At 65.5% G+C, this 56,680-nt stretch carries 52 protein-coding genes (1 of these 52 cut by a window edge); 28 read left to right on the top strand and 24 right to left on the bottom strand.

What is annotated here, in order from left to right; genetic code table 11:
- Positions 1-105: 105 nt before the first annotated feature.
- The 6 genes from PU724_RS18490 to puuE all read right to left on the bottom strand — a co-directional run bounded on the left by PU724_RS18490 (position 106) and on the right by puuE (position 7,352).
- Positions 106-1,692, bottom strand: coding sequence for an ABC transporter substrate-binding protein (locus PU724_RS18490; RefSeq protein WP_127285656.1), 1,587 nt, complete (start codon positions 1,690-1,692; stop codon positions 106-108).
- Positions 1,693-1,841: 149 nt separating this feature from the next.
- The gene (locus tag PU724_RS18495; protein WP_354420384.1) at positions 1,842-3,827 is read right to left on the bottom strand and encodes a CocE/NonD family hydrolase; all 1,986 of its coding nucleotides are present in this window, start codon (positions 3,825-3,827) and stop codon (positions 1,842-1,844) included.
- A gap of 70 nt (positions 3,828-3,897) precedes the next feature.
- On the bottom strand, positions 3,898-4,491 hold the full coding sequence (locus PU724_RS18500) for a nucleoside deaminase (RefSeq protein ID WP_128273508.1): 594 nt from the start codon (positions 4,489-4,491) through the stop codon (positions 3,898-3,900).
- A 16-nt stretch (positions 4,492-4,507) separates the two neighbouring features.
- Positions 4,508-4,999 carry an ureidoglycolate lyase gene (locus tag PU724_RS18505; protein ID WP_127285653.1) on the bottom strand — a complete coding sequence of 164 codons (492 nt, stop codon included), beginning with the start codon at positions 4,997-4,999 and terminating at the stop codon, positions 4,508-4,510.
- Positions 4,996-5,859 (bottom strand): bifunctional allantoicase/(S)-ureidoglycine aminohydrolase, encoded by an 864-nt coding sequence (locus PU724_RS18510; protein WP_128273510.1) that lies wholly within the window; start codon positions 5,857-5,859, stop codon positions 4,996-4,998. Before PU724_RS18510 ends, PU724_RS18505 begins: the two co-directional genes overlap by 4 nt.
- Positions 5,860-5,927: 68 nt before the next feature.
- On the bottom strand, positions 5,928-7,352 hold the full coding sequence (gene puuE, locus PU724_RS18515; RefSeq protein ID WP_292172163.1) for an allantoinase PuuE: 1,425 nt from the start codon (positions 7,350-7,352) through the stop codon (positions 5,928-5,930).
- A 175-nt stretch (positions 7,353-7,527) separates the two neighbouring features.
- Here puuE and uraH point away from each other — a divergent pair, with 175 nt between their 5' ends.
- The 5 genes from uraH to PU724_RS18540 all read left to right on the top strand — a co-directional run bounded on the left by uraH (position 7,528) and on the right by PU724_RS18540 (position 13,667).
- Complete coding sequence (gene uraH / locus PU724_RS18520; protein ID WP_127285650.1) at positions 7,528-7,902, top strand: hydroxyisourate hydrolase; 375 nt, start codon at positions 7,528-7,530, stop codon at positions 7,900-7,902.
- A 3-nt stretch (positions 7,903-7,905) separates the two neighbouring features.
- The gene (gene xdhA / locus PU724_RS18525; protein WP_354420385.1) at positions 7,906-9,387 is read left to right on the top strand and encodes a xanthine dehydrogenase small subunit; all 1,482 of its coding nucleotides are present in this window, start codon (positions 7,906-7,908) and stop codon (positions 9,385-9,387) included.
- Positions 9,387-11,729 carry a xanthine dehydrogenase molybdopterin binding subunit gene (gene xdhB / locus PU724_RS18530; RefSeq protein ID WP_354420386.1) on the top strand — a complete coding sequence of 781 codons (2,343 nt, stop codon included), beginning with the start codon at positions 9,387-9,389 and terminating at the stop codon, positions 11,727-11,729. Before xdhA ends, xdhB begins: the two co-directional genes overlap by 1 nt.
- Before the next feature lie 62 nt (positions 11,730-11,791).
- Complete coding sequence (gene xdhC, locus PU724_RS18535) at positions 11,792-12,694, top strand: xanthine dehydrogenase accessory protein XdhC (protein WP_354420387.1); 903 nt, start codon at positions 11,792-11,794, stop codon at positions 12,692-12,694.
- Positions 12,695-12,830: 136 nt separating this feature from the next.
- A complete protein-coding gene (locus PU724_RS18540) occupies positions 12,831-13,667 on the top strand; it encodes a PhzF family phenazine biosynthesis protein (RefSeq protein WP_354420388.1) in 837 nt (278 codons plus the stop codon).
- A gap of 18 nt (positions 13,668-13,685) precedes the next feature.
- Here PU724_RS18540 and PU724_RS18545 read toward each other — a convergent pair whose 3' ends face one another.
- From PU724_RS18545 to PU724_RS18555, 3 genes are all read right to left on the bottom strand, one after another.
- The gene (locus tag PU724_RS18545; RefSeq protein ID WP_354420389.1) at positions 13,686-14,945 is read right to left on the bottom strand and encodes an LLM class flavin-dependent oxidoreductase; all 1,260 of its coding nucleotides are present in this window, start codon (positions 14,943-14,945) and stop codon (positions 13,686-13,688) included.
- A complete protein-coding gene (locus PU724_RS18550) occupies positions 14,942-15,898 on the bottom strand; it encodes an LLM class flavin-dependent oxidoreductase (RefSeq protein WP_354420390.1) in 957 nt (318 codons plus the stop codon). Before PU724_RS18550 ends, PU724_RS18545 begins: the two co-directional genes overlap by 4 nt.
- A gap of 77 nt (positions 15,899-15,975) precedes the next feature.
- Positions 15,976-16,896 carry a LysR family transcriptional regulator gene (locus PU724_RS18555; protein ID WP_127285407.1) on the bottom strand — a complete coding sequence of 307 codons (921 nt, stop codon included), beginning with the start codon at positions 16,894-16,896 and terminating at the stop codon, positions 15,976-15,978.
- A 143-nt stretch (positions 16,897-17,039) separates the two neighbouring features.
- Between PU724_RS18555 and PU724_RS18560 the strand changes: the two genes are divergently transcribed.
- The 4 genes from PU724_RS18560 (at position 17,040) to PU724_RS18575 (ending at position 21,398) form a co-directional block, all read left to right on the top strand.
- Complete coding sequence (locus PU724_RS18560; protein WP_354420391.1) at positions 17,040-18,257, top strand: urate hydroxylase PuuD; 1,218 nt, start codon at positions 17,040-17,042, stop codon at positions 18,255-18,257.
- Positions 18,258-18,259: 2 nt separating this feature from the next.
- On the top strand, positions 18,260-19,573 hold the full coding sequence (gene guaD / locus PU724_RS18565; protein ID WP_354420392.1) for a guanine deaminase: 1,314 nt from the start codon (positions 18,260-18,262) through the stop codon (positions 19,571-19,573).
- A gap of 65 nt (positions 19,574-19,638) precedes the next feature.
- Positions 19,639-20,142 carry a heme-degrading domain-containing protein gene (locus tag PU724_RS18570; protein WP_127285404.1) on the top strand — a complete coding sequence of 168 codons (504 nt, stop codon included), beginning with the start codon at positions 19,639-19,641 and terminating at the stop codon, positions 20,140-20,142.
- Positions 20,139-21,398 carry a glycerate kinase type-2 family protein gene (locus PU724_RS18575; RefSeq protein ID WP_354420393.1) on the top strand — a complete coding sequence of 420 codons (1,260 nt, stop codon included), beginning with the start codon at positions 20,139-20,141 and terminating at the stop codon, positions 21,396-21,398. The genes PU724_RS18570 and PU724_RS18575 overlap by 4 nt, the downstream gene beginning before the upstream one ends.
- Positions 21,399-21,673: 275 nt before the next feature.
- Here the strand turns inward: PU724_RS18575 and PU724_RS18580 are convergent, their stop codons facing one another.
- From PU724_RS18580 to PU724_RS18590, 3 genes are all read right to left on the bottom strand, one after another.
- A complete protein-coding gene (locus tag PU724_RS18580) occupies positions 21,674-22,336 on the bottom strand; it encodes a UdgX family uracil-DNA binding protein (protein ID WP_354420394.1) in 663 nt (220 codons plus the stop codon).
- Positions 22,337-22,389: 53 nt separating this feature from the next.
- The gene (locus tag PU724_RS18585; RefSeq protein ID WP_127309665.1) at positions 22,390-23,775 is read right to left on the bottom strand and encodes a glutamine synthetase family protein; all 1,386 of its coding nucleotides are present in this window, start codon (positions 23,773-23,775) and stop codon (positions 22,390-22,392) included.
- Between the two features lie 88 nt (positions 23,776-23,863).
- Positions 23,864-25,246 (bottom strand): aspartate aminotransferase family protein, encoded by a 1,383-nt coding sequence (locus PU724_RS18590; protein WP_354420395.1) that lies wholly within the window; start codon positions 25,244-25,246, stop codon positions 23,864-23,866.
- Between the two features lie 156 nt (positions 25,247-25,402).
- Between PU724_RS18590 and PU724_RS18595 the strand changes: the two genes are divergently transcribed.
- On the top strand, positions 25,403-25,855 hold the full coding sequence (locus PU724_RS18595) for a hypothetical protein (protein ID WP_292100651.1): 453 nt from the start codon (positions 25,403-25,405) through the stop codon (positions 25,853-25,855).
- 6 nt (positions 25,856-25,861) lie between these two features.
- Here PU724_RS18595 and PU724_RS18600 read toward each other — a convergent pair whose 3' ends face one another.
- Positions 25,862-26,836, bottom strand: a complete 975-nt coding sequence (locus PU724_RS18600; RefSeq protein ID WP_354420396.1) for a WD40 repeat domain-containing protein — start codon at positions 26,834-26,836, stop codon at positions 25,862-25,864.
- A 347-nt stretch (positions 26,837-27,183) separates the two neighbouring features.
- Complete coding sequence (locus PU724_RS18605; RefSeq protein WP_354420397.1) at positions 27,184-28,242, bottom strand: CobW family GTP-binding protein; 1,059 nt, start codon at positions 28,240-28,242, stop codon at positions 27,184-27,186.
- Positions 28,243-28,378: 136 nt separating this feature from the next.
- On the opposite strand from PU724_RS18605, the gene PU724_RS18610 reads away from it, so the two are divergent.
- Complete coding sequence (locus PU724_RS18610; protein ID WP_354420398.1) at positions 28,379-29,110, top strand: intradiol ring-cleavage dioxygenase; 732 nt, start codon at positions 28,379-28,381, stop codon at positions 29,108-29,110.
- A 221-nt stretch (positions 29,111-29,331) separates the two neighbouring features.
- Positions 29,332-29,802: a MarR family winged helix-turn-helix transcriptional regulator gene (locus tag PU724_RS18615; protein ID WP_127392660.1), complete on the top strand. Its 471-nt coding sequence runs from the start codon at positions 29,332-29,334 to the stop codon at positions 29,800-29,802.
- A gap of 279 nt (positions 29,803-30,081) precedes the next feature.
- On the opposite strand, the gene PU724_RS18620 is transcribed toward PU724_RS18615, so the two are convergent.
- On the bottom strand, positions 30,082-30,987 hold the full coding sequence (locus PU724_RS18620) for an AraC family transcriptional regulator (RefSeq protein WP_354420399.1): 906 nt from the start codon (positions 30,985-30,987) through the stop codon (positions 30,082-30,084).
- 49 nt (positions 30,988-31,036) lie between these two features.
- Here PU724_RS18620 and PU724_RS18625 point away from each other — a divergent pair, with 49 nt between their 5' ends.
- The 5 genes from PU724_RS18625 (at position 31,037) to PU724_RS18645 (ending at position 35,113) form a co-directional block, all read left to right on the top strand.
- Positions 31,037-31,444, top strand: coding sequence for a DUF2000 family protein (locus PU724_RS18625; protein WP_127285867.1), 408 nt, complete (start codon positions 31,037-31,039; stop codon positions 31,442-31,444).
- Between the two features lie 194 nt (positions 31,445-31,638).
- Positions 31,639-32,523, top strand: coding sequence for a DMT family transporter (locus PU724_RS18630; RefSeq protein ID WP_292170635.1), 885 nt, complete (start codon positions 31,639-31,641; stop codon positions 32,521-32,523).
- 66 nt (positions 32,524-32,589) lie between these two features.
- The gene (locus PU724_RS18635) at positions 32,590-33,612 is read left to right on the top strand and encodes a LacI family DNA-binding transcriptional regulator (protein ID WP_127285869.1); all 1,023 of its coding nucleotides are present in this window, start codon (positions 32,590-32,592) and stop codon (positions 33,610-33,612) included.
- Entirely contained in the window at positions 33,609-34,619 is a 1,011-nt protein-coding gene (locus tag PU724_RS18640; RefSeq protein WP_354420400.1) for a 2-hydroxyacid dehydrogenase, read from the top strand. The genes PU724_RS18635 and PU724_RS18640 overlap by 4 nt, the downstream gene beginning before the upstream one ends.
- A 110-nt stretch (positions 34,620-34,729) precedes the next feature.
- Positions 34,730-35,113 (top strand): hypothetical protein, encoded by a 384-nt coding sequence (locus PU724_RS18645; RefSeq protein ID WP_292170615.1) that lies wholly within the window; start codon positions 34,730-34,732, stop codon positions 35,111-35,113.
- 12 nt (positions 35,114-35,125) lie between these two features.
- Here the strand turns inward: PU724_RS18645 and PU724_RS18650 are convergent, their stop codons facing one another.
- Positions 35,126-35,899 (bottom strand): gamma-glutamyl-gamma-aminobutyrate hydrolase family protein, encoded by a 774-nt coding sequence (locus tag PU724_RS18650; protein WP_127309655.1) that lies wholly within the window; start codon positions 35,897-35,899, stop codon positions 35,126-35,128.
- Between the two features lie 292 nt (positions 35,900-36,191).
- On the opposite strand from PU724_RS18650, the gene PU724_RS18655 reads away from it, so the two are divergent.
- On the top strand, positions 36,192-37,301 hold the full coding sequence (locus PU724_RS18655) for a TRAP transporter substrate-binding protein (protein WP_127287189.1): 1,110 nt from the start codon (positions 36,192-36,194) through the stop codon (positions 37,299-37,301).
- 114 nt (positions 37,302-37,415) lie between these two features.
- Here PU724_RS18655 and PU724_RS18660 read toward each other — a convergent pair whose 3' ends face one another.
- The 4 genes from PU724_RS18660 to PU724_RS18675 all read right to left on the bottom strand — a co-directional run bounded on the left by PU724_RS18660 (position 37,416) and on the right by PU724_RS18675 (position 42,003).
- A complete protein-coding gene (locus PU724_RS18660) occupies positions 37,416-38,438 on the bottom strand; it encodes a zinc-dependent alcohol dehydrogenase family protein (protein ID WP_354420401.1) in 1,023 nt (340 codons plus the stop codon).
- A 19-nt stretch (positions 38,439-38,457) separates the two neighbouring features.
- Positions 38,458-40,251, bottom strand: coding sequence for a TRAP transporter large permease (locus PU724_RS18665; protein WP_354420402.1), 1,794 nt, complete (start codon positions 40,249-40,251; stop codon positions 38,458-38,460).
- Positions 40,248-40,853: a TRAP transporter small permease subunit gene (locus PU724_RS18670; RefSeq protein WP_354420403.1), complete on the bottom strand. Its 606-nt coding sequence runs from the start codon at positions 40,851-40,853 to the stop codon at positions 40,248-40,250. The genes PU724_RS18665 and PU724_RS18670 overlap by 4 nt, the downstream gene beginning before the upstream one ends.
- 244 nt (positions 40,854-41,097) lie before the next feature.
- On the bottom strand, positions 41,098-42,003 hold the full coding sequence (locus PU724_RS18675) for a branched-chain amino acid ABC transporter permease (protein WP_128273370.1): 906 nt from the start codon (positions 42,001-42,003) through the stop codon (positions 41,098-41,100).
- Between the two features lie 153 nt (positions 42,004-42,156).
- On the opposite strand from PU724_RS18675, the gene PU724_RS18680 reads away from it, so the two are divergent.
- From PU724_RS18680 to PU724_RS18725, 10 genes are all read left to right on the top strand, one after another.
- Complete coding sequence (locus tag PU724_RS18680) at positions 42,157-42,765, top strand: CGNR zinc finger domain-containing protein (protein WP_354420404.1); 609 nt, start codon at positions 42,157-42,159, stop codon at positions 42,763-42,765.
- On the top strand, positions 42,758-43,288 hold the full coding sequence (locus PU724_RS18685) for a hypothetical protein (RefSeq protein WP_354420405.1): 531 nt from the start codon (positions 42,758-42,760) through the stop codon (positions 43,286-43,288). The genes PU724_RS18680 and PU724_RS18685 overlap by 8 nt, the downstream gene beginning before the upstream one ends.
- Positions 43,289-43,493: 205 nt before the next feature.
- Positions 43,494-46,958 carry an indolepyruvate ferredoxin oxidoreductase family protein gene (locus PU724_RS18690; protein ID WP_354420406.1) on the top strand — a complete coding sequence of 1,155 codons (3,465 nt, stop codon included), beginning with the start codon at positions 43,494-43,496 and terminating at the stop codon, positions 46,956-46,958.
- Between the two features lie 92 nt (positions 46,959-47,050).
- Positions 47,051-49,366, top strand: a complete 2,316-nt coding sequence (locus PU724_RS18695) for a putative bifunctional diguanylate cyclase/phosphodiesterase (protein ID WP_127282908.1) — start codon at positions 47,051-47,053, stop codon at positions 49,364-49,366.
- A 167-nt stretch (positions 49,367-49,533) separates the two neighbouring features.
- Positions 49,534-50,289 carry an N-acyl amino acid synthase FeeM domain-containing protein gene (locus PU724_RS18700; RefSeq protein ID WP_245478321.1) on the top strand — a complete coding sequence of 252 codons (756 nt, stop codon included), beginning with the start codon at positions 49,534-49,536 and terminating at the stop codon, positions 50,287-50,289.
- A gap of 173 nt (positions 50,290-50,462) precedes the next feature.
- Complete coding sequence (locus PU724_RS18705) at positions 50,463-50,612, top strand: DUF3096 domain-containing protein (protein WP_126057002.1); 150 nt, start codon at positions 50,463-50,465, stop codon at positions 50,610-50,612.
- 166 nt (positions 50,613-50,778) lie between these two features.
- Positions 50,779-51,003, top strand: coding sequence for an aa3-type cytochrome c oxidase subunit IV (locus PU724_RS18710; protein ID WP_126057003.1), 225 nt, complete (start codon positions 50,779-50,781; stop codon positions 51,001-51,003).
- An 85-nt stretch (positions 51,004-51,088) separates the two neighbouring features.
- A complete protein-coding gene (locus PU724_RS18715; RefSeq protein WP_354420407.1) occupies positions 51,089-52,369 on the top strand; it encodes a Re/Si-specific NAD(P)(+) transhydrogenase subunit alpha in 1,281 nt (426 codons plus the stop codon).
- Positions 52,369-52,788 (top strand): proton-translocating transhydrogenase family protein, encoded by a 420-nt coding sequence (locus tag PU724_RS18720; RefSeq protein ID WP_127282905.1) that lies wholly within the window; start codon positions 52,369-52,371, stop codon positions 52,786-52,788. Before PU724_RS18715 ends, PU724_RS18720 begins: the two co-directional genes overlap by 1 nt.
- A gap of 1 nt (position 52,789) precedes the next feature.
- Positions 52,790-54,187 (top strand): NAD(P)(+) transhydrogenase (Re/Si-specific) subunit beta, encoded by a 1,398-nt coding sequence (locus tag PU724_RS18725; RefSeq protein ID WP_354420408.1) that lies wholly within the window; start codon positions 52,790-52,792, stop codon positions 54,185-54,187.
- A 111-nt stretch (positions 54,188-54,298) separates the two neighbouring features.
- Here the strand turns inward: PU724_RS18725 and PU724_RS18730 are convergent, their stop codons facing one another.
- The 4 genes in view from PU724_RS18730 to PU724_RS18745 are tightly spaced (each overlapping or abutting the next) and all read right to left on the bottom strand, a layout consistent with a single transcriptional unit that may run on beyond the window.
- A complete protein-coding gene (locus tag PU724_RS18730) occupies positions 54,299-54,760 on the bottom strand; it encodes a MarR family winged helix-turn-helix transcriptional regulator (protein ID WP_127282916.1) in 462 nt (153 codons plus the stop codon).
- Positions 54,757-55,341: an amino acid synthesis family protein gene (locus tag PU724_RS18735; RefSeq protein ID WP_354420409.1), complete on the bottom strand. Its 585-nt coding sequence runs from the start codon at positions 55,339-55,341 to the stop codon at positions 54,757-54,759. Before PU724_RS18735 ends, PU724_RS18730 begins: the two co-directional genes overlap by 4 nt.
- The gene (locus PU724_RS18740; RefSeq protein ID WP_127311659.1) at positions 55,334-56,218 is read right to left on the bottom strand and encodes a UPF0280 family protein; all 885 of its coding nucleotides are present in this window, start codon (positions 56,216-56,218) and stop codon (positions 55,334-55,336) included. The genes PU724_RS18735 and PU724_RS18740 overlap by 8 nt, the downstream gene beginning before the upstream one ends.
- A protein-coding gene (locus PU724_RS18745; protein ID WP_354420410.1) for a 6-hydroxynicotinate reductase crosses the window boundary here: on the bottom strand, positions 56,215-56,680 show its 3' end. The gene runs 1,079 nt beyond the window's last position; 466 of the gene's 1,545 nt are visible here — the last part of the coding sequence; the start codon falls outside the window, past its right edge — the gene reads right to left on this strand; it ends in the stop codon at positions 56,215-56,217. Before PU724_RS18745 ends, PU724_RS18740 begins: the two co-directional genes overlap by 4 nt.

The following is a 56,680-nucleotide window of genomic DNA, read 5'->3' on the forward strand; positions in this document are numbered from 1 at the left end:
CCGGCGAAGATCAGGACCGAAACGGCCAACAAGAGGAGGATGCCCAGCGCAACGCGCTGGGCCACCAGTTTCACGATGGGTGAGGACATCTCCGCAAGGCCGAACTCAGGCTTCGAGCCAGCACTTCGCCAGAGCGTAGCCGTTCATCAGCTCCTGATGCGGATCGTCGACCCAGCCGCCGACCTTGGCGCCGGTGGCATCGATGAACTGATTGAACATCGGCAGGATCAGGCCGCCCTCGTCGCGCACCATGACGGCCATGTCATGGTACATCGCCTTGCGCTTGGCCTCGTCCAGCTCGGCGCGCGCGGCCAGCACCATCTTGTCGAAGTCCGGACGCTTGAAGCGCGTGTCGTTCCAGTCGGCCGTCGACAGATAGGCGGTCGAGTACATCTGGTCCTGGGTCGAGCGGCCGCCCCAATACGAGGCGCAGAAGGGCTGCTTGTTCCAGACCTCGTTCCAGTAGCCGTCGCCCGGCTCGCGCTTGATCTCGAGCTTGATGCCGGCCTTGGCCGCGCTCTGCTGGTAGAGCTGCGCGGCATCGACGGCGCCGGGGAAGGCGACATCGGAGGTCCTGAGCAGCACCGAGCCGTCATGGCCGGACTTCTTGTAGTGGAACTTGGCCTTGTCCGGATCGTACTTGCGCTGCTCGATCTCGGTGAACAGCGGGTAGGCCGCGTTGATCGGGAAGTCGTTGCCAAGCGAGCCGTAGCCGCGCAGCACCTTGTTCAGCATCTCCTCGCGGTCGATGGCCAGCTTCAGCGCCATCCTGAGATCGTTGTTGTCGAACGGCGCCGTGTTGCAATGCATGATGAACACGTAGTGGCCGGGGCCCGCATGGTTGCGGATGGTGACGCCCGGCACGCGCTTGATCAGGTCGACGATCTTCGGCTCGACGCGGTTGATCATGTTGACCTGGCCGCCCTGCAGGGCCGCGGTGCGCGCCGTCGCGTCGTTGATGACGACCACCTCGATCTGGTCGGCGTGGCCCATTTTGTCGCCCTGCCAGTAGTTGGCGAAGCGCTCGCCGACATGGCGCACGCCGGGCTCGTTGGTCTTGACCACATAGGGCCCCGCCGAGATGCCGGCATCGGGCTTGTCCTTGCCGCCGTTCGGCTGGACGATCAGGTGATAGTCGCTGAGCAGGTAGGGAAGGTCGGCATTGGCCTCCTTCAGCGTCAGCACCACTTCCTTGCCGCTGGCCTTGATGCTCTCGATGCCCTTCATGTAGCCGAGAGCGCCGGATTTCGACTTCTCGTCGGAGTGACGTTCGAGCGTGGCGGCGACGTCCTCGGCGGTCACGGTCTTGCCGTTGTGGAATTCGACACCGTCGCGGATCTTCAGCGTCCAGACCTTGGCATCATCGGAGGAGCCGATCTCCTCGGCGATGCGGTTCTCGAGCTTGCCGTCAGGCGACAGCTCGACGATCATTTCGCCCCAGCACTTGCCGAAGGCGAACGGCACCTGGGTCATCATCAGCGCCGGATCGAGGCTGTTGGTGGATTCACCACCGACGAGGCCGGCCTTCAGCGTGCCGCCCTTGACCGGACCGGCGGCGCGGGCCGCGCTCGAAAGCAGCGAATTGGCGAAGGGAGCGGAGATGCCGAGCGCGGCGGCGCGGCCGAGAAAGTCGCGACGGCTGAGCTTGCCGGCGGCGACACGACGGCTGAGATAGTCCAGTTCGTTAGACATTGCAGGTTCCTCACTCTGATGGTTCGACCTTGCGGCCGTTTCTTGTTTCTTGTGAGGATAATGAGCGCAACGGAAAGCTGTAAGCAAGACCGAATGCGACATGCCGTGGCGTAAATGGCGCGTCGCAATTGGACCAATCCTGCCAGCCCTCAGACGAGAGCGCGCGGAATCTTCTGCTCGAAGTCGCGTTCGAACACGAGGTTTTCGCCCTCATAGGCTTCGATTCTGGCGCTCAGCACGAAGTTTTGCGCGTCGGAATGGATCGCCGCGAAGGTTTCGGTGCGCACCGACCATCCATTTCGCGACAAAGTCTGTGTCCAGTGGGTTTTCCCCGAGGCTGACGATGGATCGTCGGGATGGATCGCCCAGACCTCCCTGACGATGCTGCCATTGGCGAGACCATGCGCGAGGTCGCGCACCGCGCCGAAATCATCGTTGATGGAAAGCGTGACGATGCCGGTCTTCTCGTCGCGGTCGACATGGCGCTCGGAACTGGCGGGGCGGATCGCCTCGGTCTGCCAGGGCGTGGCGCCCTCGGGGGCGGGGAACGAAACTTCGTTGCCTGTCGCCAGCGGGCGGACCGGCAGGTTGAGCGTGGCCTTCGACAGGTCGAGGCGGACCGGCTCCGGCGAGGGCCAGATCATCGGCCAGTAGGCGTTTGAAACGGCAATGCGCAGCCGGTGGCCGGCCGGCACGCGGTAGGCGCACTGGTCGAGCACGACACGGGCCGAGACACTCTCGCCCGGCAGCAGCGCCTCGGGGAATTCATGCGAATTGCGGTGCGTGAGGTTGAGCACGCCGTAGGAGATCAGTTCCGAGGCACCGTCGGGATGGACGTCACAGAGCCTGACAGCGATGTTGGCCTGGGGCCGGTCCGAGGCGACCCTGACCAGGAGCTCCGGCGCGCCGACAATGTCGATCGCCCGATCAAGCACCGGCCGGTCGAAACACACCGACAGGGCGTCGTCGGGGCGCTGGTCGCCCGGCAGTTCCGGCCCGAAGGTGAAGGGGAAATATTCGCCGCCGGCAAGGCCGCAGCTTTGCGGCGTGGCGACGATGGCAGGCTTGGCGCCTTCCGGAATCAGCTCGATCGCTTCTACCTTGACGTTGGACGACGGCCATTCCTGCTCGGCCACCCAGCGGCCTGGCCGCTCCGGGTGCCAGCGCGCCGGCCGCACGCTGTCCATCACATAGGCGCGGTAGTCGGGATCGGCCTCGACGCCGGTCTCGGCCCCTTTCAGCCAGCGACCCCACCAGCGCAGGGCCTCCTGGAGGAAGCCGATCGCCGGCCTGGGTCCGGCGTAATGCGGGTATTTGTGAATCCACGGGCCGACGATGCCCTTGACCGGCGCCTCGATGTTGGTGACCAGATGCGAGATGGTGTTGCGGTAGCCGTCATGCCAGCCGCCGATCGACAGCACGGCCGCCTTGACCGCCGAAAAGTCCTCGCAGATCGAGCCGCGCTTCCAGTAGGCGTCGCGATGCTGATGGCTGAGCCAGAGCGGCGCCAGGAAGGGCTGGTTCTCCAGCCGGTCGAGCCACAAATCGCGCCAGCGGTTGCCGCCGGCGATCAGCGGATCCGGCGGCCGCGACGAATAGGAGAGCATGGTCGAGGCCCAGCCGAAATTCTCGATCAGCAGGCAGCCGCCCTTGTAATGGATGTCGTCGGCATAGCGGTCGACGGTCGAGCACAGGCTGATTACCGCCTTCAGCGCCGGCGGCTGTTTGGCCGCGACCTGCAGGCAGTTGAAGCCGCCCCAGGAAATGCCCATCATGCCGACATTGCCGTTGCACCAGGGTTGCGCCGCCGCCCAGGCGATGACGTCGCAGGCATCCTGCAATTCCTGCTCGGAATATTCGTCGTCCATCAGCCCTTCGGAATCGCCATTGCCGCGCATGTCGACACGGATCGAGGCGTAGCCGTGACCGGCGAAATAGGGATGCGTCAGCTGATCGCGGAAGATTGTGCCGTCACGCTTGCGGTATGGGAGATGCTCGAGGATCGCCGGCACCGGATCGTCGGCGGCGTCCTCCGGCATCCAGATGCGCGCCGACAGCCGGCAGCCATCCGGCATGACGATGCCCATGTCGGGAAATTCGACGACCTTGCGGGGAAATTCGGTGACGGTTTTCATGGCGGGCACATGATGGGGCCCGCCCCACCGCGTCATGAGCCAGCCGACGAAATCGGCTGGTCAATCCGCGTCAGTTCAGCGGAATGTCGTTGTCGGCCTTGCTTTCCTGATAGGCGCCGGACAGTTCGTCGTAGCGCGCGGAAATCTTGCCGATACGCGCTTCCAGCCGGCTGCGCTCAGCTTCCGGCAGCGCCCGCGCCAGCCTGCGGATGGAAAAGCTCTTCCAGTAGGCGTTCTCGGCATTGTAGCCGCCTGGGTCGAGGGTGAAGACCTCCTTCAGGATCTTCAGGTCATGCGGGATGGCGAAGCTGTCGCGCGAATCCTCATGGCTGAAGAGGTAGTAGAAATTATCGAAGCCGGTCCAGGTGATGGCCGACAGGCAGAGCGAGCAGGGCTCGTGCGTGGCGAGAAAGATCGCGTCGCCGGTTTCGACGCGCTCTGCCTTCGGCATTTCGTAGAAGCGCTTCAGACAGTGCACTTCGCCGTGCCAGAGCGGATTTTCGATCTCGTTGTTGGTCTCGGCAAGCACCAGCGAGCGGTCGTCCTTCCTCAGGATCGCGGCGCCGAACAGCTTGTTGCCATGGGCGACGCCCTCGGCCGTCTTCGGCACGATGTCGTGCTCGATGACGTCGAGCAGGCGGTCGATCAGCGAAATGTCGGTCATGATGGGGTCTCGGTACTCAGGGAAGGTGAATCTCGTAGGGGTGCGAGAAATGGCACTCTTCGAGGTTGGAGCCGTCGCCGCCGCGGTCGACGATCAGGAAATCCTGCGCCTCGCCGATCGGCGTCAGCACGCCGTGCCAGAGGTTGCGGCGGTAGTTGATGCCCTGGCCGGGCGCGGTGATGAAGGCGTGCGGCTCGCCGGGGCCGTCCTTGCCGTCATGGCAGACGACGACCAGGAAAGGGCGCGGCGACAGCGGGATGAAGGCCTGGCTGCCGAAAGGATGGCGCTCGACCATGGTCAGCTTGAGCGGCATCTCATAGGGCGTGCCGCGCACCATCGAGATCAGCACCCTGGCGTTCGGCCCGGCGGCTTCGGCGGTAGCGAGGTCGTGGTAGCGCTCGGCCTTGCCGGCATTGATCGGGTAGTGATTGTCGCCGCCCATGTCGATGACGTCGCCGAACGGGGCGAAGTTTTCGCGCGTCAGCGGCCGGGCGACGATGCGGGTCACCGCGCGCGGCCTCCGAGGCCGGCGCCGCCGAGCTTGGCGTGACGGTTGACGTCCTTGTAGAGCAGGTAGCGGAATTTTCCCGGGCCGCCGGCATAGCAGGCCTGCGGGCAGAAGGCGCGCAGCCACATATAGTCGCCGGCCTCGACCTCCACCCAGTCCTGGTTGAGCCGGTAGACGGCCTTGCCTTCCAGCACGTACAGGCCATGCTCCATGACATGGGTCTCGGCGAAGGGGATGACGGCGCCGGGCTCCAGCGTGACGATGGTGACATGCATGTCGTGGCGCAGGTCGGCGGGGTCGACGAAGCGGGTCGTCGCCCAGCGGCCTTCGGTGCCGGGCATCGGGCTCGGCGCGATATCCTGCTCGTTGGCGAAGAAGGCGGGCGGCGTATCGAGCCCGTCCACCGGCTCATAGGCCTTGCGCACCCAGTGGAAGCGAACGGCGGCCTTGCTTTCGTTGCGCACCGTCCAGCCGCTCGCCGGCGGCAGGAAGGCGAAGCCGCCGGGGCGAAGCACGTGCTTCTTGCCGGCGAGCGAAACGCTGAGCTCGCCCTCGACCACGAACAGCACGCCCTCGGCGCCGGCATCCGGCTCCGGCCGCTCGCTGCCGCCGCCGGGCTCGACCTCGACGATGTATTGCGAGAAGGTCTCGGCAAAGCCCGACAGCGGCCGCGCGATGATCCAGACCCTAGTCTTGTCCCAGAAAGGCAAGGCGCTGGTGACGATGTCCTGCATCACCCCCTTGGGGATGACGGCATAGGCCTCGGTAAAGACGGCGCGACCGGTCAGCAGCTCGCTTTGGCCGGGATGGCCGCCATGCGGTGCGTAGTAGGTGCGCTCGGGCGTCTTGATCATGTCCATAGTCCTGATCCTCAGAGCAAATCCAGTGTGTGACGGTGTTTCGTCCGGAGTTGCGTAAAACCAAACATTTAGAGCGGCAGCATGTCTTTCAGCCGAAGCAGCGCGATGCGCTCGACCTGTTTGCAGGCGGTTTCGAACTCGGTGGCGCGGCTGTTGCCGATGCGCCGCTCGAACTCCGCCAGGATATGGTCCTTGCTCTTGCCCTTGACGGCGATGATGAAGGGGAAGCCGAAAGTGGTGACGTAGGCGGCGTTGAGCTTGGAGAACAGCTCGCGTTCCTTGTCGGTCAGCGCGTCGAGCCCGGCGGAGGCCTGCTCCCTGGCCGATTCCGCCGTCAGCCGCCTGGCCTTCGCCAGCTTGCCGGCAAGGTCGGGATGGGCGTTGAGCACGGACAGCCGCTCGGCCTCGGTTGCGGCGCGGAAGACGCGGCAGAGCGCGTTGTGCACGCCGCCGGCGCTGTCATGCGCCGGGCCGAGCTCCAGCTCGTAGGCGCGCTCTGCGATCCAGGGCGAATGCTCGAAGACGCCGCCGAAGGCATGGACGAAGGCCTCGAACTCCATCCGCGATGGACGCAGCGCCGGCGCCTGGTAAGGATGCGTCTCGCGCCAGTGGCTGGCGATATCGATGCGCCGCGCCAGCCAGACCCGGTCATGCGATTTCACATAATCGACGAAGCGCTTCAGCGCCGCCACGCGGCCCGGACGACCGACCAGCCGGCAATGCAGGCCGATATTCATCATGCGCGGCCGCCCGTCCCTGCCCTCGGCATAGAGCGTGTCGAAACTGTCCTTCAGATAGGCGAAGAACTGGTCGCCGGAATTGAAGCCTTGCGGCGTAGCGAAGCGCATGTCGTTGGCGTCGAGCGTATAGGGGATGACGAGCTGCGGCTTCTCCAGGCCGCCGCGATCGAACCAGTAGGGCAATTCGTCGTCATAGGTATCGGAGACGTAGTCGAAACCGCCCTCCTCGGCGACCAGCCGCAGCGTGTTGATCGAGGTGCGGCCGGTGTACCAGCCGGTCGGCCGGGCGCCGGTCACCTCGTAGTGCAGCCGGATCGCCTCTTCGAGGTCGCGCTTCTCGTCCTCGGGCAAATGATCGCGGTAGTCGATCCATTTCAGCCCGTGCGAGGCGATCTCCCAGCCGGCCTGCTGCATGGCCGCCACCTGGTCGGGCGAGCGCGCCAGCGCGGTGGCGACGCCGTAGCAGGTCACTGGCACCTGCGCCTCAGTGAACAGGCGGTGGAGCCTCCAGAAGCCGGCGCGGGCGCCATATTCGTAGATCGATTCCATGTTCCAGTGGCGCTGGCCGAGCCAGGGGGCGGCGCCGACGATCTCCGACAGGAAGGCTTCCGAGGCCTTGTCGCCGTGCAGCACGCAGTTCTCGCCGCCCTCTTCGTAATTGACGACGAACTGCACCGCCACATGCGCGCCGCCGGGCCATTTCGGATCGGGCGGATTGGCCCCATAGCCGCGCATGTCCCGTTCGTAACGCATTGTCACTCCTGCCGGATCGTTGAGGTGAAGATATCGAAAGGAGTGCTCGTGCATTCCCCCGAAAATTTTTGAAAGTGCTTTTTGTCACGCTCCGCTCGACCGGGACTTATGCATCGCCTTTAATGGGCGCACAATTGACCAGAAACGTTCGACAGTACGGGGATGGGAGACGGCAGTGGCAGAAACGTCGAAAGCCGATGGCGGGCGCCTGACGACCCATGTGCTCGACACCGCGACCGGCAGGCCGGCCAAGGGCCTGTCGATCGAGCTGTTCCGCATCGAGCGGCAGACGCGGGCGCATCTGAAAACGGTGGTCACCAACGACGACGGCCGCTGCGATGCGCCGCTGCTTGCCGGCGCAGATTTCCGCACCGGCGAATACGAACTGGTGTTCGCCGCCGGCGACTATCTGCGCCGGCAAGGGACCAGCCTGCCGGAACCGGCCTTCCTCGACATCGTGCCGATCCGCTTCGGCATGGCGGAAGCGCGCCACTACCATGTGCCGCTGCTGATCTCGCCCTATGGTTATTCGACCTATCGGGGAAGCTGAGACATGGCCAAGGTCAAGACCCGCAACGAAATCCGCTTCATCCTCAACGGCGAGGACATCGCGCTGGCCGATGTCGCGCCCGATGCGACCCTGCTCGACTGGCTGCGGCTCGACCGGACGCTGCGCGGCACCAAGGAAGGCTGCGCCGAGGGCGACTGCGGCGCCTGCACGGTGCTGGTCGGCAGGCTTTCCGCCGGCCGGCTGGTCTATGAAAGCGTCAACGCCTGCATCCGCTTCCTCGGCTCGCTCGACGCCACTCACGTCGTCACCGTCGAGCATCTGCGCGGCACCGGCGAAAACCTGCATCCGGTGCAGCGAGCGATGGTCGATTTCCACGGCTCGCAATGCGGCTTCTGCACGCCGGGCTTCGTGATGTCGCTCTACGCGCTGTGGATGCGCTCGCCCGACCCGTCGGACGCCGCGATCGAGAAGGCGCTGCAGGGCAATCTCTGCCGCTGCACCGGCTATGAGGCGATCATGCGCGCGGCGCGGGCCATTTCCAGCTACGGCAAGGCGGCCAAAGACCCGCTGGCGGCTGAGCGCAAGGCGATCACGGCAAGGCTGGCGGCGCTGAAGGACGGCGCGCGCGTCGAGATCGGCGCGGGCAAGGCGCGGCTGATCGTGCCCGCCGACGCCGACGATCTGGCCAAGCTGCTCGACAAGGAGCCGGGCGCGACGCTGGTTGCCGGTTCCACCGATGTCGGGCTTTGGGTGACCAAGCATATGCGCGACATCGCGCCGGCGGTCTTCATCGGCAATCTCGACGGGCTGTGCGCGATATCCCAGGACAAGGGCGTGATCTCGATCGGCGCCGGCGTCACCTACAGTGAAGCCTTCGCGACCCTGTCGAAGCGCATTCCGGCGCTCGGGCCGTTGTTCGACCGCATCGGCGGCGAGCAGGTGCGCAACATGGGCACGATCGGCGGCAACATCGCCAATGGCTCGCCGATCGGCGACACGCCGCCGCCGCTGATCGCGCTCGGCGCGCGGCTGACGCTGCGCCGCGGCGGCAAGCGGCGCACGATCCCGCTCGAAGACTTCTTCGTCGCCTATGGCAAGCAGGACCGGCGGCCGGGCGAGTTCGTCGAGGCCGTGCATGTGCCGGTGCCGGCCAAGGCGACAAAGTTCGCCGTCTACAAGATCACCAAGCGCCGCGACGAGGACATCACCGCTGCCCTCGGCGCCTTCCACCTCACCCTTGCCAGGAACGGCACCGTCGCCGACATCCGCATCGCCTATGGCGGCATGGCGGCGACACCGAAGCGGGCTTTCGCGGTGGAGAAGGCGCTGCTCGGCAAGCGGTGGACAGAGGAAACCGTGGAGGCCGCGATGGCCGAGTACGCCAGCGATTTCACGCCGCTCACCGATATGCGGGCAAGCGCCGAATATCGGGCGCTGGCGGCGAAGAACCTTCTGCTGCGCTTCTTTGTCGAGACCACCGGCACCAGGGCGCCGTTCCAGGTCTCACGTTACGAGGCCGCCTGATGACCAAGCACGTTCCCAACCTGAAGGCGCAGAAGATCCAGGGCGGCGTCGCCAGCGACCAGCGCCACGATTCCGCACACAAACATGTCAGCGGCACGGCGGTCTATATCGACGACATGCCGGAGCCGGCGGGCACGCTGCATGGCTGCCTCGGCCTTTCGGCGGCAACGCATGCCACCATCACCCGGATGGACCTGTCGGCGGTGCGCGCGGCGCCGGGCGTCGTCGACGTGCTGACGGCAAAGGACGTGCCCGGCGAGAACGATATCTCGCCGACCGGCCGCCATGACGAGCCGGTGCTCGCCGACGGCAAGGTCGAGTTCTACGGCCAGCCGATCTTCTGCGTCATCGCCGAGACCCGCGAACAGGCGCGCCGCGCCACCCGCCTGGCCAAGGTCGAATACAAGCAATTGCCCTTCGTCACCGACATCGGCGAGCTAAACCCAAGGAAAGACAAGCTGGTCACGCCGCCGCTGACGCTGAAGCGCGGCGACGCAGAGGCGGCGATCAAGGCGGCGCCGCGCAAGCTCAAGGGGAAGATGTGCGTCGGCGGCCAGGAGCATTTCTACCTGGAAGGCCATATCGCAATGGCCGTCCCCGGCGAGGACGAGGACGTCACCATCTATTCCTCGACCCAGCACCCGAGCGAAGTCCAGCATATGGTCAGCCACGCGCTGGGGGTGCCGAGCAACGCCATCACGGTGGAGATCCGCCGCATGGGCGGTGGTTTCGGCGGCAAGGAGACGCAAGGCAACCAGTTCGCCGCGCTGGCGGCGATCGCTGCGAAACGGCATCACCGCGCGGTGAAAATCCGGCCCGACCGCGACGACGACATGACCGCCACCGGCAAGCGCCACGACTTCCTCGTCGACTACGAAGTCGGCTTCGACGATGACGGCAACATACTCGGCGTCGACTTCATGTTCGCAGCGCGCTGCGGCTTCTCCTCCGACCTGTCGGGCCCGGTGACTGACCGCGCGCTGTTCCACTGCGACAACACCTATTTCTGGCCGGCGGTGCACGCGCAGTCGGCGCCGCTCTACACCAACACCGTGTCGAACACCGCCTTCCGCGGTTTCGGCGGGCCGCAAGGTATGGTCGGCGCCGAGCGCGTCATCGACGAGGTCGCCTTTGCCGTCGGCAAGGATCCGCTGGAGATCCGCAAGAAGAATTTCTACGGCACCAGCGACCGCAACGTCACGCCCTACCACCAGACGGTCGAGGACAACATCATTCACCGCATCATTGCCGAGCTGGAGGCGAGCTCGAGCTATGAGCGGCGCCGGCGTGAAATCAGGGCCTTCAACGCCAACAGCCGCTTCATCAAGCGCGGCCTGGCGCTGACGCCGGTGAAGTTCGGCATCTCGTTCACCGCCACGCATTACAATCAGGCCGGCGCGCTGGTGCACGTCTATACCGACGGCTCGGTGCACCTGAACCATGGCGGCACCGAGATGGGGCAAGGCCTCTATCTCAAGGTCGCGCAAGTGGTGGCGGAAGAGTTCCAGATCGACCTCGACCAGGTCAAGATCACCGCCACGACAACCGGCAAGGTGCCGAACACGTCGGCCACCGCGGCCTCCTCCGGCTCCGACCTCAACGGCATGGCGGCGCAGAACGGCGCCCGCCAGATCAAGGACCGGCTGACCAATTTCGCGGCCGAGAAATACCAGGTGCCGCGCGACCAGGTGCTGTTCCTGCCCAACCGGGTGCGCATCGGCAATCAGGAGATCGCCTTCGCCGACCTCGTCAAGCAGGCCTATATGGCGCGCATCCAGCTCTCGGCAGCCGGCTTCTACAAGACGCCGAAGATCCACTGGAACCGCGACAAGGGCGAGGGTCGCCCCTTCTACTACTTCGCCTATGGCGCATCGTGCTCGGAAGTGTCGGTCGATACGCTGACCGGCGAGTACGTGGTCGAGCGCACCGACATACTGCACGAGACCGGCCGCTCGCTGAACCGCGCCATCGACCTCGGCCAGATCGAGGGCGGCTTCATCCAGGGTATGGGCTGGCTGACCACCGAGGAACTGTGGTGGGATGAGAAGGGCCGGCTGCGCACGCACGCGCCTTCGACCTACAAGATCCCGCTGGCGTCGGACCGGCCGAAGATCTTCAACGTCACGCTGGCCGACTGGCCGGAGGCACATGAGCCGACCGTGCACCGCTCAAAGGCGGTCGGCGAGCCGCCCTTCCCGCTCGGCATGTCGGTGCTGCACGCGCTGTCGGACGCGGTGGCGAGCGTCGCCGACCACAGGATCTGCCCGCGCCTCGACGCGCCGGCGACGCCAGAGCGGGTGCTGATGGCGATCGAACGGCTGAAAGCCGCAAAACCGGCCTGAACCGGGCGAAGCGTGCAAATCGGGCCGAAAAACTCTATATTTCCGTATCGGGAATGCAGACGATGAACTCGAACGTGCAAAGCCTGAAGGATTTTCTCGGCCAAGCCGGCCGGGCCGCGCTGGTCGAGGTCGCGGCAACCAAGGGCTCGACCCCGCGCGAGACCGGCGCCTTCATGCTGGTCTCGGCCTCGGCGATTTACGGCACGATCGGCGGCGGTCAGCTCGAATATATGGCGATCGACAAGGCGCGGCAGATGCTGGGCGGGCGGACGCCATCGCGATCTGCCGCCGATGAGGCCCGGATCGAAGTGGACGAAGTCTGCGCCACGCTCGACGTTCCGCTCGGGCCTGAAATCGGCCAGTGCTGCGGCGGACGCGTCGAGGTGCTGATCCGCCCGGTCGATGGGGCACTCGAACAAGAGCTGATCGCCAAGGCCGAGGTCGAGGAGGCGCACCTACCTCACGTCTATCTCTTCGGCGGCGGCCATGTCGGCCAGGCGCTGGCGTCGGCGCTGGCGCTTCTGCCCATCCATGCCGTCGTCGTCGAGACGCGCGCCGAAGCGCTCGAAGGGATGCCGGAAACGGTCGAAACCAGACTGACGCCGATGCCCGAGGCCGTGGTGCGCGATGCGCCGGCGGGAGCGGCCTTCGCCATCCTCACCCACGACCATGCGCTCGATTTCCTGATCGTCGCCGAAGCGCTGAAGCGGGGCGACGCCGCCTATGTCGGCATGATCGGCTCGAAGACCAAGAAGGCGACATTCAAGAACTGGTTCCTCAAATCGGCCGATGGCAGCGAGGCGGAGTTCAGCCGTCTCGTCTCGCCGATCGGCGGCAATGCGGTGAAGGACAAGCGCCCGCCGGTGATCGCGGCGCTCGCCGCCGCGGAGATCATGACGGCGCTGGTCTCGCATGCCACTGAGGCGACTGCCTCAAGCACGTCCGAGAAGGCGATGGCCGACTGAGGTCAGTCGCCAGGGCGCCGGCGGCGACGCTGCTGGGATATGACCAGCGCTCACAGCTGCTCGTCGCTTTCTTCATTTCCCAAATCTTTCGGGAAAGTGTTTTCTGCGCGCCTCACAAGCACGAGGCGGACCCCTGATGGACGTATTGAGAATTGCGGCGTTTTCGGATGGCGACAACGGCGGCAACCCGGCCGGCGTGGTGATCGGCACGGTCTTGGACGATGCCATCGAAATGCAGCGCGTCGCGGCCGAAGTCGGGTTTTCGGAAACCGCCTTTGCGGCGCCGGAAGGCGATGGCTGGCGGGTCCGCTATTTCTCCCCGGAAAGCGAAGTGCCGTTCTGCGGCCATGCCACGATCGCGCTTGGTGCTGCGCTGGTGCGGCAGTTCGGCGACGGGATTTTTGCGCTGACCCTCAATCAGGCAACGATCACCGTCGAAGGGTTTCGCGACGGCGCCAACATCGTCGCGGCGCTGCAGTCGCCGCCGACGCGCAGCCGGCCGGCCCCACCAGAGCTCCTCGCGGAGACGCTGGCGCTGTTCGGCTATCAGGCAAACGATCTCGATCCGGCCATTCCGCCGGCGCTGATCCATGGCGGTGCCGACCATCTGGCGCTGGCGCTGAAGTCGCGCGAGGCGCTGGCTGCAATGGCCTATGACCTGAAGCGCGGGCAGGCGCTGATGCGGCGCGAAGGGCTGGTGACGATCCTGCTCGCCTATGCCGAAGCGCCCGCCCTCTTCCACACGCGCAATCCGTTCGCGTCGGGCGGCGTCTACGAGGATCCGGCGACAGGAGCCTCGACCGCCGCCTTCGCCGGCTATCTGCGCGACCTCGGCTGGCCGCATGGCGGCGCGATCGACATCGTGCAGGGCGAGGACATGGGCATGCGCTCGCGGCTGCATGCCGACATCCCGCCCCAGCCCGGCAGCTCGATCAGGGTGTCAGGCACGGCCCGCATGATGAACGCCGGCTAAGCATCCGATGCGGCCGCGTCAGGCCGGCCGCTTCAGGCCGAGATGTTCGCGCAGGGTGCGGCCTTCATAGTCGGTGCGGAACAGGCCGCGCCGCTGCAGTTCCGGCACGACGAGGGCACAGAAGGCGTCGAGTTCGCCGGGGAACCAGGACGGCATGACGTTGAAGCCGTCGGCGGCGCCGCCCTCGAAGCGCGCCTGCAATTCGTCGGCGATCTGCGCCGGCGTTCCGACGATCCGCCAATGCCCGCGCGCGCCGGCGAAATGGCGGGCAAGCTGGCGAATGGAGAGACCATCGCGGCGCGACTGCTCGACGACCAGCGCCTGCCGGCTCTTCATGCCTTCGCTCTCCGGCAGTTCGGGCAGCGGCCCGTCGATCGGATGGCGCCAGAGATCGGAGATGCTGAGATAGCTGGAGAGCAGCGCCACGCCGACCTCGTCGGGGATAAGCTCCTGCAATTCCTCATGCTTTTGCCGGGCCTCCGCCTCTGTGACCGCGACGACCGGCGCGACGCCGGGCATGATCTTGACGTCTTCCGGCTCTCGCCTGTAGGCGGCGAGCCGTCGCTTGACGTCGTCGTAGAAGGCCTTCGCTTCTTCGAAGGTCTGCGCCGCGCTGAACACCACGTCGGCGGTCCTGGCGGCAAGGTCCTTGCCGTCCTCCGAGGCTCCCGCCTGCACCATGACCGGCGCGCCCTGCGGCGAGCGCGGCAGGTCGAGCGCGTCCCTGACCGAAAAGCTCTGGCCGTCATGGTTGAGGCCGCCATTGCCGCCGCCGCGCCAGAGGTCGGCGACCACCTGGGCGAATTCGCGCGCCCGCTCGTAGCGGTCGGCATGCGGACGCAGGCCCGTCGAGCCGAAATTGGCGGCCTCGATGTGGCTGGCCGAGGTGACCAGGTTCCAGCCGGCGCGGCCACTGCTCAAATGGTCGAGCGAGGCGAAGGTTCGCGCCAGCCCGTAGGGCTCGTTGTAGCTGGTCGAGGCCGTGGAGACGAGGCCGATGCGCTCGGTCTGCACGGCGATCGCCGAAAGCAGGCTGATCGGCTCGAAACCGATCGAGCGCGCGGTCTGGCTGGCGATCTGGACGTTGGCCTCGCGCAGGCCGGCAGCATCCTCGCAGAAGATCATGTCGAGCTTCGCCGCTTCGGCCGTGCGGGCGAGTTGTATGTAATGGTCGATGTCGATACCGGCCGTGACATGCGCATCGGGATGGCGCCAGGCGGCGATGTGGTGGCCTGTCGCCCACAGGAAGGCGCCGAGCTTCATCTGACGCGCGCTCATGGTTTGCCTCCTGCCTCAAGTCCGAGATGCTGGCGCAACGTCGCGCCCGCACGTGCGGATTGAGCCAGGCCGCGACGCTGCAGCTCCGGCAGCACACGATCGGCAAAGGCCTCAAGCGCAGGAGGATCCGCCGGCAAAGTAAAGTTGAGCCCGTCGCAGCCGTTCGGGCCGACTTCGGCCTTCAGTTCGGGATCCCCGGCGACAGTCATCAGCACCTTCATGGCATTCGGCTCGCGGCCGGCTGCAAGCGCGCGACCTCTCAGGTCGTCACAAGCAGCCTTTGTCGCTTCCGGCGATTCTTCGGCGATCAGGACGACGTCCGCGACGCGGACGGCGAAGTCGAGGTCGGCCTCGGACAGGCCGGACATGACCAGCACCGGCGTGCCCTGCGGCGAGCGCGCCACGTTGAGCGGCCCGCGCACCGAAAAGAACTCGCCCTTGTGGTCAAGCAGATGCATCTTCTGCGGGTCGTGGAAACGGCCGCCGGCCTTGTCGAACAAAAGCGCATCGGCGTCCCAGCCCCTCCACAGGCCTTGCACGATGCCGATGAATTCTTCGGCGCGGCGGCGGAAATCATCGTCCGAAAAACCTTCCGGCCGGCTGAAATTGGCGGCCTGGCGCGGATCCTGGACCATCGTCGCGCTCCAGGCCGCGCGGCCGTGACTGATGATGTCGAGCGAAGCGAAGCGCCGCGCCAGATTGTAGGGCTGATGCGCGAGCGTCGAGGCGCTGGCGACGAGGCCTATTTTATCGGTAACGGTCGCCAGGGCTGCCAATAGCGTCGTTGCCTCGAACGGGCTGGTCGATCGAGCGCCGCTGGGGGCGGCATCGGAGACGACGACCATGTCGATCCCGGCCGCTTCCATTTTCCGCACGAAGCCGGCTATGCGGCGGAAGTCCAGGCCGGCCTGTCCGTCGGTGGCAGCGATGTCGAGCGAAACCGCGAGATGCATGACGCGAACCTAAGTCCGCCTTCGCGCAAGGCAAGCCTGTGGAGTGGGCCAGCGGGCCGTCACCTGCCGGCCAGCCTCTACTTGCCGGCAAGAATATCCTTGATCAGCCGCTGGCAGCGCTCTGCCATGAAGTCGAGCAGCAGCCGTACCTTCGGGTCCTGCAGCTTCTTGTGCGGATAGACGGCGGCGAACTGCACCGGCGTCGGCGGTGTCTTGGCGAGTATCACCTTCAGCCGCTCGTCGCGAATGAAGGGCTCGACCTCGAAGCGCGGCTTGTTGATGATGCCGCGACCCGACAGCGCCCAGCCGGTCAGCACGTCGCCGTCGTCGGTGTCATAGGGTCCATGCACCTCGAATTTCTGCGGGCCGGCCGGCGTCTGCAGCGTCCAGACATATTCGCGCGCGCCGGCATAGCGCAGCATCAGGCAGTCGTGCTTCTTGCCGATCAGTTCCTGCGGCTCGGCCGGCTCGCCGCGCGCCTCCAGATATTTCGGCGCCGCCACCAGCACGCGCTCGCATTCCATGATGCCGCGCATCCTGAGGCTGGAATCCTCGATGATGCCCAGCCGGAAGGCGACGTCGATGCCTTCCTTCATGATGTCGACATTGTGGTCTGAAAGCCTGAGCCGCACCTCGATATCAGGGTATTTGTCGTGAAAGTCCGGGATGCCGGAGGCGACCAGCCGCCGGCCGAGGCCGAGCGGCGCCGTCACCTTGATCGTGCCGCGCGGCTGGCCGGACAATGCCGAGACTGCGGCCTCGGCCTCGGTTATCGCCTCCAGCACCTGCTTGGCGCCGGTGTAGAACACCGTGCCGTGCTCGGTCGGCATCAGCTGCCTGGTCGTGCGGTTGAACAGGCGGACCCCGAGGTGCTTCTCCAACTCCTTGATGCGGTTGGAAGCGACCGCCGGTGAAATACGCATGTCGCGCCCCGCCGCCGATAGATTGCCGAGTTCGACGACACGGACGAAGACGGCGATGTTGTCGAGATAGGCCATGCGTGGCTCTCTGCGGCTGCGTAGGGCAACCCTAGTATTTTTTATTTTTTTTTGAAAGTCATCGCGCACCTCGCCTCTTTTCGTTTTGGCGCCAGACCGTAAAGTCGGGCAATCGGCAGGGACGACTTCCCAAGGGCAACACGATGCTGGATTTCGCGATTTTCTGGGACTGGCTGAGCTTCGCCGTCCGCTGGCTGCATGTCATCACCGGCATCGCCTGGATCGGCTCGTCCTTCTATTTCGTCGCGCTCGACCTCGGGCTGCGCCAGCGCCCCGGCCTGCCGGTCGGCGCCTTCGGCGAGGAATGGCAGGTGCATGGCGGCGGCTTCTATCACATCCAGAAGTATCTGGTGGCGCCGGCCGAGATGCCGGAGCACCTGACCTGGTTCAAATGGGAGTCCTACGCCACATGGCTGTCGGGCTTCGCCATGCTGTGCGTGGTCTACTATGCCGGCGCCGACCTGTTCCTGATCGATCCCAATGTGCTGCCGATGTCGGTGCCGGTCGGCATCCTTTTGTCGATGGCGACCATCGGCGTCGGCTGGGTGGTGTATGATCTGCTTTGCCGCTCGCCGCTGGGCAAGAGCGACACCGGCCTGATGCTGGTGCTCTATGGCGTGCTGGTGTTCATCGCCTGGGGACTCACCCACCTGTTCACCGGCCGCGCCGCCTTCCTGCATCTTGGCGCCATCACCGCCACGATCATGTCGGCCAACGTCTTCATGGTCATCATCCCGAACCAGAAGATCGTCGTCGCCGACCTGATCGCCGGCCGCAAGCCGGACCCGAAATACGGCAAGATCGCCAAGCAGCGCTCGCTGCACAACAACTACCTGACGCTGCCGGTGCTGTTCCTGATGCTGTCGAACCACTATCCGCTGGCGTTCGGCACCGAGTTCAACTGGGTGATCGCCTCGCTGGTGTTCATCATCGGCGTCTTGATCCGGCACTATTTCAACAGCGTCCATGCCCGCAAGGGCAATCCGACCTGGACGTGGCTCGGCGCCGCCGTGCTGTTCGTCATCATCATCTGGCTGTCGACGGCGCCGAAGGTCCTGACCGGCGAACCCAAGGCTTCCGCCGCGGCCGAGACCTATATCGCCTCGGCGCATTTCCAGGCCGTGCGCGACACGGTGCTTGGCCGCTGCTCGATGTGCCATGCCGAGGAGCCGGCCTATGAAGGCATCTACCACGCGCCGAAGGGCGTGATGCTCGACACCGACGCGCGCATAGCCGAGCATGCGCGCGAGATCTACCTGCAGGCCGGCCGCAGCCACGCCATGCCGCCCGCCAACATCACCCAGATCAGCGACAAGGAGCGGGCGCTGCTGGTCGCCTGGTTCGAAGGCGCGGGAAAGTAAGCATGACCTCGACTCTTCTGCGCGGCCGCACGCTGACCTTCCTGCGCTGGCCGGAAACGATCGACGACCATTCCGCCTGGCGCTACGAGGAGGATGGCGGCCTGCTGATCAGCGACGGCCGGATCGTCGCCTCAGGCGCCTATGCCGATATCGAGAAGCAGGCCGGCGACGGGGCAAGACGGATCGACCATCGCCCGCATCTCATCCTGCCGGGCTTCATCGACGCGCATGTGCATTTCCCGCAGATGCAGATCATCGCCTCCTACGGCGCCGAGCTGCTCGACTGGCTGAACAAATACACCTTTCCTGAGGAGACGAAATTCCGCGATGCCCAGCACGGTCGCCGCATCGCGAGGCTATTCCTCGACGAGATGGTGCGGCACGGCACCACGACGGTCGCCGCCTACTGCTCGGTGCACAAGGCCTCGGCCGAGGCCTTCTTCGCCGAATCGCACGACCGCAACATGCTCAACATCGCCGGCAAGGTGATGATGGACCGCAACGCGCCGGACGGCCTGCTCGACACGCCGCAATCGGGCTATGACGACACCAAGGCGCTGATTGCGGAATGGCACGGCAAGGGGCGCCAGCACTACGCCATCACGCCGCGCTTCGCCATCACCTCGACGCCGGAGCAGATGGAGATGGCCGGCGCGCTCTGCCGCGAGCATCCCGATCTACACATGCAGACGCACCTCTCGGAAAACCATGCCGAGATCGCCTTCACCCAGGAACTCTATCCCTGGTCGCGCGACTATACCGACGTCTACGAGCATTATGGGCTGCTCGGGAAAAAGAGCCTGTTCGGCCACTGCATCCATCTCTCCGAACGCGAGGCGGATGCGCTGTCGGGCTCCGGCTCGGTGGCGGTGTTCTGCCCGACCTCGAACCTGTTCCTCGGCTCCGGCCTGTTCGACTACCAGCGCTACCGCCGGCGCGAAAAATCGCTCCGGATCGCCGCCGCCACCGATGTCGGCGGCGGCACCAACTATTCCATGCTGCGCACCATGGACGAGGGTTACAAGGTGATCGCGCTGAACGGCGAGAAGCTCAACCCGTTCCAGTCCTTCTGGCAATTGACGCGCGGCAATGCCGAGGCGCTGTCGGTGGCCGACAAGGTCGGCACGCTGGATGCCGGCACCGACGCCGACATCGTCGTGCTCGACGCCCGCGTCACGCCGGCGATGCGGCTCAGAATGGAGACAGTCGGCGCGCTGGCCGAGGAACTGTTTCTCCTGCAGACGCTGGGCGACGACCGCACTGTCCGCGAGGTCTATGTCGCTGGCCGGCCGGCGAAGAGCGCGATCGCGATCTAGCATTCCGGCTTGACCCCACGGCAACCATCGGCCAAAGCGTGCGGCGACATCGACAGGGGAACGACATGGCCGTTGCCGACGACATCGCTCTGATCAAGAAACAGGAAGCCACGCTGGTCTTTCCTGCCTTCGACGAGGCCGTCGCCTTCGAGATCGGCTCGGCGATCCGCAAGCGGGCGCTGGCCGAGGACCTGCCGATCATCGTCGACATCAGAACCTTCGACCGGCCGCTGTTCTACGCCGCGATGCCGGGTTCGAACGCCTCCAATCCCGACTGGGCGCGGCGCAAGATCAATGTGGTGAGGCGGTTCCTTAAAAGCACCTACCGCATGGTTTTGGAGCAGCAGCGCCCCGACCGCACCTTCAAGGTCGGCGAGGGGCTGGATGTCGCCGACTACGTGCTGGCCGGCGGCGGCTTTCCGGTCACCGTCAACGGCGCCGGCGTGATCGGCGTGATTGCCGTTTCGGGCCTGCCGGAGCGCGAGGACCACGGCGTGGTGGTCGACGCGCTGTGCGCGCATCTGGGCGCCGACCGCAAGCAATTGGCCCTGGCGCCGGAAGCACAATGACAGACCCCAAATCCTTCCTGACGTCGATCTTCAACGCCGCGGTCGCCGCCGCCGATCCCGAAACGACGATCCGCGACCATCTGCCGGCAAGGCCGAAGGGCCGCACCATCGTCATCGGCGCCGGCAAGGGCTCGGCGCAGATGGCCGCCGCCTTCGAGAAGGTGTGGGACGGCCCGATCGACGGGCTGGTCGTCACCCGCTACGGCTATGGCGCGAAATGCGAGCGCATCGAGATCATCGAGGCGGCGCATCCGGTGCCGGATGCAGCCGGCCTCGAGGCCTCGCGCCGGCTGCTGGACAAGCTACGCGGGCTGACGGTGGACGATCTGGTGGTGGCGCTGATCTCCGGCGGCGGTTCGGCGCTTTTGCCCTCGCCTGCTCCCGGCCTGACACTGGCCGACGAGATCGCCGTCAACGAGGCGCTGCTCGCCTCCGGCGCGCCGATCGCGGCGATGAACACGATCCGCAAGCATGTCTCGACCATCAAGGGCGGCCGGCTCGCCGCCGCGGCGCATCCGGCCAGGGTGGTGTCGCTGGTCGTTTCCGACATTCCCGGCGACAATCCGGCGCTGGTCGCATCCGGCCCGACGGTTCCCGACGCCGGCAGCCGCGAGGATGCGCTGGCATCGATATCAGCCTACGGCATGAAGCTGCCGGCCTCGGTCATGGCGCACATCAATTCGCCGGCTGCGGACGCGCCGCGCCCGGACGATCCGGTCTTCGCCGGCAATGAAGTGCATCTGATCGCGTCGGCCGGCGTGTCGCTGGAAGCCGCCGCCGCCGAGGCAAAGCGGCAGGGGATAGAAGCCGTCATCCTCTCCGATTCCATCGAGGGCGAGGCACGCGAGGTGGGCGGCGTTCATGCCGCCATAGCGCGCGAGGTGGCGACGCGCGAACGTCCGTTTGCCAAGCCGGTGCTGATCCTGTCGGGCGGCGAGACGACGGTGACGCTACGGGCAAAGGGCAAGGGCGGCCGCAATTCGGAATTCCTGCTCGCCTTTGCGATCGCCATTGGCGGCCTGGACGGCATTCACGCGTTGGCGGCCGACACCGACGGCATCGACGGCTCGGAAGACAATGCCGGCGCCTTCGCCGACGGCTCGACGGTGTCGCGCATGCGCGCCGCCGGCATCGACGCCAAGGCGATGCTCGCCGGCAACAATGCCTGGACGGCCTTCAATGCGGTCGGGGATCTGTTTGTGCCGGGGCCGACGGGCACGAATGTCAATGATTTGAGAGCGATTCTCGTCCGTTAACGTTGCCGCATTGCCCTTGCGCAAGCGTCGGCGCTGCCCCTCATCCGCCTGCCGGCACCTTCTCCCCGTATAGTGACGGGGAGAAGGCAACTGGCTGCGAACGTCTGCGCTAATTCTGCTATATCGGTGGTTGGCGAAATCATGCGCGGCAGCGTCTCTCTCCCCGTCACTATACGGGGAGAAATGCCCGGTAGGGCAATGAGGGGCGGCGCGAACTTGTCGATGCTTGTTAATCAATGTTGAGGGCATCCGAAGAGGCAACCGAACATAATTGATCAGGCCGCCATCAGCCGCTTCACTTCTCTCATATCCTTGAGGAACCGTTCCCGCTCGGCTTGCTTGTCCGCCTGTTCGCGGATGCGCAGGATGAAGGAGGGATGGATGGTGATGAAGATGCGCAGGCCGTCCTCGCGCTCGATCACCTCGCCGCGCATTTTAGTCACCGGCACGGCCTTGCCGAGCAGCGACTGCGCCGCCGTGGCGCCGAGCGCCACCACCAGATTTGGCTTGATCAGATCGAGTTCACTGTCCAGCCACCAGCGGCAGGCCTGGACCTCGCCGGCATTCGGCTTGGAATGGATTCGGCGCTTGCCGCGCGGCTCGAACTTGAAGTGTTTGACGGCGTTGGTGACGTAGACCTTCTGCCGCTCGAAATCGGCATCCTCTAGCGTGGCGTCGAAGATCCTTCCGGCCGGACCGACGAACGGTTTGCCGGTCAGATCCTCCTGGTCGCCCGGCTGCTCGCCGACGAACACAACCTCGGCGCTGTCCGGTCCTTCGCCGAAGACGGTCTGCGTCGCATTGCGCCAGAGCGGGCAACGGCGACAGGCTTTCGCCGCCTCGCGCAAGTCGCCGATCGACGCCTTCTCGCCGGGTGTCGGCTCGATATCGTCCGAACCGCGCCTGGCCGGTGCCTTTGCCTGGGACGTTGCGGCCATCCTGTGCCTCATCCATTTCAGGGTGAAATGGACCGGGCGGGCTATGGTTCCGCTCAGACCTCGTGCAGATAGAGGTGGTAGTCGAGCTCGCTGACGGTGCGGGCGACGCGCAGATATTCGGCCTGCTTGATGGCGACGAAGGTCTTGTGCAGGTCGGCGCCGAGCGCTTCCTTCAGAAAGCTCGATGCCCTCGCCGCCTCGATTGCGGCGCGCCAGTCCACCGGCATGGCGCTGTGCCCGGCCGCCTGCTCATAGCCGTTGCCGGTGGTTTCCGGCCCGGGATCGAGGCCTTCGTCGAGCCCCCTGGAGACACCGGCCAGCACCGTCGCCGCCACCAGATAGGGATTGGCGTCGACGCCCGACGGCCGATGCTCGATGCGCCGGTTCCTGGCGTCGCCCGCAGGCACACGCAGCGCCACCGAACGGTTGTTGACGCCCCAGGTCGGCGCCACCGGCGCGTAGGATTGCGAGACGAAGCGGCGCCAGGAATTGGCGTGCGGCGCAAACACCAGCATCGATTCCGCCATGGTCTGGATCAGGCCGCCGAGGGCGCTCAGCAGTTTCGGCGACCATTTTTCGCCTTCGGCCTCGGCGAAGACGTTCGTGCCGGCATCGTCCTGCAGGGAGACGTGGAAATGCATGCCGGAACCGGCATATTTCTCGATCGGCTTGGCCATGAAGCAGGCGGTGACGCCGTGGCGGCGCGCCTGTGCCCTGACCAGCCGCTTCAGCATGACGAGGTCGTCTGCCGCCCGCATCACGTCCTTGCGGTAGTTCAGCGTCAGCTCGTACTGGCCCGGCGCATATTCGGAAATCACCGTCTCGGCCGGAATGCCTTGTACCCTGGCGGCGGCATAGATGTCGGAAAACAGCGGCTCCATGCCGTGCAAATGGTCAACCGAATAGACCTCGGTCTTGGCCGAGCGGCGCCCGTCGAGAACGGCATGCGCCGGCTGCACCTTGCCGTCGGCATCGCGCTCATTGGCGAGAAGAAAAAATTCGAGCTCGAAGGCGCCGGCCGGATGCAGGCCCTTGGCCGCCAGACGCTCGACCTGCCGCTTGAGCGCCAGACGGGGATCGGAGCTCATCGGCTGGCCGTCGAGATGGTACATCGCCATCAGCACCTGGCCGCGCGGCGGGCTGGTGCCGTGCAGCGGCACCAGCGTGCCGGGGATCGGCCATGCGCGGAGGTCGCCGTCGCCGGTGTCCCAGACCAGGCCGGTCTCGTGCACATCCTCGCCGGTGATGTCGAGGCCGAGGATCGAGATCGGCAGGTGCCGGCCGCCCTCGAAAATGCCCATCAACTCGTGCCGGCGCACGATCTTGCCGCGGCCGATGCCATTGGCGTCGGTCAAGACGATGTCGAAAGCCTCGATTTCCGGATGGGTGTCGAGAAAGGCTTTCGCCTCGGTGGGCGTCGAGCCCGAAGGTGAAGTCATGATGGAACTCTGCTTTGGCTGGCCGCCGATCTTCCAGCCGCTTGTCTCATGCCACTTGTCTCATGCCACTTGTCTCATGCCGCTTGTCTCATGCCGCTAGCCTTGCCGCAACGGCGGCGAAAGCGGCGATCAGCCGGTTGACCTGGGCCGCCGTCGTGGCCGGCGAGATCAGCATCATGTTGTGGAAGGGCGCGATCAGCACGCCCTGGTTGACCAGCGCGACATGGACGGCGGCTTCCAGCTCCGGCGCATGCGCCGCCTCCGCCTCGCCGCCGTTGCGCAGTGGGCCCGGCGCGCAGATGAATTCGACGCGGGCGCCGACGCGGGCGACATGCCAGGGCAGACGGCAGCGGTCGATGACGGCGGTCAGCCCGGCATCGAGCCGCCGCGCCAGCCGGTCCATGCGGGCATAGGCCGCCTCGGTCATCACCTGTTCGAGGGCCGCGCGCATCGTGGCGAACTGCAGCGGATTGGCCGACAGCGTCGTGCCCATGCCGGAATAGCCGGGTTCCTTGGTCCGGTTGTAGGCGGCGTAGCGGCTGGCGACCTCGTCGCTCAGGCCCCAGACGCTCGCCGGCACGCCGCCGGCCACCGGCTTGCCGAGGACGAAGAGATCGGGCTCCAGCCCGTACTTCTTGGTGTAGCCGCCGGGACCGGTGGAGATGGTGTGCGTCTCGTCGATCAAAAGCAGCGTGCCGGCGGCGCGGGTGAGGCGCCGCAGCGCGTCGTGGAAGCCCGGCTCGGGCAGCACCATACAGGAGTTGGTCAGCACCGGCTCGGTGATGACGCAGGCGACATCCCTGTCGGCGAGCGCCGCTTCCAGCGCGGCGATGTCGTTGAATTCCACGATCTTCGTTGCCCGCGTCAGGTCGCGGAACTCGCCCGCCAGGCCCGGCCGGTTCACCGGCTTGCCGTCAACCAGCCGCACCATCGTCTCATCGACCGAGCCGTGATAGCAGCCGTTGAAGACCAGTATCTTCTCGCGCCCAGTCACCGCGCGGGCGACGCGCAGCGCAAAACGGTTGGCGTCGGTCGCGGTGGTGGCGATCTGCCAGAACGGCAGCCCGAAACGCTCCTGGAGCAGCGGGCCGATGGCAAGGGCATCCTCGCTCGGCAGCATATAGGTCAGACCGCGCCCGGACTGGCGGCGGATGGCGCGGGCGACCGGCGGCGGAGAATGGCCGAACATCGAACCGGTGTCGCCGAGGCAGAAATCGTCGAGCCGGTTGCCGTCGATATCGGTGATGGTGGCGCCCCTGGCGCTGTCGACAAGGATCGGAAACGGCGTCGGCCAATCGTTCATCCAATGCATCGGCACGCCGCCGAAAAAGCCGGGCAGACCGTTGCCGGCCTTGGCCTCGGATTTCGGCCGTGCCTTGCGGAAAACCTCAGCCTCCGTGTCGCGCAGCATGGCAATACGGTCGCGGCTGATGCCGCCGATCGACGTCTTTGAATGGCTGGTTGAATGCATGACGGCCCCTCTCGCCGTTCACTGTAGACAATCGCCGTCTCAAACCGCAATTGGCCGCCTGCTTGCCGTGCATTGGTTCAGCGGCGGCCGGCTGGCGCTTGACCTCGAGGCAAAGCCCGGCATCAATAAGGCGTGGCTTGGTTCTGGGGGAGAAAAATGCGGGCGATCATTTGCACTGCGACATTGCTTCTGTCGGCTGGCTCGGCCCTTGCGAGCGGCGGCATCTGGTGCTCCGCCGAGGATGCGGGGGCAATATTCCAGGTCGAAGCCGGCGTCACCAGGGGCATGGGCGGCCCGACGTTCAATTTTCGCGGCGATCTCGAAATTCTCGGCAGGCCTGCCGGCGACAGCCTGCGCAAGACCGTCTTCGAGGATTCCAACCTGACGCAGTACTGGCTCGACGGCGAGGAATTGCGGCTGAACATCTATCGCGAGCACGAAGTCGCTGAACGTATCAACTCGGTCGAACTGACGATCCTGACCAAGACCAGCGACGAAGGCGTCTATGACGGGCGCTATACGCTCGCCATCTACGACGCCGCGGCGGATACGGACCAGGACGGCAAGCCGGTTGAAGTCAAAGGCAAAGTGTCCTGCGGGGCTGAATAGCCGCGGCTATGCGGAAATATCGATGACGCCGCAGTCGCCGGCGGCGCTGCCGAAGACGACGCGGCGCTCTTGCCTGTCCCACATCATCGCGGTGATGGCGCCCTTGCCCGGGCGGCGCAGCAGCACTTCCTTGGCGTCGGCGAAGCGCACCGCCATCACCATGCCGTCGTCATAGCCGATCGCCACCACATCCTGGCTCGGATGGCAGGCGACCGTGGTCACCATGGCGTTGCCGCGCGTGCCGAGTTCCAGCGGCGCCTTGCCCATCGGGCCGTCCTTGCCGGTAAACGGCCAGACGATCGCCGCCGGCGCGCCCGAGCTCGCCAGCCATTTGCCCTTCGGCGCCCATGACAGGCTTTTAACCTTTGCCGGATAGCCGCTCATGCGCATGTGCTTGGCGTCGGCGAGCTTCCAGCCGTGCAGCGCGTTTTCCTGCATCGTGGTGACGAGGAAGGCGCCGTCCGGCGAGAAGGTGATGCCGGTATGGGCGCCGGCCCATTCGAGCTCCACTGGCTTGCCCTCGGCGGCGGGGAAATGCAGCGTCGCGCCATTGTAGCGGGCGACGCCGAAGCGCATGCCCTTGGGCGAGAAGGCAAGTCCCTCGACCGAGCGCGGGTGTGCGAATTCCTTGGTCCTGCCGTCGGCGAAGCGCACGAAGGCGGTCTTGCCCGAAGCAAAGGCAATCGCGCCCTGCGGGCCGGCGGCGATGCTGGTGATCCATTTCCTGCCGGCGCTCGCCAGTTCCTCAACGTTGCCGCCCGCGGTGATCGAAAAGACCTTGCCGTCCTCGCCGCCGGTGATCAGCCGGTCATTGGCGGCATCGTGAAAGGAGGCAAGCAGTCCGTCATTGGCCTGAACGGTCTTATGGCCGTTGTCGAGGCGGTGGATTGTGCCATCGGCGAGCGCGAAATGCGGCACATCGCCGAGGAAGACGGCGGCGACGCAATGGCCTTCGAGATCAAGCGGGGCGACAGTGGGCATGGCTATCTTTGTCTGGTGAAAGTGCAGAAGGCGGCTTACTCGACGTTTGTACGTCCGGCAACCATGAGGGGGATATTCGCCAGCGATGGCGCCGCCCCTCATTGTCCTGCCGGACATTTCTCCCCGTATAGTGACGGGGAGAAAGAGGGCTGTCGCGGATGATCTCGCCAATCTTCAGCGCTACAGAATAGGCGTCGACATCGCGGCCAGCCTTCTTCTCCCCGTCACAATACGGGGAGAAGGTGCCGGCAGGCGGATGAGGGGCGGCGCCAACGGTTGGAAATTGTCGCTACAGAATGCTTGGCAGTGCTTCGATCGCCCTAAGCAGCCTGTCCTCTCCCGAACGTTCAAGCCGCCTGGCAGGCCTCGAAGCTCTTGCGCAGCCGCTCGGCGTCGAGCTCGCGGCCGATGAAGACCAGCCGGCTCTCGTGCTTCTCGCCATCCCTCCAGGCGCGCTGGTGATCGCCCTCGATGATCATGTGGACGCCCTGGATGACATAGCGCTCATCGTCGCCTTTCAGCGCGATGATGCCTTTCAGCCGCAGGATGTTGGGGCCTTCCATCTGGGTGATCTTCTCGATCCACGGGAAGAACTTCTTCGGGTCCATCTCGCCGCCGCGCAGCGACACCGACTGCACCGTCACGTCATGGATATCGGAAGGATGCGCGTGATCGTGGTCATGATCATGGTGATGGTGATCATGGTCATGATCGTGGTGGTCATGATCGTGGTGATCGTGATCATGGTCGTGCGCTTCGAGGAAATGCGGGTCGTTCTCCAGCGCGCGGGCAAGGTCGAAGGCGCCGCGATCGAGCACCTCGGCCAGCGCGACACCGGCGCGCGTGGTACGGTGGATCCGGGCCGACGGGTTGATGGCGCGGATCGTCGCCTCGACCTTGGCGAGTTCGTCCGGCGTGACGAGGTCGGTCTTGTTGAGCACCACCACGTCGGCGAAGGCGATCTGGTCCTCGGCTTCCTTGGAATCCTTCAGCCTGAGCGGCAGGTGCTTGGCGTCGACCAGCGCCACCACGGCGTCGAGCTTGGTCTTGGAACGCACATCGTCGTCCATGAAGAAGGTCTGCGCCACCGGCACCGGATCGGCGAGGCCCGTGGTCTCGACGACGATGGCGTCGAAGCGGCCGGGACGGCGCATCAGGCCCTCGACGACGCGGATCAGGTCGCCGCGCACCGTGCAGCAGACGCAGCCATTGTTCATCTCGTAGATTTCCTCGTCGGATTCCACGATCAGGTCGTTGTCGATGCCGATCTCGCCGAACTCGTTGACGATGACGGCATAGCGCCTGCCGTGGTTCTCCGACAGGATGCGGTTGAGCAGGGTCGTCTTGCCGGCGCCGAGGTAGCCGGTCAGCACGGTTACGGGGATCTGCGTCTGCGCTTGGCTCATGTCTTGCCTCGAAAAGTCTTCCTGCCTCGGCAAATCCGGGCTTCGAAAAGGGGAGTGTCGGCTCCATATAGGGTGTGTGCCACGCATTTGCACGCGGCAAACCGATGGGCCAGGCAGCAGGCCGGAAAGGCGCCAGATGTCCGACAAGCGAGCTTCCTTGCCAATCTCCCGGCGCCGGGCGCTCGGCCTGATTGCCGTCACCGCCGGCGGCGGCAGCTTTATGCCGTCCACCGCGCCAGCAGCGCAGGTTTCGTCCTATGCCGGGCTTGCCCTTTTCGATGCCGGCGGCGGCGTTTGCGCCATCACGCCCGAGGCGACCGAGGGGCCGTTCTATTTCGACCCGAAACTCGAACGTGCCGACATCGCCGAGGGAAAGAGCGGGGTCGGCCTCACCGTAAAGCTGCAGGTGGTCGATGCCACCTGCCGGCCGCTGGCAGGGGCGCGCGTCGATGTCTGGCATAGCGACGCGCAAGGCCATTATTCCGGCTATCCGGGCCAGGGCGACGGCCAGGATGTCGACACGTCAGGCCAGACTTTCCTGCGCGGCTGGCAGAAGACGGACGAAAGCGGCATCGTGTCCTTCGCCACCATCTATCCCGGGTGGTATCGCGGCCGCACCACCCATATCCACTTCAAGATCTTCCTGGACGACAGCTCGACGATGACCGGCCAGCTGTTCTTCCCCGACGCGCTCAGCGATCAGATCTTTGCGACCGTGCCGCCCTATGCAGAGCGCGCCGGCAAGCGCGACACGTCGAATGCGCGGGACGGCATCGCGAGACGCGCGGGACCGCTGTTGCAGGCGGCCTTGCGCGAGGCGGCGGACGCCTACCAGGCGCTGCTTGTCGTCGCGGTGAAGTCCGGCTGAGGCTCGGTTTTGCACGCCTCGACGCGCCCGCCGGAAAGCCTTCCCCAAGGGGAAAAGTCGTTTGTCATCTAACTGAAATAAACATCTGGCATCACCTCGGCGGACATCGCAATGCTTGCCGGCAAAGCTGTTCTGCAAGCCGGATTCTTTTTGATCGTCGATTGCCAACCGGCAGGCAGCCTCTATGCTGTCGGCACCGGTTCGGCCGAAGAGGGATGACCATGGCCAAGGCGGACAAGACAGCGACAATGAGCCGGCTGCATTCGGCGGCGCGACTGGCGCGCACGGCGCTCGCCGCGCGTCTTCTGGCGCATGGTTTCTATGCCGGGCAGGACCAGATCATGCTGGCGCTCGACCGCGAGGACGGCCAGACGCCCGGCAACCTTGCCGGCCGCCTGGGGGTGCGCCCACCGACCATCACCAAGACCATCAACCGGTTGCAGGCGCAGGGTTTTCTCGAAAAGCGCGCCTCCAACGCCGATGCCCGCCAGGCCCACATCTTCCTCACCGATACCGGCCGCGACATCATCCACGCCATCGAGAAGTCGGTGAAGAAGACCGAGAAGCAGGCGCTGAAGGGCCTCGACAAGAAGGACCAGAAGGCGCTGTTCAAACTGCTCGCCCGGGTCGAAGCCAATCTTTCGAACGAAGATCTGGTGCTCATCGACGACGACGCCGAGCTGGATGATTAACGAGCGACGCGTCAGCGTCGACTCGCAGCGACGCGTAAGCTCGACGCGAAGCGTCGTCGCATTGCGCCAGCGTTGCCCTTTAACCAGCGACGCGGTGAGCATGGTCGCTTCAAGTAGCACCCAAGCATCGGCGGCTTAGCGGAAAGGGCGACGACGCTGCGCGTCGCGCCTGAGAGCTATCATCACAGGGCGTCTCGCGGTTGAGCGACGACGCTGCGCGTCGCGCTTACGGAACAATGCCAACGTGGATGTGTGGAGCGACGACGCTGCGCGTCGCGCTTACGGAACAATGCCAACGTGGGTGTGTGGAGCGACGACGCTGCGCGTCGCGCTTTGCACCAAGCTCGACCAACGCCCGGGCGTTAGCCCGAACGCCTTCTTGAAATGTCGGTTGAAATGGCTCTGGTCGCTGAAGCCGGCGGCAACGGCGATTTCGGCCAGCGGCTCACCCACCTCGATCATCCGGCGCGCCCGCTGCAGCCGGCGCATCACGAGGAAGCGATGCGGGCTGGTGGCGTAAGTGGCGCGAAAATGGCGCGAGAGCGCGTAGCGGTCGAGGCCGGTAACGGCTTCCAGCTCACCTGACCGCACCGGCCGTCCGGCATTCTCCTCGAGATAATCGCGCGCAAGTGCTGCGGCGCGCCACGCCGTCTTTCCCATCGGCTTCGCCGGCTGCCCGGCATGTCGACCGAGGTTCCGCGCCAGCCGGGCGACGAAATCGGCGACGAACAGCTCGTCCAATTCTTCCTCCAGCGGCGCCAGCGCCGACAGCAGCGTGCCGCGCAGCGCCGGGTCGCTCACCACCGCATCCTCGACGAAAGGCAACGGCGCGCCGTCCAGGCAATCGATGAGCAGCGACGGTTCGAGATACAGGATCCTGTAGCGCAGTCCGTCCTCCGTGCCGGCGCCGCCATCGTGCAACTCGTCGGGATGCAGCACGATCACCTGGCCGGGCAGGCTGTGCCGCAGCGCGCCACGATAGCGGAAGCGCTGGACGCCATGCAGCGTGACGCCGATGGCATAGGTGTCGTGGCGGTGCAATTCGAAGGCATTGCCGTGGAAGCGCGCCTCGATGCGCTCGATGCCGGTGCCGGCCGGCGCCGACACGATACGGTCCCCGGTGACCTCGCCCGAGCACGAACGTTCAAGACCCTGCACAGGCTCCGCGGCTAGATCGTGTGGCATCGCTTCATCCAGGCCTGTCACAGGCCGTCTCCCGGAGACTTGAATCTTGGTGTTCGATACGAAATTTGCAATCGTGCTCAGGGACGATCTCGCCGTCTGGCAAAAGCTCAACGTCACCGCCTTCCTCACCAGCGGCATCGTCGCCCAGTTCCCGGAGATCATCGGCGAGCCCTACCGCGACCGTGCCGGCAACATCTACAACCCGCTGTCGATCCAGCCGGTGATCGTGCTGTCGGCGGACGGACCGACGCTGAATGCGATCCATCGCCGGGCGCTGGAGCGCGGCGTGACGACATCGGCCTATGTCGAGGAGATGTTTTCGACCGGGCACGACGCCGCCAACCGCGCCGTCTTCGCCGAATTCGCGCCCGATGACGCCAGGGTCGTCGGCATCGCGCTGCGTGCCGAGAAGAAGCTCGTCGACAAGATCGTCAAGGGCGCCCGCATGCAGTCATGATTGAAGCCAGCAGGCGCTGGTCCACAGAGCGCCTGGACTGAGCCTGTCCGGGGACGCTTGTTGGGCCAGTCGCTTTTGGCTTGCCGGCCAGCGGCGATTGCCGCAAAAGGTGGCGTCTACCTTTCCTCGGCCCGACTTTGAGCAGTCCCAAAAATCAAGACGACAGCGCAACGCCGCCGGCGGCGATGCTGCTGATGCTGTGCGTGTACGTCTGCTTCACCTTTCTCGACACCAGCAGCAAGTATCTGGTGCTGGCCGGCGTGTCGGCGCTGATCGTCGCCTGGGCTCGCTTCGTCGTTCATGTGCTGCTTGTCGGCGTCTTCCTGCGCGGCTGGCGCGAGCCGTCGCGTTTTCGCGCCAGGAATCTGACCGCGCATATCCTGCGCGGCGCCTTCCTGTTCGGCTCGACCATGAGCAACATTTTCGCGCTGCGAACCCTGCAACTGGCGGAGACAACATCGATCTACTTCTTCGGCCCGATGGTGATCACCGCGCTTGCCGGTCCGTTGCTCGGCGAGTGGGCGGGCTGGCGGCGCTGGCTGGCGATCCTCACCGGCTTCGTCGGCGTGCTGATCATCACCCGGCCGGGCGTCGGCGTGTTCGGCATCGGCCATCTCTTCGCGCTCGGCTCGATGCTGTCGAACAGCTTCTATGTCATCATGACCCGCCGCATGTCGGCTACGGAAAGCTCGGAAAGCCTGATCCTGTTCTCGGCACTGGCGCCGGCCGTGCTGCTGTTGCCCATGCTGCCGTTCTCAGTGTCGTTGCCGCATGACGCGTGGCACTGGTTGATCCTCCTGATGCTCGGCGTGTTCGGCGCCACCGGCCATTGGCTGCTGGTACAGGCCTATCGCCTGGCGACCACCACGGCGCTCGCCCCCTACCCTTATTCGCAGATGGTGTGGATGATCATTTCCGGCTGGATCATCTTCAACCAGTTTCCCGACCGCTGGACGCTGCTGGGGGCTGCAATCATCGTCGCCAGCGGCCTTTACATCATCCATCGCGAACACCGGCTTCGCCTGCGCAACAGCGCCACGCTGGATGCGGAGGCCGAAGCCCTGGCAAAAAAACTTTGATTTGCCGGGGATCGATGGCATAAGAGCCGCCTTTAAACAGTTTAAATCGGTTCGGGGAGCGAAGGGCTGGCACAGAAGATCAAGCTTTCGACGATCGCGGATGCGCTCGGCGTGTCCACGGCCACGGTGTCGCTGGCGCTGCGCGACAGCCCGCTGGTGGCGGGCAGCACACGCGACCGCATCAAGGAACACGCCCGCGCCATCGGCTATATCTACAATCGCCGCGCCGCCAGCCTGCGCACCTCGCGCTCCGGCATTGTCGGCGTCGTCGTGCACGACATCATGAACCCGTTCTTCGCCGAGATCCTGCGCTCGATCGAAAGCGAACTCGACCGCAGCCGCCAGACCTTCATTCTGTCCAACCACTACGACCAGCTCGAAAAGCAGCGCACCTTCATCGACACGCTGCTGCAGCTCGGCGCCGACGGCGTCATCATGTCGCCGGCCATCGGCACACCAGCCGAGGACATCGTCATGGCCGAGGACAACGGCCTGCCGGCGGTGCTGATCGCGCGCAGCGTCGCCGGGGCCGACGTGCCGGTCTTCCGCGGCGACGACGCCTATGGCACGGCGCTGGCCACCAACCACCTGATCTCGCTCGGCCACAAGCGCATCGCCATGATCGGCGGCACCGACCAGACGTCGACCGGCCGCGACCGCTACCAGGGTTATCTCAACGCCATGGAGGCGGCGGGGCTGGAGGTCAGGCCGTCCTGGCGCATCGCCGGCCCGCGCACCAAACAGGCCGGTTTCGAGGCCGCTGGCCAGTTCTTGGCGCTGAAAGACAAGCCGACCGCCGCCTGCTGCTGGAACGATCTCGTCGCCATCGGACTGATGAACGGCATCGCCCGCGCCGGCCTGGTGCCGGGCGTCGACATCTCGGTCACCGGCTATGACGATCTCGAGGAGGCGGCAATCGCGACACCGGCATTGACGACGGTCTGGAACGGCCAGCGCGAGGTCGGCCGCCGCGCCGCCAGCGCGCTGCTCGACAAGCTGAATGGACAGACGGTGCGGCCGTCGCAGGAACTGATCAAGCCGGAACTGCATGTGCGCCAGTCGACCGGCAAGCCGGTGGAGCGGGCATGACCAAGACCGAACAGCAGCCGGTCGCCATCCTGGTGCCCGGCCATTTCAACGACCATGCCGTCGGCCGCATCGATCGCACGTTCCGGCGGATCGGGATCGAGCGGGCCGATCCGTCGCTGGTCACCGACGAGATGCGCGAGACGGTGCGCGGCATCGCCTGCTTCGGCGGCATCAACGCAGCCCTGATGGACGCACTGCCCCGGCTCGAGATCATCGCGAATTTCGGCGTCGGCTATGATTCGGTCGACGCCCGCCATGCCGGGCAAAACGGCATCATGGTGACCAACACGCCGGACGTGCTGACCGAGGAGGTCGCCGACACCACGATCGGTCTGCTGATCAACACCGTGCGCGAAATGTACGCCGCCGAGAAATGGCTGCGCGACGGCGGCTGGGTGAAGACCGGCCACTACCCGCTGAGCCGGCTCACCTTGCGCGGCCGCAGCGTTGGCATCTTCGGCATGGGCCGCATCGGCCTCGCGGTCGCCCGCCGGCTGGAGGCTTTCGCCCTGCCGGTCTCCTACCACAACCGCCGCAAGGTTGAGGGCCTGCCCTACGGCTACCACGCGACCCTGAAAGGCCTGGCCGAGGCGGTCGACACGCTGATTTGCATCGCGCCGGGCGGCGCCGCGACGGAGAAAGCGATCAATGCCGAGATCCTGTCGGCGCTCGGCCCGAACGGCGTCTTCGTCAACATCGGCCGCGGCAGCACGGTGGACGAGGCTGCGCTTGCCGCCGCCCTTGCCAACGGCACCATCGCCGCCGCCGGACTCGATGTCTTTGCCGACGAACCGAACGTGCCGAGGGCGCTGCTCGAGGCGCCCAATACTTCGCTGCTTCCGCATGTCGGCTCGGCGTCGGAGCACACACGTCGCGCCATGGCGGATCTGTGCGTCGACAATCTCATCTCCTGGTTCAGCGAGCGCCGGCCGCTGACCCCGGTGCCGGAGACGGTTGAGGTATCAAGCCGCGCGGTTGACCCCGGTCGGCCCCGCCATAGTTCTTAGCGAACGGTTAACCATTTGGAATCACTATGCATACTTCGTTATGCATAGGCAGGCCGAATGGTCGGCCAGGTTTGAGGCGCGCCGGCGCGCTCAATGTACGGAGAGACAGGGTGAAAGTGCTTCCCGTTTTGGTGGCGGTTGCCGCGGTGGCGGGTGGCGCCCAGCTCTATCACGCCGGCAGCGGCGAAAGCATCGCCGGCGAAACGGCCCCGTCGAGCACCTACCGATTGACGGCCAATGGCGACGAAGCGGCTTGCGCCGTCCGGCGCGGCGCCGCGGTATCGGGCGGGCTGACGCTGCTGACGGTCGGCCCCAACTGCCGCAAGCTTTTGCCCGGCATTGAGCGGGCGAAATTCTGGCGCGAAGAGGCCGACGGCACGGTGGCCTTCAGCGCGAACGGCATCGATCCGATCGTCACCTTCAGCGTGGCCGATGGCGACGGCTACGAATCCTACGCGCCGGTCACGCCGCTTCTGGCGCTGAACCACGATTGAGGTTGGGCAGACCTACTCCGCCGCCGCGCGGACGCCGGCTTTCGCCGCCGCATGCAGGCGCACGGCATCGCCGAAGGCGCGGAAAATCCTGGCCGAGTTGTCGTCCGACTTGACCCAATATTCGGGATGCCACTGAACGCCGACCGCGAACGCGCGGGCGTCGCGAACCGACACCGCCTCGACCGTCCCGTCGGCGGCGAGCGCCTCGACCTGCAGTTTCGACCCGAGGCGGTCGATTCCCTGGCGATGCAGTGAATTGACCTTGATCTCGCCCGCGCCGAAGACGCCGGCGAGGCAGCTGCCGGGCTTGATCGAAATCGTCTGGTGGATGGCGAAGCGCTCGTCCTGATTGTCGCTCACCGGCGCGCGGTGGTCGAGCGATCCCTCGCGCTCCTGGATCTCGGTGCCCAGCGTTCCGCCCAGCGCCACGTTCAGCTCCTGGATGCCGCGGCAGATGGCGAGCAGCGGCACACCGCGCTCGATCGCCTTGCGGATCAGCGGCAGCGTGGTCGAATCGCGGGCCGGATCGTAGGGGCCGTTCCGCTCGCTGGCATCGCCGCCGTAGAGCGAGGGATGCACATTGGACTTCGAGCCGGTGACCATGACCCCGTCGACCGACGACAAGAGTTCGTCGAAGTCGAGCCGGTCGCCAAAGGACGGCACCAGCAGCGGAAACACGCCGGCGCCGACGAGCGCGGCTTCCAGATATTGCTGCGGGGCAGCATGCCAGGTGTAGTTGTCGAATTGGCGGACGTCGGTCGAGATGGCGACGAGCGGCTGCTGCATTTTGGATCCGGTTTCCGTTGAGAGCTAAGGAACTATTCTGCCTACAAAATAGGCGATCCCAAGGCGCTTTTCCATGACAAGTTTCGGCGCGTCGTATGGGCCACGCCGCTGGCCGTTAGACTATAGTTGCAGGTTCTTGCCCAGGCCCGCGGATTTCCCGGCAATGCAGCTGCCAGGCGCCGCCGCCGCGCTGGACTCGACCTGTCGCCCGTGTATTGTCTCGCCCAGGCCGAGCCGGGGTATCGAGGATTCCCCCGAAAGTTGGTCTGTTGATCCAAAAGGGAGGAACTTCATGGATCGTCGTTCATTCATCCGCAAGGCCGGCGTAACCGGCGTCGGCGCCGCGGCGGCGGCGGCCACGCTTGCCGCTCCGGCAATCGCCCAGTCCAATCCGAAGGTGACGTGGCGGCTGGCGTCGTCCTTCCCGAAGTCGCTCGACACGATCTATGGCGGCGCCGAAGTGTTCTCCAAGATGCTGTCGGAAGCGACCGACGGCAATTTCCAGGTCCAGGTGTTCGCCGCCGGCGAGCTGGTTCCCGGCCTGCAGGCAGCGGATGCGACCGCCGCCGGCACCGTCGAGGCCTGCCATACGGTTGCATACTACTACTGGGGCAAGGACCCGACATGGGCGCTGGGCGCGGCGGTGCCGTTCTCGCTCAACGCGCGCGGCATCAATGCCTGGCACTACCATGGCGGGGGCATCGACCTGTTCAACGAATTCCTCGCCACGCAGGGGCTTTTCGGCCTGCCGGGCGGCAATACCGGCGTGCAGATGGGCGGCTGGTTCCGCAAGCAGATCAACACCGTCGCCGACCTCTCCGGGCTGAAGATGCGCATCGGCGGCTTTGCCGGCAAGGTCGTGGCCAAGCTCGGCGTCGTGCCGCAGCAGATCGCCGGCGGCGACATCTACCCGGCGCTGGAGAAAGGCACCATCGACGCCGCGGAATGGGTCGGCCCCTATGACGACGAGAAGCTCGGCTTCTACAAGGTGGCGCCCTACTACTACTATCCCGGCTGGTGGGAAGGCGGCCCGACCGTCCACCTGATGTTCAACAAGGCCAAGTATGAAGAGCTGCCGGCGTCCTACAAATCGCTGGTGCGGACCGCGGCGCAGGCAACCGACGCCAACATGCTGCAGAAATACGACTTCCTCAATCCGGCGGCGGTGAAGCGGCTGGTGGCCGGCGGCGCCAAGCTGCAGCCGTTCAGCCAGGAGATCATGGCCGCCTGCTTCGAGAAGGCGAACGAGGTTTACGCCGAGATGGAAGCCTCGAACGCGCCGTTCAAGAAGATCTGGGAGTCGATCAAGGGCTTCCGCAAGGAGCACTATCTCTGGGCCCAGGTGGCCGAGTACAATTACGACACCTTCATGATGGTCCAGCAGCGCCAGGGCAAGCTGTAGGCTGGGATTTAGCCCCTTCTCCCCGTCACTATACGGGGAGAAGGTCCCGGCAGGGGGATGAGGGGCGGCGCAGACTTCGGCGATTGTTCACCCCGGGCTTTGCAGGCGCCTTGTTCAGCCTGGCACCACCAGCACCTTGACCTCGCCCGGCGCGGGCGGATTGGCGATCACCGCCGGCGCCTCCTCGAGCGATACCTGTCTCGACATCAGCCGGTCGACCTCGATCGCGCCCGAGGCGATGAGGTCGGCGGCGCGGCCGTGGGTGTAGGGGTTGAGGAAGGAGCCCAGAACCTTCAATTCGCGAAACAGCAGGTCGAAGGGCTCGAACGCCACCTGCATGCCTTGCGGCACGACGCCGACGATGACGACGGTGCCGCCGGCCTTCGCCAGCCGCAACGACTGCTCGACCGTATCGCGCACGCCGGCGCATTCGAACACCACGTCGGCACCGCCCGGCACCAGCCCGTCTGGTCCGGCAATGGCATCGATAACGTCGCCGGCGCCTGGATCGACTGAGGCCGTCGCGCCGAGCTCCTCGGCGAGCGCGCGGCGCGAGGCCTGGCGTGTCGACAGCACGATGGTCTTCGCCCCGGCAAGCCTTGCCAATTGCACGGTGAGCAGGCCGATGACGCCGCCACCCAGCACGACGACCGAGCCGCCCGGCTTGATCGCGGCGAGGTCGACGCCGTGCAGGCAGCACGCCAACGGCTCGCAGAATGCGCCATGCGTCGGCTTGAGGCTCGCCGGCAGAAGGAAGGCCTGCTTCTGCGGCATCACGACATAATCGGCGAAGCCGCCGTCGCGATGAATGCCGATGGCATTGAGATTGCGGCAGAGGTTGACCCGCCCGGCATGGCAATGCGGGCATCGTCCGCAAGCGATGTTGGGATCCCCGGTGACGCGGTCGCCGACGGAGAAGCCGATCACCGACGACCCGACCGCTTCGACGATGCCCGAAAACTCATGCCCGGGCGTTACCGGCGGCTTGCAGGGAAACTCGCCGTGGAAGAGATGGCGATCGGTACCGCAGACGCCGCAGGCCTCGATCCGCACCAGCAGATCGTCCGCACCGGCCGACGGCTTGTCGACCTCGCGCAGCGCTATGCTGCCGACAGCCTCGAGGCGAACCGCTTTCATAACTGTCGGGCCTCCCCCATCAATTGAAGTTCGGCGGCTGCGACAGATCGGGCGCCGGTGCCGCCGGCGTGGCGGGCGGCGTGTCTCCGAAGCTCGGTGGCTGGGACAGGTCGGTGGCCGGCGCTGCCGGTGCCGCCCCGCCAGAGGCCGGAGCCGCGGCGCCATCCGCCGGCGGCGTGCCGAGCGGCGACAGGCCCGGCATCTGCGGCAACTGGATGTCGATCGTGCCCGGATCAACCGCCGCGCCCTTGTAGTGCATCACCATTTGCGGGAAGGCGATGGTGAGCCCGATCATGATCACCTGGATGCAGACGAAGGGCACCGCACCCCAATAGATCTGGCCGGTGGTGACCGGCGCGATCTGCTTGCCAGTGATGCGGTCGAGATAGGGCACGCGCGCGGCGACCGAGCGCAGGTAGAACAGCGCGAAGCCGAAAGGCGGATGCATGAAGGAGGTCTGCATGTTGACGCCGAGCAGCACACCGAACCAGATCAGGTCGATGCCGAGCTTGTCGGCGGCTGGCGCCAGCAGCGGCACGATGATGAAGGCGAGCTCGAAGAAATCGAGGAAGAAGGCCAGCACGAAGACCAGCGCGTTGACGCCGATCAGGAAGCCGACCTCGCCGCCGGGCAGTGAGATCAAGAGATGTTCGACCCATCTTTGACCGTTGACGCCGTAAAAGGTCAGCGAGAAAACGCGCGCGCCGATCAGGATGAACAGCACGAAGGAGGACAGCCTGGTCGTCGAGGCCAGCGCCTGCTTGATGACGTCCAGCGACAGCCGCCCCTTTGCCGCCGCCATGATCAATGCGCCGACGGAGCCCATGGCGCCGCCCTCGGTCGGGGTGGCGATGCCGAGGAAGATGGTGCCGAGCACCAGGAAGATCAGCGCCAACGGCGGGATCAGCACGATGATCACCTGCTGCGCCAGCCGGGACATCATGTTGATGTTCAGGCCCTTGTCGGCAATCGCCACGACATAGATCAGGATCACGCCAACGCAGGCGCCGAGAATGTCGGCATTGTCGCCATGCGCCGGCGCCAGATAGCGATAGGCGGCGTAGGACACAGCGACCGCAACCGCCAGCGCCACGATCAGCGACACCACGCCATGGCCGAGCGTGCGGGCTTCGAGCGGCAGGGCCGGCATCGATTTCGGCCGGACGATCGACATGATCAGGATGTAGAGCATGTAGATGCCGGTGAGCACGAGGCCGGGAATCAGCGCGCCGGCATACATGTCGCCGACCGAGCGTCCCAACTGGTCGGCGAGCACGATCAGCACCAGCGAGGGCGGGATGATCTGCGCGAGCGTGCCCGACGCCGCGATGACGCCCGACGCCACACGGCGGTCATAGCCGTAGCGCAGCATGATCGGCAGCGAGATCAGGCCCATGGCGATGACCGACGCCGCCACGACACCGGTGGTCGCCGCAAGCAGCGCGCCGACGAAAATGACGGCATAGGCAAGGCCGCCGCGGATCGGCCCGAACAGCTGGCCGATCGTGTCGAGCAGGTCCTCGGCCATGCCGGATCGCTCCAGCACGATGCCCATGAAGGTAAAGAACGGGATCGCCAGCAGCGTGTCGTTCGACATCACCCGGTTGCCGTAGAAGTTTTCCGGCAGCGCATACAGAAGTGGCCAGTCGAGTGTTATCGCCCCGCCCGAATGAGACGACAGCAATACGCCGATGCCGAAAAACAGCAGCCCGTTGGCTGCGAGCGAGAAAGCGACGGGGTAGCCGATCAAAAGGAAGATGATCAGCGAGGCGAACATGATCGGCGCCATGTTCTGGGCGATGAACTCGATCATGGACGCACCTCGCCGGCCAGCGCCTTGGCTTCTTCGGCGAGTGCCTTCGCCTCGAGTTCGGCCTGCTCATGCGCAGAAATGAACGGATTGGGATCGTCCATGTCACCGCGCATGATGGCTATCTTCTTGATGATCTCGGAAATGCCCTGCAGCGCCAGCAGGAAGAAGCCGACAAGCAGGATCGCCTTCGCCGGCCAGACGATCAGCCCGCCGGCATTGGTCGACATTTCGCCGCTGCGGAAGGACAACGACACATAGGGAACGAAATAGATCACCATCAGGGTGACGAACGGCATCAGGAACAGCGTGTGACCGAGCAGGTCGATCCAGTGCTGCACCCGGCGCGAGAACATGCCGTAGACGATGTCGATGCGGATATGGTCGTTCTGCTTCAGCGTATAGGCGGCGGCCAGCATGAAGGCGGCGCCGAACAGATACCATTGCAATTCAAGCCACGCGTTCGACGATATGTCGAAGACCTTGCGGATGATCGCGTTGCCGGCGCTGACCAGGATCGCCAGCAGGATCAGCCACGACACCCATCTGCCGATGAACTCGTTCACACGGTCGATCGTTCTGGATAGAGCGAGCAGCCCTGCCATGCATTTCCTCCCTCCGCGCATCGGCCCGAAAATCGGTTTCGATTTCCGGAAATCGCGATGCGCAATTCAAAATGTCGGAGGCGCGCCGGCTCCCCTTATTTTCCGACGTGCCGCAGTGGCCCAACGGTATGCCGTGCGTGGCACGGCGGGTCAACACGGCAGAGGGGCGGTCAACATGGTTGTGAGACGGGGACGCCGGCAAACCGCCGGCTAGCGGGGCACGATGCAACCAAAGTCTGATAGGTCAGGCGATTTTCTGCTGGTCGCGACCGGCGCCGATCAGCACCAGCATAGCGACGAGGAACAGATACATCCAGGCATCGCGCCATTCGAGCGGGAAATAGCCGGCCCACAGCGATTCGGCCATGCCGAAGGCGGCGGCACCGAGCGCGGCGCGCGGCGGCGAGAGATAGCCGCCGACCGCCGTCACGAACAGCACCTTCAACCCGTAGACCAGGCCGGTGCCGAAGCTGATGTTGCCATAGTAGATGCCGGCCAGCACGCCGGCGAGCGCGGCGCAGAAGCCGCCGAGCAGAACCGCCTGGCGGAAGACCGAGCGCACGTCGACGCCGCACATCGCCGCCGCCCTGGGATCGTCGGAGACGGCGCGCCAGGAGCGTCCGAACCGGGAGCGGGCGAACGCCCAGGCGGCAAGCGCGATGGCCGCCAGCACGGCGGCGCAGTCGAGCAGCTGGATCAGCGTCAGCGTCGCCTTGAAGCCGTCGTGCTCGGCGAAGACGACCGGCACGGCCAGCATCGGCGGCAGCCACAGGTCGTGCGTGTCGGCGGCGATGCGGCTTGACTCCGAAAGCACCAGCAATACGCCCAGCGTCGTCACCACGATGGCGTTGGGCGAGCGGTCGGCCAGCGGCTCGAAGACGTTGCGCGACAGGACGCGGCTGATCAGCGCCGCATAGAGGAAGGCCGCAAGCACGCCGAGCGCGACAGAGGCATAGAGCGTCAGCCAAAGCGCCTGGTAGCCGAAGGCGGCGGCAAGAATCATGGCGTGGCCGCAGAAGGCGAAGACCGCGCCATAGGCGAGGTTGGTGCGGTGCAGGATGCCGTTGGTCAGCACATAGCCGAAGGCGAGAAGCGCATAGAGCGCGCCCGAATGCAGCCCGTTCAGAACCTGCTGGAAGAAATAGAGCATGCGCGAACCTCGGAGCATGTCGCCCAAAAGTGCCTAGCGGTTTTGGGGCGACGGCATGCTCGAAACAGGGGTCACGGCAACTTGCGACCCTGCGCGGAACGTTGCATTCGGAATCTAACTTGTCAAACGCGATTTATCGGTTAGATTTCTGTCATGACGGTATCCTGGACCCCGCACCGCTTCACCGGCGGCATTCTCGCGCTCGACACCGCGAACACCGTCGTGCTGCGCAACGACCCGGAGAAGACCTTCGACCGTTTCGACAATCGGGCCGAGATCGCCCGTTTCGCCGAGGCGGCGAGCGGCTTCCGCGCCACCGAGCTCGGCGGTCGCAAGCTGGAAGCGCCGGCGCCCGAGGCGATCGCACCGGTGGTGCTGTCGATCCGCGAGACCACCGACCGCCTGTTCCGCAACGCGGTGGCAAAGGGCGCAATCGCCACCGGCGACCTGCCCGATTTCCTGGCGGCCTGCGCCGACGGACTGGCGCAAAGCCGCACCGAAATCGGCGCTTCGGGGCAGCCGTTCGGCGACCCGGCGACACCGATGGCCTTCGAGTCGGCGCTGGCCGTCTCGGCGCTGTCGCTGCTGCGCGAGGAGACGGTCGCGCGGCTCAGGATCTGTCCCAACTGCAGTTGGCTGTTCGTCGACCGCAGCCGCAATTCCAGTCGCCTCTGGTGCGACATGGCGGTGTGCGGCAACCGGCAAAAGGCAAACCGTTATTATCGCCGCCGCACGGCGGCCAGGGAGGCTACCGATGTCTAGGACAAATTCGCGCTCGATCGTTCTCGGCGCCGCTCTGCTGGCGGTGGCAGTGCTTGGCGCCTGCCGCGATTCCGGCAAAGAGCAGCTGTTCGCCATTTCCGGCAAGCTGTTCGAGTTCAATTACCGGCTGGGCATCGCCACCTATGTCGTCACCCTCAACCCGCTGCGGCCGATGGGAGAAGGCCAGGTTGCCGTGGTCAGCTTCCAGAACCCGGCCGGGGGAGATCCGATCATCGTCAACCAGAAGATCTGGCCCAAGCTGCCGCATATAACGCTGACCAGCCCGCCGCTCACCTGCGTAGTCAAGGACAAGCCCTATTCGATCTCGATCCGCATCGAGGACGCCGATGGCACGCTGCTGCAGAGCTTCGAGACGACGCTGACCTCGTCGATGGATCAGTCGGTGCTGCCGGACCGTCCGCTGGTGGTCGGGCCGGTCTACGAGCTCAACAAGGACATGATCGGCCATGTCGACGGCAAGCTGCCGGGCGAGCCCAAGCCCGATTGCTCGAAGGCCGCCTGAGGTTCAGGGGCCGGAATTTTCGTGCTCGGCTGAACCGCCCCCGGTACCGTTGCATGCGTCAACCGCCGCCGATTTGACCGTTTGTTGCGCGTCGCCTGGCACCTGCGATTTCGTTTGACCTCTCCGGCAAGGGGAGAAAGACTGCGGCGTCCCACTCCGACGTAGGCCGCGCGATTCCGTGCGCCCTCCGCGAAGGAAATGCCTGATGACGCTGCATGACGTCGCGCTCGACGACAAGTTCAACCTTGGCAAGGAGCGCATCTTCCTTTCCGGCGCGCAGGCCGTCATCCGCATGCTTCTGATGCAGCGCGAGCGCGATCGCCGCACGGGGTTGAACACCGCCGGCTTCGTCTCCGGCTATCGCGGCTCGCCGCTCGGCGGCCTCGACATGCAGCTGTGGAAGGCCAAGAAGCAGCTGGCGCAGTCCGACATCGTCTTCCAGCCCGGCCTCAACGAAGAGCTTGCCGCCACCGCCTGCTGGGGCACGCAGCAGGCCGAATTGCTGGGCGAAGGCACGCATGACGGCGTCTTTTCGGTCTGGTATGGCAAGGGGCCGGGCGTCGATCGCTCCGGCGACGTGTTCCGCCACGCCAACCTCGCCGGCTCGTCGAAGCATGGCGGCGTGCTTGCCCTGATGGGCGACGACCACATGGCCGAATCGTCGACCAACGCGCACGCCACCGAATTCCTGTTCGTCGACACGATGGTGCCGATCCTCAACCCGGCCGGCGTCCAGGAGATCATCGACTACGGGCTCTACGGCTTCGCCATGTCGCGCTTCGCCGGCACCTGGGCGGCGATCAAATGCGTCAAGGACAACATCGAATCGACGGCCTCCGTCGACGCCTCGCTGGAGCGGCTGAACATCGTGGTGCCGCCGTTCGACATGCCGCCCGCCGGCCTCAACATTCGCCACGAGATCGACATGCTCGGCCAGGAGGAGCGGCTGCATGAGTACAAGCGCAACGCGGCCTCCGCCTTCATCCACGTCAACGGGCTGAACCGCATCATCTATTCCGGCGGCCGCAATCCGAAGCTCGGCGTCATCACTATCGGCAAAAGCTATCTCGACGTACGCCAGGCGCTGGAGGATATCGGCATCGACGAGGCTGCGGCCAACCGCATCGGCATCCGCCTGTTCAAGGTCGGCTGCCCGTGGCCGCTCGACCTGCAGCATGTCGCCGACTTCGCCCGCGGCCTCGACACCATCGTCGTCGTCGAGGAGAAGCGCTCGCTGATCGAGGTGCAACTGCGCGAAAGCCTCTACGGCACCGCCAGCCAGCCGGCGATCGTCGGCAAGAAGGACGAGCGCGGCGACTGGCTGTTCCCGGCCAAGGGCGCGCTCGATCCGAACGAGATCGCGATCGCGCTCGGCGAGCGGATCCTGCGCACCATCGGCCCGTCGGAAGAGATCGCGGCGCGGGTGGCGAAACTGCGCCAGTTCCAGGCCATGCTCGCCGATACAGTCGACATCGGCTCGCGTACGCCCTTCTTCTGCTCCGGCTGCCCGCACAATTCCTCGACCAAGGTGCCGGACGGGTCGCTGGCCGCCGCCGGCATCGGCTGCCATTTCATGGCTCTGTGGATGGACAGGAACACCGTCGGCTTCACCGCGATGGGTGGCGAAGGCGCGCAGTGGGTCGGCCAGGCGCCATTCTCGAAACGCGACCACATCTTCCAGAATCTCGGCGACGGCACCTACAATCACTCCGGCGCGCTGGCGATCCGCTTCGCGCTGTCGAGCGATGCCAACATCACCTACAAGATCCTCTACAACGACGCTGTGGCCATGACCGGCGGCCAGCCGCATGAGGGCGGGCTGACCGTCGACATGATCGCCAGGCAGGTGCGGGCCGAAGGCGTCGAGCGCATCGCCATCGTCACCGACGAGCCGGACAAATACGCGGGGAAGGCCGACTTCCCGGCAGGCGCGACCATCCATCACCGCGACGACCTCGACCTCGTCCAGCGCGAATTGCGCGGGGTCAAGGGCATCTCCGTGCTCCTCTACGACCAGACCTGCGCCGCCGAGAAGCGCCGCCGCCGCAAGCGCGGGACCTTCCCCGACCCCGACAAACGCATCTTCATCAACGAGCTGGTGTGCGAGGGCTGCGGCGATTGCGGGGTGCAATCCAACTGCGTCTCGATCCAGCCGGTCGAGACCGAATTCGGCCGCAAGCGACGCATCGACCAGTCGAGCTGCAACAAGGATTTCTCCTGCGTCAACGGCTTCTGCCCGTCTTTCGTCACCGTGCACGGCGCCAAGATCAGGAAGGCCGAGGGCATCGCCGGCAAGACCGACCCGCTCCATGGCGTGCCCACCCCGGCCGAGTTCCCCCTCGGCGCGCAGGGATGGGCCGGGATCATCGACGGCGTCGGCGGCACCGGCGTCGTCACCATCGGCGCGGTGCTCGGCATGGCGGCGCATCTCGAGGACAAGGGCTGCGGCATGATCGACATGGCCGGCCTCGCCCAGAAGGGCGGCTCGGTGTTCACCCATGTGCGCATCGCGCGCACGCCGGACGACATCCACGCCATCCGCGTTTCGGCGGGGAAGGCCGACCTGGTGCTCGGCTGCGACCTCGTCGTGTCGGGCGCGCAGAAAGTGCTGGCTGCGGTGCGCGAGGGCCATACGATCTTCCTCGCCAACACCGCCGAGATCATGCCCGGCGAATTCACCCGCTCCGCAGACTTCTCGCTGCCGGTCGAGCGGCTGAAAAAGGCGATCCGGACTGCCGCAGGCGAGGGCAAGGCGCATTTCTTCGACGCCACCCGCACCGCCACCCAATTGTTCGGCAACTCGCTCGGCGCCAACATGTTCATGCTCGGCTTCGCCTTCCAGCATGGCGGGCTGCCGCTGTCGGCCGAGGCGGTCGAGAAGGCGATCGAGCTCAATGGCGAGGCAGTGGCGATGAACGTCGCCGCGTTCCGCTGGGGCCGCCGCGCCGCGCATGAGCCGGATTTCGTGCGCGGCCTCGTCAGCCAGCCGGGCAAGGCGCCCGCCGAGACGCTGGACGAGATCATCGCCCGCCGCGTCGCCTTCCTCACCGCCTATCAGAACGCAGCCTACGGCAAGCGCTATGCCCAAAGGCTCGCCGCGCTGCGCCAGGCCGAGGGCAAGTCGGCGCCTGGCTCGACGGTGGTGACCGAGGCCGCCGCCCGGAACCTGTTCAAGCTGATGGCGATCAAGGACGAATACGAGGTGGCGCGCCTCTATACCGCCGGCACCTTCGCCGCCGAGCTATCGAAACAGTTCCAGAGCTACGACAAGCTCGAATTCCATCTGGCGCCGCCGATGCTGGGCCGGCGCGGCAATGACGGCCGCCCGAGGAAATCGAATTTCGGCCCCTGGATGATGAAGGGGTTTCGCCTGCTTGCGGCGCTGAAAGGCTTACGCGGCACGGCTTTCGACATCTTTGGCCACAGCGCGGAAAGGCGCATGGAGCGGCAGCTCCTGGCACAGTACGAGGCCGACCTGGAGTTGATCGCCGGCGCGCTGGCGCCTGGCAGAATCGAGGCGGCCACCGCGCTTGCCTCGGTGCCGGCGCTGATCCGCGGCTACGGCCACGTCAGGCAGGCGAGCGCCGAAAAGGCCGTCGGCGAGCGTTCGAGGCTGCTGGAGCGCCTGGCGAAAGCGCCGGCAAGGTCGGAACTGCAGGCCGCCGAGTGACCCCAAAAGCGCCCGGAAACCAGGCGTTTCAGCCCAGGCTAAAGATTTTTTAATGGGACTATGGCAAGGCTGGGGCTCAATGGGCGCCAGTAATGGGCAGAACAAAAACCGATAACATCCCTGTGGATGTTTATATCCAGTTTGTGCGCTCGTTGTTCGACAACGCGCACATGCTGGTCATCGGCGCGAGCTGCCACGCCGTCGTCAGCCTCATGGTCTACTGGCGCAACGGCCAGCCGGTTTTCCTGGCGCTCGCCGGCGCGTTGCTCGGCGTCGGCGTCTGGCGCTACTTCAGCCTGCGGCGCTTCCATCGCTCGGGCGGCGAGATTCGCGACGCCGCCGATGCAACGAAATGGGAGCGCGAGTACATCCTGAAGGGTAGCCTGCAAGGGCTGCTGCTGGGGATTTTTTGCTTCATATCCATCTATGTCTACTCGGATTCCTATGCCGAGATCGGCGCGTTGTCGGTAACGCTGGCCTCCCTGGTGACCGTCGTTGGCCGAAATTACGGCTCGCCGCGCATGGTCATGATCTTCGCAGTGACCTTCGTCGGGCCTATCGCTGCCGCCCTCATTCTCAGGGTCGACATCCCCTATGTCGTGCTCGGCCTGCTGATCATCCCGTTCATGTTCATCATCAAGGGCAGTGCCGACCACGTCCGCAATGTGCTGTTCTCGGCCGTCGTCGGGCACAAGCAGGCAAGGCAGCTCGCGCAGCGCTTCAACCGCGCCCTCAACACCATGTCGCATGGCCTGGTCATGCTTGGCCCGGACGGCAAGGTGGTGGTCGGCAATGCCGAGGCCGCCCATCTGATGTCGCTGAAATCGCCGGAGCAACTGCTCGGGCGGTCGATCCATTCGCTGCTGATGCGCGGCGTTGCCGGCGGCATGCTGGCACCGAAGGACTGCCGCTATGTCGAGGCGCAGCTGACGCGCGCGCTGCGCGAGGGACGCGACCGCAAGGTGCTGGTGTCCTTCTCCAACGGCCAGCACTTCGAATTCTCGGCGCGCGAAGGCAGCCAGGACCTTGGCGTCATCACCTTCGAGGACGTCACCGCGCGTGTCGAGGCGGAGGAAAAGATCCGCTTCATGGCGCGCTACGACAACCTCACCGGCCTGCCCAATCGCGCCTATTTCCATGAGCTCGTCGGGGAACTGATGGCCTCTGGCGACCGGGATCGCCTGTGCGGCCTTTCGGTGGTCGACCTCGACGATTTCAAGAGCGTCAACGACACGCTCGGCCATCCCGTCGGCGACGGCCTGATCTACGCCGTGGCGGAACGGCTGGCGGCCGTTGCCGGGCAAGGCATCACCGTCAGCCGCTTCGGCGGCGACGAGTTCATGATCTTCTTCGATCGCATCGAGGACGAGAGCCATCTGACCGGCCTGCTCGACCAGATATTCGCCGACCTGCAGGGTGAAGTCGACGTCGCCGGTCACGGGCTGCGCATCCAGGCCAGCGCGGGCGCCGTGCTGTCCAAGGTCGCGGACACCGACGTCGATGCCATGATCGTCAAGGCCGACCTTGCGCTCTACAAGGCCAAGGAGCTTGGCAAGAACAACTGGCGGCTGTTCGAGGCGTCGATGGACGCCGCCTTCCGCAACCGCCAGCTGATGAAGGCTGACCTGCGCAGCGCCGTGGAAAGCAAGGGCCTGCGCGTTGTCTACCAGCCGATCGTGTCGATGCACACGATGCGCATCGCCAGCTGCGAGGCGCTCTGCCGTTGGGATCATCCCGATCTCGGGCCGATTTCGCCGAGCATCTTCATCCCGCTGGCCGAGGAGATGGGCATCATCTCCGAGATCAGCACCTTTGTGTTGCAGGCGGCCTGCGCCGAGTGCGCCAAATGGCCGGACCAGACCAGCGTCTCGGTCAATCTGTCCGCCAAGGATTTCCGCAACCACGACGTCATCCAGAAGGTCCGTGACGCGCTGGCCGCTTCCGGGCTCGCGGCGGGCCGCCTGGAGATCGAGGTCACCGAAACCGCGCTGCTCGACGACAAGTCGCTGACGCGGCAGTACATCGAGGAGCTGAAGCAGCTCGGCGTGCGCATCGCCCTCGACGACTTCGGCACCGGCTATTCGAGCCTGAGCTATCTGCACAAGCTGCCGCTCGACAAGATCAAGATCGACCGCTCGTTCCTGATGGACGTCACCCAGAACCCGCGCTCGCTCGACCTCCTGAAGGGCGTCGTCGATCTGACCCGGATCCTCGGTCTCACCGTCACCGTCGAAGGCGTTGAAACCTTCGAACAGCTCAAGATCCTGCTGCATTCGGTCAAGCCGGACCTGGTCCAGGGCTTCCTCTTCGGCGCCGCGCTGAGCGCGTCGGGCATCGAGACCATGTCCAACGTGACCTGGCCTTTCGCCGCTGAGTTGCGGCCGGCCGCGAAGCTCGCCGCCACCTGAAATATCCCGCGAAACGCCTCGAAGCCGCGCATCCTTTGGGTTTAACCATTTGTTAACGTTAATTTAGGGTAAACTCAAAAGCTCGGAATTTCGCTTCTGGTTCTTTCGCCTGTTCGCTATGGTCCTTTTGCGGCGGCACGAGGATTTACAAAGTGGAAGCTCAGTTGGTGGGTACGCCTCTGGCGGCGGCTAAAGCCAGGGGTCAGCAGCGTCCCTCGGTGTTTTCAGATCACATCATGGAAGTTCTGGAGCACATCGAGTATCGCCTTTGCGACGGCGCCGAAGACCTCGAGGCAATCTATCGGCTTCGCTACAATTCCTACCTTCACGCCGGCATGGTGAAGCCCGATGCTTCCCGCATGGTGAAGGACAGCTTCGACGACCTTCCCAATTGCTATCGCTTCGGCGTGTTCTTCGACGGCTCGCTGGTCAGCACCATCAGAATTCACCATGCCAACGCGAAGCATCCAGTTTCGCCCAGCACCGATGTCTTCGGCGACGTGCTGGCGCGGCGCCTGGCGGCCGGCGAGACCTTCGTCGATCCGAGCCGGTTCGCCGCCGATCTCGAATGGTCGAGCAGCCTGCGGGTGCTGCCCTATGTGACGCTGAGGCTCGCGGTGGTCGCCTGCAGCCATTTCAAGCCGACCTATTGCCTGACGGCGATCAAGGAAGAGCATTCCGCCTTCTATCATCGCATCTTCCGATCCGAGCAGGCGGTGCCGCCGCGGAACTATCCCGGCCTGACCGTTCCCGTGCATCTATTCCAGTCGAAGTGCTCCGAGAACATGCAGGCGACGCTGGACCGCTTCCCGTTCTTCAACTCCACGACGTTCGAACAGCGCATGCTTTTCCAACGCCCCAAGCGGGGCGAGTTGGCGCCGCTGACCATCCTGCCGACCGCCAAATATTTCGAGGCGGCCTGACTCCCGCGGCTTTTTTTGCGCCTGTCGCCGTGCCGAAACCCGCGACATTTTCTTCGGCGACATGCGTCGGCTGGAGCCTTCCGGGCGCGCCGGCGTTGTAAGTGGCGACAGCCACCACCTGCAGATTGTAACGCCGCAGATTGGTGATCACCGCTTTTGGAAAGGACCCCGACATGACCATTTCCGCGCTTACGCTGACCCCGTTGATCTCGCTGATCGCCGGCGTGCTGATCCTGGTCATGCCCAGGCTGTTGAACTACATCGTCGCGCTCTATCTGATCATCGCCGGCTTGCTCGGACTGTTCCCGCATCTCGCCGGCTGAAGGTCTGAAGGCCGTCATCGCCCCTTCACGGCCAGCGGGCCGGTCGGGGTCGCGGTCTTCAACTTTCCTTTGAGGCTGTTGTGCCGGGCGATGCGGCAATAGCGCCATTGCTCTGCGTCCAGCTTTTCGCTATGTGCCTCCAAGATGTCTTCGAAGGGGTATTCCTATGGCTGATCACACGCCGACCGGTCCTGTCGAACTGGGCGCGAAGATGGACTATGCCGAGCATGACCGCACCTATGCGGGCTTCCTGGCGCTGGCCAAATACGGTTCGCTCTTTTGCCTCGCCGTGATGATTTCGATGGCTTTCGGCTTCTTCGTGGGCGGCTTCTTCTCGGCGGTCATACTCTGGGCCGTGATCCTGGCCGCCGGCTTCTTCATTCTCCGGTAGACTTTCCAAACCCTTTGCCTCGGACGTCGCCGGAGGCCCCGGCCGGCGTCCCGCGCAGACAGGTTCCAGCCGAAAGGATCATGCGGTGGGGCAGACGGTTTTCATCCCTCGTGAGCTTGACGCGAACGAGCAGCGCGTTGCTGCCTCGCCGGACACGGTGAAGCGACTGGCCGGCCTCGGCTTCGAGGTGGTGGTCGAAAAAGGCGCGGGCACCGGCTCGCGCATTCCCGACCAGGACTTTGCCGCGAACGGCGCCAAGATCGGCACGGCCGGTGATGCCAAGAAGGCCGACGTGGTGCTGAAGGTGCGCCGCCCGACCGATGCGGAGCTGAAAGGCTACAAGCAGGGCGCCGCCGTCATTGCCATCATGGATCCTTACGGCAACGACGCGGCCGTCGCCGCCATGGCCAAGGCCGGCATCACCGCTTTCTCGATGGAGTTCATGCCGCGCATCACCCGCGCGCAGGTGATGGATGTGCTGTCCTCGCAGGCCAATCTCGCCGGCTACCAGGCGGTGATCGATGCGGCCGCCGAATATGACCGGGCGCTGCCGATGATGATGACGGCGGCCGGAACCGTGCCGGCGGCCAAGGCCTTCATCATGGGCGTCGGCGTCGCCGGCCTGCAGGCGATCGCCACCGCGCGCCGGCTTGGCGCCGTCGTCACCGCCACCGACGTGCGTCCGGCGGTGAAGGAACAGGTGCAGTCGCTCGGCGCGAAATTCCTGGCGGTCGAGGACGAAGAGTTCAAGGCGGCCGAGACGGCGGGCGGCTATGCCAAGGAAATGTCGAAGGAATACCAGGCCAAGCAGGCGGCGCTGACCGCCGAGCACATCGCCAAGCAGGACATCGTCATCACCACGGCGCTGATCCCCGGCCGGCCGGCGCCGAAGCTGGTCTCGGCGGCGATGGTCGCTTCGATGAAGCCGGGCTCGGTGATCGTCGACCTCGCGGTCGAGCGCGGCGGCAATGTCGAGGGCGCGGAAGCCGGCAAGGTCGTGACGACGGCGAACGGCGTCAAGATCGTCGGCCATCTCAACGTGCCGGGCCGCGTCGCGGCGTCGGCCTCGCTGCTCTACGCCAAGAACCTGTTCGCCTTCCTCGAGACGCTGGTCGACAAGGAGAGCAAGACGCTTGCCATCAAGCGCGACGACGAACTGGTCAAGGCGACCATGCTGACCGACGCAGGCCAGGTGGTGCACCCCAATTTCGCCAAGGCCGACCAGCAGCCACGCATTGAGCCGGCGGCTGTGCCCGCCACGACCCTGGTCGCCGAGGCTTCCGAGAAGAAGACGGCGCCCAAAAAGACCGCAGACAAGAAAACCGCTACGAGCAAGTCCGCTGCCAAGCCGAAGGGGATCGCGTGATGGACGCCTTGCAGAAAGCCCTTGACCAGCTCGACCAGGCAACCGCCGCCGTCAGGCTCGCCGTGCAGGACCTGGCCACAGCGCCCGGCGCCGAGGCGGCGGGTGATGCAGCCCATGCACTCTCCGGCGGCGCCATCGACCCCTTCGTCTTCCGCTTCGCCATCTTCGTGCTGGCGATTTTCGTCGGCTACTATGTCGTTTGGTCGGTCACGCCGGCGCTGCACACGCCGCTGATGGCCGTCACCAACGCCATCTCGTCGGTCATCGTCGTCGGTGCGCTGCTTGCCGTCGGCATCTCGGCCTCCGGCCTTGCCACCGGCTTCGGCTTCGTCGCGCTGATGCTGGTTTCCGTCAACATCTTCGGCGGCTTCCTCGTCACCCAGCGCATGCTGGCGATGTACAAGAAGAAGGACAAGTGACGTGAACGCCAACTTCGCTTCCTTCCTCTATCTGGTCTCCGGCATCCTGTTCATCCTGGCGCTGCGCGGCCTGTCGCACCCGACCACCAGCCGGCAGGGCAACCTCTACGGCATGATCGGCATGGGCATCGCCATTGCCACCACGCTGGCACTTGCCATTCCATCGGCCGGCGGCTTCGGCCTGATCGTGCTCGGTCTTGCCATCGGCGGTGGCGTCGGCGCGGTCACCGCGCGGCGCATCGCCATGACCTCGATGCCGCAGCTGGTCGCCGCCTTCCACTCGCTGGTCGGCCTTGCCGCCGTGATGGTGGCGGCCGCCGCGATCTACGCGCCGGAAAGCTTCGGCATCGGCACGGCGGGCGACATCCATGCCCAGGCGCTGATCGAGATGAGCCTTGGCGTGGCCATCGGCGCCATCACCTTCACCGGCTCGGTCATCGCCTTCCTCAAGCTCGACGGCCGCATGTCCGGCAAGCCGATCATGATCGGCGGCCGCCACTTCATCAACGCGGCGCTCGGCATCGCGCTGGTGGTACTGATCGTGCTTCTGGTCACCACCGAAGCCAAGCTGGTGTTCTGGCTGATCGTCGCCGCGTCGCTGGTGCTCGGCGTGCTGCTCATCATCCCGATCGGCGGCGCCGACATGCCGGTCGTGGTGTCGATGCTGAATTCCTATTCGGGCTGGGCCGCCGCGGCGCTCGGCTTCACGCTCGGCAACCTGGCGCTGATCATCACCGGCGCGCTGGTCGGCTCGTCGGGCGCGATCCTGTCCTACATCATGTGCAAAGGCATGAACCGCTCCTTCATCTCGGTCATCCTCGGCGGCTTCGGCGGCGCGACGGCGGCAGCGGCCGACGACGGCATCGAGCGCACCGTCAAGCAGGGCTCGGCCGACGACGCCGCCTATCTGATGATGAATGCGCAGAAGGTCATCATCGTGCCCGGCTACGGCATGGCGGTGGCGCAGGCGCAGCATGCGCTGCGCGAGATGGCCGACAAGCTCAAGGCCAACGGCGTCGAGGTCAAGTACGCCATCCATCCGGTTGCCGGCCGCATGCCCGGCCACATGAACGTGCTGCTCGCAGAGGCCAACGTGCCTTATGACGAGGTGTTCGAGCTCGAGGACATCAACTCCGAATTCGCGCAGGCCGACGTCGCCTATGTCATCGGCGCCAACGACGTCACCAACCCGTCCGCGCGCGACGACAAGTCCTCGCCCATCTACGGCATGCCGATCCTCGACGTCGACAAGGCCCGCACCTGCCTGTTCGTCAAGCGCTCGCTCGGCTCCGGCTATGCCGGCATCGACAACACGCTGTTCTACAAGGACGGCACCATGATGCTGCTCGGCGACGCCAAGAAAATGACCGAGGAAATCGTCAAGGCGTTTGATCACTGATCAAGCCGCAACCTTCTATAGGAAGGTTGTCGGCCCGGGCGGATCTCAGGACCCGGAATAAAGCCCGGCTTCGCGTCGGGCTTTTTCGTATCCAGGAACCGCCGCTGCCGGTTAGGCCAGCTTGGCCAGCAGGCGCATGAAGGTGGCGGCTTCCTTGGCCGATAGCGGCGCCAGCGTCTCCTCGGTGATGGCGCGGGCAAGCGGGATCAGCCGCTCGATCGCCTCGCGGCCCTGCGCCGTCAAATTGACCAGCAGGCGGCGCTTGTCGACCTCGTGCTTGGAAAGCTCGACCAGGCCGCGCGCCTTCAGCCGGTCGATGACGCCCTTCACGGTGGCGGCATCCATCGCGATCAGCGTGCCGAGCTGGTTCTGCGAGGTCTCGCCTATGTCGTGGAGCTTGGCCAAAGCCGCGAATTGCGGCGGCGTCAGATCGCCGATCTGCGAAGCGAAGATCGCCACATGGCGCTGATGCGCCTTGCGCAGGATGAAACCGACCTGGTCCTGCAGGTGATAGCCGTTCTCGTCCGGCTCCTCGGCTTCGACCAGCCGCAGCAGATTGTCCTCGCCGCTCATCTCAGCCCGTCCCATGCCTTGATGTCCTTGGCCGCGAGGCCGCCCATGCGGTCGTGCACGCGCGGGCCGCAGGTCATGGCGAGGCAAAACAGGATCTCGTCGGGACGCGGCCCATCGCTTATGCCGACCTCCATGGCGTCGAAATGGCTGCGCACATAGGCGGCGTTGATGTGGCCGAGCGGCACGTCCAACCGCGAACCGAAGGCGCCGACCTTCTTGGCCGACGGCACGATCGCCTTGGCATCGCCGAGCCGCTCGCGCATGGCGTAGCCGCCCGGCACATGCCACAGCGCGCCGTGCTCCAGTTCGCCGGCGGAGCCGACGATGGCGCCCTTGCCGTAGCCGTCGATCTGCTTGACGTCGCCGCCAAGCGCCGCAATCAGCCGATCGGCCAGCAGCAGCCCGAGCGGCTTCAGGTCGTCCATGGCGCTCTGCAGATCTTCGACGTAGCGGCCGGCGAAGGGGTTCTTCACCACCGCCAAGGCAGCGGCACGGCGGCGTGGCGCTGTCGCGACTGGACCGCCATCGTGAAAAATCTCTTCGGTCAGGACCGCGATCTTGCGGATCGGGAATTCAGGCATGGGCAGTTTCCTTCGCTTTATGCTTGTTGGGCGCGGCGAGCGCCACCGAACCACTGATGCGTGTCTCACCGGCAAGGAACAGCGCCGAGGCCGATATCAGGCCGCGCCGGCGAAAATCTTCGGCGACGGCAAGCCCGTTGTCCAGCGCCCGCGCCACTTCGCCCGGCGAAAGCGCGCCGACGCCCTGCGTCACCAGCCGGTCGCCAAGATCGCTGTCGGGTGCTAGATCGCGCGCCAGCGCCCGTTCGACCGCAGGGTGACCGGGCAGATCGACGGCGTTGGCGATCAGCGTTGCGGCGGCATCGGCGTCGGCGCCGGTCCGCGCCAGGACGGTGACGGCATCGGCGATACCCAGCGAGAACGAACGGCCGCGCCAGCCGCTGGTCGCCACGCCGCGAACGCCATCCTCGGCGCGTATGGTAACGCGATCGGCCATGCCATGCCCGGTGCCGGCAATGGCCGATATCATCGACTGGCCGCTGCTGAGATGGAGGGCGCAATCACCGCCATTGTTGACATAGGCGCGGTCCAGCCGGCGGCCGGCGAGCAGCGCCGCCAGAATTTCGTCGGCTACCGAACCGGCAACAGCGGCCATCGGGGTGATAAAGCATTCCGCCAGCGGCATGACGGCTGCTTCCATGCGGCGCGCCGTCGGCCCCGCGAAATCGCGCGGCGCCAGGAAGAATGCCGGGAGCCGCAATTCGGGAAGCTCTTTGACCAACTCAATCAGGATGGTCTCGAACCGCGCGACGGCCTGGGTGTACGCGGCCCGGCATTCATCCGGCTCGCCAAAGGCCTCGACGATCAGGTCGATCGGCCCATGGTTGAGATGGAGCCGCCGGCCGTCGGCAAGCCAATGCGCCTGCGGGCTGTTCATCCTCCGGCCCCGTTCGCCGCTGCCCGCCGCAACTGCGCCAGCGGCGGCCAGGGATTGTTGACGGGAGCGCCGGTGCCGCGGCGCGGGTTGAGGTACTCGCCACCCTTGGCGAGGATGTCCTCGACGCTGCGGATCTCGGCCTCGTAGCCGCCCAGCCTGACATAGTCGTCGCGGCGCAAGGTGAACTCGATCGGCGCCACCAGCGCCGGCGTCGGCACGTAACCGAAGGCGCCTTCCGGCACGCGGGTGACGTCGACCATCAGCGTGATGCCGCCGCCCGGCCAGACGTAGACCGGCGCGCCGCCGACGGTGACGTAAGTCCTCAGGCCCTGCACCGAGCGGGTCAGGTTGACCGGGTTCTCGGTGACGCCGGCGCGCAGCGAGCCGCCAGCGCCGCCGATGAACAGCACGGTGCAGAGCGCCGGCTCGCAATTGTCCTCGATCAGGCCGACGGACTTCTGC

Origin of the sequence: Mesorhizobium abyssinicae (assembly GCF_049887195.1) — a bacterium.
In the GTDB taxonomy this organism is placed as follows: Bacteria; Pseudomonadota; Alphaproteobacteria; order Rhizobiales; family Rhizobiaceae; genus Mesorhizobium; species Mesorhizobium abyssinicae.

Coding starts and splice junctions, on each gene's coding strand:
- PU724_RS18490 (WP_127285656.1), bottom strand. CDS start 1,692: ATGTCTAACGAACTGGACTATCTCAGCCGTCGTGTCGCCGCCGGCAAG.
- PU724_RS18495 (WP_354420384.1), bottom strand. CDS start 3,827: ATGAAAACCGTCACCGAATTTCCCCGCAAGGTCGTCGAATTTCCCGAC.
- PU724_RS18500 (WP_128273508.1), bottom strand. CDS start 4,491: ATGACCGACATTTCGCTGATCGACCGCCTGCTCGACGTCATCGAGCAC.
- PU724_RS18510 (WP_128273510.1), bottom strand. CDS start 5,859: ATGGACATGATCAAGACGCCCGAGCGCACCTACTACGCACCGCATGGC.
- puuE (WP_292172163.1), bottom strand. CDS start 7,352: ATGCGTTACGAACGGGACATGCGCGGCTATGGGGCCAATCCGCCCGAT.
- xdhA (WP_354420385.1), top strand. CDS start 7,906: ATGGCCAAGGTCAAGACCCGCAACGAAATCCGCTTCATCCTCAACGGC.
- xdhB (WP_354420386.1), top strand. CDS start 9,387: ATGACCAAGCACGTTCCCAACCTGAAGGCGCAGAAGATCCAGGGCGGC.
- xdhC (WP_354420387.1), top strand. CDS start 11,792: ATGAACTCGAACGTGCAAAGCCTGAAGGATTTTCTCGGCCAAGCCGGC.
- PU724_RS18540 (WP_354420388.1), top strand. CDS start 12,831: ATGGACGTATTGAGAATTGCGGCGTTTTCGGATGGCGACAACGGCGGC.
- PU724_RS18545 (WP_354420389.1), bottom strand. CDS start 14,945: ATGAGCGCGCGTCAGATGAAGCTCGGCGCCTTCCTGTGGGCGACAGGC.
- PU724_RS18550 (WP_354420390.1), bottom strand. CDS start 15,898: ATGCATCTCGCGGTTTCGCTCGACATCGCTGCCACCGACGGACAGGCC.
- PU724_RS18555 (WP_127285407.1), bottom strand. CDS start 16,896: ATGGCCTATCTCGACAACATCGCCGTCTTCGTCCGTGTCGTCGAACTC.
- PU724_RS18560 (WP_354420391.1), top strand. CDS start 17,040: ATGCTGGATTTCGCGATTTTCTGGGACTGGCTGAGCTTCGCCGTCCGC.
- guaD (WP_354420392.1), top strand. CDS start 18,260: ATGACCTCGACTCTTCTGCGCGGCCGCACGCTGACCTTCCTGCGCTGG.
- PU724_RS18570 (WP_127285404.1), top strand. CDS start 19,639: ATGGCCGTTGCCGACGACATCGCTCTGATCAAGAAACAGGAAGCCACG.
- PU724_RS18575 (WP_354420393.1), top strand. CDS start 20,139: ATGACAGACCCCAAATCCTTCCTGACGTCGATCTTCAACGCCGCGGTC.
- PU724_RS18580 (WP_354420394.1), bottom strand. CDS start 22,336: ATGGCCGCAACGTCCCAGGCAAAGGCACCGGCCAGGCGCGGTTCGGAC.
- PU724_RS18585 (WP_127309665.1), bottom strand. CDS start 23,775: ATGACTTCACCTTCGGGCTCGACGCCCACCGAGGCGAAAGCCTTTCTC.
- PU724_RS18590 (WP_354420395.1), bottom strand. CDS start 25,246: ATGCATTCAACCAGCCATTCAAAGACGTCGATCGGCGGCATCAGCCGC.
- PU724_RS18595 (WP_292100651.1), top strand. CDS start 25,403: ATGCGGGCGATCATTTGCACTGCGACATTGCTTCTGTCGGCTGGCTCG.
- PU724_RS18600 (WP_354420396.1), bottom strand. CDS start 26,836: ATGCCCACTGTCGCCCCGCTTGATCTCGAAGGCCATTGCGTCGCCGCC.
- PU724_RS18605 (WP_354420397.1), bottom strand. CDS start 28,242: ATGAGCCAAGCGCAGACGCAGATCCCCGTAACCGTGCTGACCGGCTAC.
- PU724_RS18610 (WP_354420398.1), top strand. CDS start 28,379: ATGTCCGACAAGCGAGCTTCCTTGCCAATCTCCCGGCGCCGGGCGCTC.
- PU724_RS18615 (WP_127392660.1), top strand. CDS start 29,332: ATGGCCAAGGCGGACAAGACAGCGACAATGAGCCGGCTGCATTCGGCG.
- PU724_RS18620 (WP_354420399.1), bottom strand. CDS start 30,987: ATGCCACACGATCTAGCCGCGGAGCCTGTGCAGGGTCTTGAACGTTCG.
- PU724_RS18630 (WP_292170635.1), top strand. CDS start 31,639: ATGCTGTGCGTGTACGTCTGCTTCACCTTTCTCGACACCAGCAGCAAG.
- PU724_RS18640 (WP_354420400.1), top strand. CDS start 33,609: ATGACCAAGACCGAACAGCAGCCGGTCGCCATCCTGGTGCCCGGCCAT.
- PU724_RS18650 (WP_127309655.1), bottom strand. CDS start 35,899: ATGCAGCAGCCGCTCGTCGCCATCTCGACCGACGTCCGCCAATTCGAC.
- PU724_RS18655 (WP_127287189.1), top strand. CDS start 36,192: ATGGATCGTCGTTCATTCATCCGCAAGGCCGGCGTAACCGGCGTCGGC.
- PU724_RS18660 (WP_354420401.1), bottom strand. CDS start 38,438: ATGAAAGCGGTTCGCCTCGAGGCTGTCGGCAGCATAGCGCTGCGCGAG.
- PU724_RS18665 (WP_354420402.1), bottom strand. CDS start 40,251: ATGATCGAGTTCATCGCCCAGAACATGGCGCCGATCATGTTCGCCTCG.
- PU724_RS18670 (WP_354420403.1), bottom strand. CDS start 40,853: ATGGCAGGGCTGCTCGCTCTATCCAGAACGATCGACCGTGTGAACGAG.
- PU724_RS18675 (WP_128273370.1), bottom strand. CDS start 42,003: ATGCTCTATTTCTTCCAGCAGGTTCTGAACGGGCTGCATTCGGGCGCG.
- PU724_RS18680 (WP_354420404.1), top strand. CDS start 42,157: ATGACGGTATCCTGGACCCCGCACCGCTTCACCGGCGGCATTCTCGCG.
- PU724_RS18685 (WP_354420405.1), top strand. CDS start 42,758: ATGTCTAGGACAAATTCGCGCTCGATCGTTCTCGGCGCCGCTCTGCTG.
- PU724_RS18690 (WP_354420406.1), top strand. CDS start 43,494: ATGACGCTGCATGACGTCGCGCTCGACGACAAGTTCAACCTTGGCAAG.
- PU724_RS18695 (WP_127282908.1), top strand. CDS start 47,051: ATGGGCAGAACAAAAACCGATAACATCCCTGTGGATGTTTATATCCAG.
- PU724_RS18705 (WP_126057002.1), top strand. CDS start 50,463: ATGACCATTTCCGCGCTTACGCTGACCCCGTTGATCTCGCTGATCGCC.
- PU724_RS18710 (WP_126057003.1), top strand. CDS start 50,779: ATGGCTGATCACACGCCGACCGGTCCTGTCGAACTGGGCGCGAAGATG.
- PU724_RS18720 (WP_127282905.1), top strand. CDS start 52,369: ATGGACGCCTTGCAGAAAGCCCTTGACCAGCTCGACCAGGCAACCGCC.
- PU724_RS18730 (WP_127282916.1), bottom strand. CDS start 54,760: ATGAGCGGCGAGGACAATCTGCTGCGGCTGGTCGAAGCCGAGGAGCCG.
- PU724_RS18735 (WP_354420409.1), bottom strand. CDS start 55,341: ATGCCTGAATTCCCGATCCGCAAGATCGCGGTCCTGACCGAAGAGATT.
- PU724_RS18740 (WP_127311659.1), bottom strand. CDS start 56,218: ATGAACAGCCCGCAGGCGCATTGGCTTGCCGACGGCCGGCGGCTCCAT.